Raw genomic sequence first — 57671 nt, 5'->3', positions numbered from 1 at the left:
GCCGACGTAGAACAGTCGTCGCTCTTCGGACGGACCGCCGGGCTCGTTCGCCGACATGCGGTGCGGCAACAGGTCTTCTTCGACGCCGGTGAGGAACACCGCCTCGTACTCGAGCCCCTTGGCGGTGTGCAGGGTCATCAGCGACACCGTGCCGCTCGTGTCGTCGAGGTCGTCGGCGGCCGCGACCAGCGTGACCTCGGTGAGGAAGTCGAGCAGCGTGCCGTCGGGGTTGTTCTTCTGGAACTCTTTCGTCACCGCGACGAGCTCGTCGATGTTCTCGGCGCGGGCCTCGTCTTGCGGGTCACGCGACGCCCGCAGCACCTCGACCAGGCCGCTGCCCGCGATCAGGGCCGACAGGATCTCGTGGACGGGCGCGGTCGCCGCCGTGGCCTGCACGTCGTCGAGCAGTTTCGCCAGGCCCGTGATGGCGCCGGTGACCTTCGGCCCGAGGCCGAGCTGGTCCGCGTTGCGCATCGCGTCACGCAACGGTGCCTCGTTGGTGTCGGCCCAGCGCTGCATCGCTGTCTCGGTCGCCGGACCGATGCCGCGCTTGGGCACGTTCATGATGCGCCGCAGGGCGAGTGGGTCGGCCGGGTTGGCGACGGTGATCAGGTACGCCATGGCGTCCTTGATCTCGGCACGCTCGTAGAACTTGGTGCCGCCGAGCACGCGATACGGGATCGCCGAACGGATGAAGATCTCTTCGAGCGCACGCGTCTGCGAGTTGGTCCGGTAGAAGACGGCCATGTCTTTGTAGTCGGTGCCGGACTCGTGGAGCGCCGCGATCTCGTCCGCCACGAACTGGGCCTCGTCGTGACCGGTGTAGCCGGTGAACCCGACGATCTTGCTGCCGGCACCGACCGTGGTGAAGAGGTTCTTGGCCTGACGGTCGAAGTTGTTCGAGATGACCGCGTTGGCGGCGTCGAGGATGTTCTGCGTCGAGCGGTAGTTCTGCTCGAGCAGGATGACCTTCGAGTTCGGGAAGTCGCGCTCGAACTCGACGATGTTGCGGATGTCGGCGCCCCGGAACGCGTAGATCGACTGGTCGGAGTCGCCCACCACGGTGAGCGACGCCCCGGGGATGCCGCCGCTGCCGTCACGCATCGACTGGACGAACTGGCCGCCCCTCTCGAGCTCGTCGACGAGGTCGGCCTGCACCGGCCGGGTCAGCTCGCGGATGAGCGAGTACTGCGCGTGGTTGGTGTCTTGGTACTCGTCGACCAGGATGTGCCGGAACCGCCGCTGGTACTGCGCGGCCACGTGCGGGAAGGCGCGGAACAGGTAGACGGTCTGGGCGATGAGGTCGTCGAAGTCGAAGGCGTTCGCCCGCTGCAGCTCGCGGGTGTACTGCCGGAAGACCTCGAGGAACATGACCTCTTGCGGGTCGTTCATGTTGATCTGGCGCGAGTACGACTCGACGTCGCTGAGCTCGTTCTTGAGCTTGGAGATCTTGCCCGACGCCATGCTGACGGTGAGCCCGAGCTGATCGGCGTCGAGCTCTTTCAGGATGCGCTTGAGCAGCGCCCTCGAGTCGGCCGAGTCGTAGATCGTGAAGCTCTTGGTGAAGCCGAACTGCTCGGCCTCGCGCCGCAGGATGCGCACGCACGCCGAGTGGAACGTGCTGATCCACATGCCCTCGCCGGCCTGGCCGACGAGGTGCGCCACGCGCTCGCGCATCTCGGCCGCGGCCTTGTTGGTGAAGGTGATGGCGAGGATCTGGCTGGGCCACGCCTCGCGCGTCGCCAGAAGGCCCGCGATGCGGCGGGTCAGCACACTGGTCTTGCCCGAGCCGGCACCGGCCACGATCAGCAGCGACTGCCCGCGGTACTCGACCGCCTCTTTCTGCTGGGGGTTGAGACCCGCGGTCAAGGGGTCGCCGGAACCGCCGGCAGCGTCAGAGGGCTCGAGCACGATCGTCATGGCCCGTCGAGTCTAAGCGCGACCACCGACATGGCGAGAGGACGCGGGGCGACCACGATCGAGGGCGGCGTCGCGCGGGGTCAGCGGGACGCGAAGGCGACCCGCGCCTCCTCGGCGAGCTCGGGCTGGTCGGCGAAGACCCCGTCGACGCCGAGCGCCATGAGCGAGGTGAACTCGGCCTGCCAGTCGCCGAAGGCCGCCTTGCCGCCGGGGCGGCGGTGGGCCTTGGCCAGGAAGGCGTTCTCGGCGCGGAGCGTCCAGGTGAAGACGGCGAGGCCGGCCGCGTGCGCCCGGTCGACGACCCGACCGTCGGTCGCCCCCTGCGCGTCGACGAGCGTGTGCTTGTCGAGGCTGACGCCGTGCAGCCCCGCGTCGACGAACGACTCGAGCGACTCGGCGTGCAGCTGATCGCGGTAGCCCACCGACGTCCGTCCCGTCGCGACCAGGTCGGCCGCGACGCCCGCCTTCTCGAGCAGGTAGACGAGCCGCGCACCGAGCCGCTGGTCGGCCAGTCGACCCAGCACGGTCTGCTCGAACGACTCGATGGTCAGCCGCGGGTCGTCGACCCAGCGCCGTTGCCGCAACTCGTCGGCGAGCAGCTCGCCGAGCGGCAGGCCGATCGAGTCGAAGTAGGTGGCGTGCTTCACCTCGGCGACGAGCCCGACGGGTCGATCGGCCGCGTCGAGCAGGTCGAGCAGGTCGCCCAGCCGCAGGATGCGCCCCTCGCCGTCGTGCGCCGCGCTCTCGGGCCGCAGCTCGGGCAGCCGTTCGCGGATGCGCAGCGTGCTGAGCTCGTCCCAGGTGAAGTCCTCGGTGAACCAGCCCGTGACCTTCGTCCCGTCGATCGTCTTGGTCGTGCGTCGGTGCCGGAACTCGTCGTGCTCGGCGACGTCGGTCGTGCCAGAGATCTCGTTCTCGTGCCGCAGGACGAGCACACCGTCGCTCGAGGCGACCAGGTCGGGCTCGATGGCGTCGGCCCCGAGCTCGATCGCGAGCCGGTAGGCGTCCTCGCCGTGCTCGGGTCGGTGACCGCTGGCGCCGCGATGGGCGATGACGAGAGGCGAGGTGGACACCCGGTCACGCTAACCGGCGTCCCCGTGCGCAGCCCGAGCCGCCCGACCGCTTGGCAAGCGACCGCGTGTGGAGAGACGAGGAGGCGCGGCCCCCGGGGACGAGGCGTCTCGCCCACCGCAGACGCAAAAGATGCACGGCGCGCACGTTCGCCCTGCGAGAATGCGGCTCTCATCAGGCAGATCTTCAGCCATTCGTTGCACGACAGGCGTTAGCCTCATGTGTACGGAAACGCCTTCGTGAACCTGCGCGGGCGATCCACACATCCCTAGCGATCAGAAGAGGAACCCCTTGGCATTCTCGAATCCCGGCTTCAGTCAGTCGCCGGCCTTCTCGAAGAACGGCGGGCCCGTCATCCGTCAGCAGCAGGGCGCAGCCCAGCCGGTCGAGTACAACGGCATGACCGCCGAGCAGTTGCAGCAGCTCTACTCGCAGCCCGCCGCCGGCCCCACCCAGACCGACCGCATGACGTACGAAGACACCATCACCAAGACGCTTCTCGCGTTCGGTGTCGTGCTCGTCGGTGCGGCCATCGGGTGGTTCGTCCCCGCGCTCGCGATCGTCGGCGCCATCGCCGGCTTCGTCCTCGCGCTCGTCAACATCTTCAAGAAGAAGCCCTCCCCGGGGCTCGTCCTCGCGTACTCGGCGGCGCAGGGCCTCTTCGTCGGTGGCATCTCGTCCATCTACGAGTCGCAGTTCGACGGCATCGTCACCCAGGCCCTGCTCGGCACCGCGGCCGTGTTCGTCACGACCCTGCTGCTCTTCAAGAGCGGCAAGGTGCGCGCCTCGGCCAAGGCCACCAAGATCTTCCTGATCGGCATGGTCGGCTACGCCGTCTTCTCGCTGCTCAACCTCGGCCTGATGGCCTTCGGTGCCAACAGCAACCCCTGGGGTCTGCGCGGGTCGTTCGAGATCTTCGGCATCCCGCTCGGCTTCTTCCTGGGCATCCTGGTCGTCATCATGGCTGCCTACTCACTCGTGCTCGACTTCGACCAGATCAAGACCGGCGTCGAGCGCGGCGCACCCCGCATCTACGGCTGGTCGGCCGCCTTCGGCATCGTCATGACGGTCATCTGGCTCTACGTCGAGATCCTGCGCATGATCGCCATCCTGCGAGGCAGCGACTAGGCACGACGCCGTCACCAGCAGCACCCCGAAGCGGGGCTCGTTCCGAGAGGGACGGGCCCCGCTTCCCTGTGGGTGGGGGGGGTCGATGGCCGAGTGGGCAGAAGGTGCTGTTCGTGGGCGGGGGACGAGCATGTTCTGCCCACTCGTTCGTGTGCTGACCAGGAACGACGAAGAGATCCAGGGACGACGAAACCCCCTGGAGACGACGAAACCCCCTCGGGCAGCTGTCTGCCGGAGGGGGCTTCGCCTCACTGCGCTTCGCGAGAGGTCTCCCTCACTCGACGTTCGCGGCTACTGGTGGGCACCGGGGTCGCAGGCTCCCCCGGAATGATCAGGCCTCGGCGCTCCGCGCCGGAACCAGCCCGGTCACTGCGCTTCGCGAGACGTCAGCCTCACTCCACCTCGGCGGCTACTGGTGGGCACTGACGGCGCAGAGCGCCGCCAGAGTGACGCTTCGCGTCACTCCCATTCGATCGTTCCCGGGGGCTTCGAGGTGACGTCGAGCACGACGCGGTTGACACCGTCGACCTCGTTCGTGATGCGGTTCGAGATGCGGGCCAGCACGTCGTAGGGCAGACGCGTCCAGTCTGCCGTCATCGCGTCTTCCGAGGACACCGGGCGCAACACGATCGGGTGACCGTACGTACGACCGTCGCCCTGCACACCCACCGAGCGGACATCGGCGAGCAGCACCACGGGGCACTGCCAGATCTCGTCGTCCAGGCCGGCCGCGGTCAACTCGGCCCGCGCGATCGCGTCGGCCGCACGCAACAGCTCGAGTCGCTCGTGCGTCACCTCGCCCACGATGCGGATGCCGAGACCGGGGCCGGGGAACGGCTGGCGCCCGACGATGACCTCGGGCAGACCGAGCTCGCGACCGATCGCCCGCACCTCGTCCTTGAAGAGGGTGCGCAGCGGCTCGACGAGCTCGAACTGCAGGTCTTCGGGCAGACCGCCCACGTTGTGGTGGCTCTTGATGTTCGCCGTGCCCGTACCGCCACCGCTCTCGACGACGTCGGGGTAGAGGGTGCCCTGCACCAGGAACTTCACGGCCGAGTCGCCCTCGGCCGCGGCCTCGAGCACCAGCGCCTCGGCGGCGGCCTCGAAGCTGCGGATGAACTCGCGGCCGATGATCTTGCGCTTTTGCTCGGGGTCGGTCACCCCGGCGAGGGCGTCGAGGAACTGCTGCTCGGCGTCGATCGTGACGAGTCGCACACCGGTCGAGGCGACGTAGTCCTCTTCGACCTGACGACGCTCGTCGGCGCGCAGCAGACCGTGGTCGACGAAGACGCAGATCAGCTGGTCGCCGACGGCCTCGTGCACGATGGCGGCCGCGACGGCCGAGTCGACCCCGCCCGAGAGGCCGCAGATGACGCGCGCGTCACCGACCTGCTCGCGGATGCGGGCCACCTGCTCGGCGATGACGTTGCCGCTGTTCCAGTCGGCGGGGATGCCGGCGGCACGGTGCAGGAAGTTCTCGAGCACGGCCTGGCCGTACGACGAGTGCTTGACCTCGGGGTGCCACTGGACGCCGTAGAGCTTGCGGGCGTCGCTCGAGAACGCGGCGACGGGGGTCGAGGCGCTCGACGCCAGCACGTCGAAGCCCGCGGGGGCCTTCGACACCGAGTCGCCGTGGCTCATCCACGTCGTCTGCGAGGACGGCTGGCCGGACAGCAGCGTGCTGTCGCCCTCGGCGAGCGTCACGTCGGTGGCGCCGTATTCGCGCTGACCCGTCTGCGACACCTCGCCGCCGAGCGCCTTGGCCATGGCCTGGAAGCCGTAGCAGATGCCCAGCACGGGGATGTCGAGGTCGAAGATGCCCGCGTCGATGCTCGGCGCGCCTTCTTCGTAGACGCTCGAGGGACCGCCGCTGAGCACGATGCCCACGGGGTTCTTCTCGGCGATCTCGGCCGCGGTGATCGTGTGGGGCACGATCTCGCTGTAGACGTTGGCCTCGCGCACACGCCGGGCGATCAGCTGCGCGTACTGGGCGCCGAAGTCGACCACGAGCACGGGGCTCTGGGCGGTCTCGGGCGCGCGGTCGGCCGGTGCGGGGGCCGTGGCGGCGGTCGTCGCCGACGCCTCGGCGGTCTCGGGTGCGTCGGTCACGCGGGGGCTCCCTCGGTCGTGGGGGTGGTCTCGGCGGTCAGGGCTTCGTACTGCCGCGTCGCGAGCTTGGTCATGTGGCTCTCGACGAAGAACGAGAGCAGGGGCACGACGCCGCCGAGCGCGATGAGGAAGAACCGCGAGAACGGCCACCTCATCAAGCTCCAGAGACGGAAGTCGGCGAAGAGGTAGACGACGTAGAGCCAACCGTGCGCGATGAGGATCGCGGTCGACAGGTTGAAGCCCGTGGTCGAGTCGACCGGCACGAGGAATCCGCCCTGACCGCCGAGCTGCATCTCGAGCTGCAGGGGCGTGTACTTGAACAGCATCTCGAAGATGAGCAGCAGCAGCATCACGCCGGTGACGTACGCCGAGATCTTGTAGAACCTGACGGCACCCGGGATCTTCGGGATGTCGCGTTGCCGGGGCTTCAGAGGCATGGGGACGATTCTAGCCGCGCCCACCCATGCGCCAGGACGGCACCTGTCGACGTCGAACGAGGGCGACCCATCGCCCGGCCGGGGCCGGGACGCGGAGGTCGGGACGCGCGGGGTCAGGAGGCGCGGGTCGGCTGGGTCGCGCCGCGCGCGTCCGCCTCGGCCAGCGCCTCCTCGGCTTCTTCGTGCTCGCGCTCGAACGCGTCGCGCACGAGCCGGAACCACAAGAAGACGGCGAAGCCGGCGAAGACGACCCATTCGATCGCGTAGAAGACGTTGAGCCAGTTGAACTGCACGTCGGACGCCGGAGGCGCGGAGTCGATCTCGCTCAGCGACGCGGGTGCGGCGTCGGAGACGACGTAGCCGCCGTAGACCTGGCCGTCGAACCCGGGCCACTCGTTGATCAGGGCGGCCACGGACACGACGGTCTGCGCACCGCTCTCGAAGTCGCTCTCGGTCGGCGACTCGGACGGGAAGTAACGGCCCTCGACCGTGACGGTCGAGGTCGCGGCCACGGACGCCTCGGCGGCCTCGGCACCCTCGCGGGTCGCGGACCAGCCGAGCCCCACGGGAAGCGAGGCGCCGTTGGCGTCGTCGACGAAACGGCCGATCAGCCAATAGCCGGTCTCGCCGCCGTTGACGCGGTCTCCGACGACGGCGAAGTCGTCCGGGTCGAACTCACCGGTGACGGACACGCGCTGGGCACCGAGCGAGTCGGCGAAGGGCGTCTGCGGGGTCGCGACGGACGACAGCACCTTGCTGGTCTCGGTCTCGGGGTTGACGACCTGCACGCTCTCGACGCTGCGCTCGATCTGCCAGTGGCCGAGCCAGGCGAAGATCGCCGCCACGACGAGGGCGAGGCCGAGCAGGGCGATCCATCGGGGCCGACGGGCGACGTGCCACATGGTCGCGGGCAGCGGTTCGCCGTCGACTCCGAGGAGGGCGGGGCGCTGCTCGGTCTGGGTCACGGAGGCGATCGTACCTCGCGTCGCCCACGAACCCGCTGGGACGACGGCGAGCGGTTCAGTACTCGGGGTCGCGTCGGCGGGTGGCCCGCTGATCGCTCTGTTGGCCGGCCTGCTCGGCCCAGATCCGGGCCTCGTCGGCGTCCATCGCGTCGAGGTCGTCCAGGTCGTCGTCGGCGTCGGCATCGCCGTCGGCCCCGCGTCGCGTGGTGTCGACCCGGCCCGCGGCGGCCCGCGCGGCGCCGGCCCGGACCCGCTCGGTCTCACGCTCGTCGTCGTCCTCGGTGACCTCGGCCTGGTCGAGGTCGTCACCGGCGAGGGCGGCCTCCATCAGGGCGATCTCGTCACCGCTGCGCGCCTCGCGTTCGAGACGACGGGCCTCGGCCTCGGCACGCTCGGCCTTCTTGCGCGACCGCAACAGCACCGAGCCGATGCGCTCGCTGTTCGAGGCGAGGACCGGCCCGAGCACCGCCATGATCAGCACGTACAGACCGGCGAAGGGCTGCAACCGCTCGTCCAGCCCCGCACCGGCGGACAGCGTCGCGAGGATCAGCGCGAACTCGCCCCGGTTCACCAGGATGACCGTGGTGTTGATGCCCGCCTGCGGCCCCAGCTTGTTGAGCCAGGCGACGAACTGCCCGGCACCCACGTTGAGCAGCACGGTCATGCCCACGGCGATGGCCACGGGGCCGAGCACGCTCGGGAACAGGGCCGGGTTGAGCCCGAGGCCGAAGTTCAGGAAGAAGAACGCCCCGAAGACGTCGCGCATGGGCAGGGCGAACTGCTCGACCCGGTTGCGGAACTTCGTGGCCCCGATGATCAGGCCGATGAGGAAGGCGCCGATCGCGTCCGTCACCCCGAGCACCTCGCCGAGGCCGGCGAACAGCACGGCCAGCCCGAAGAACAGCACGGTGAAGAGTTCGTCGTCGCGGGTACGCATGAGCCTCGACACGACGCGGCCGCCCCATCGCGCCACGCCGAACATCACGACGAGGAACGCGAAGGCGATGCCGAGCTTGAGGATCACCGGCCCGGGGTCGGTCTCGCCGCTGAGCACGACGGACACGATCGCCAGGTAGATGGCGATGAAGATGTCCTCGACCACCGTGACGCCGAGGATCATCGGAGTCTCGCGGTTGGCCAGGCGGTTCAGCTCGATCAGCAGCTTGGTGACGATCGCACTCGACGACGTCGCCGTCATGCCCGCGATGATCAACGCCTCGCGCGTGCCCCATCCGAGCATGAAGCCGAAGATCAGCCCGACGCCCATGTTGATCGCGATGTAGCTGCCGCCCGAGACGATGAGCCGCCCCGCGTTCGAGAAGAACTCGTCCTGGTCGAACTCGAGGCCGAGGTTGAACAGCAACAGGATCAACCCGAAGATGGCGATCAACTCGATGTTGTCGGACTCGAAGCTGAGCGGGAACCACCCCGTGTTCGTGCTGGCGAGCAGGCCGACGATCATGTAGATCGGGATCGACGGCAGGCCGATCAGCTTGCCGGCGCGGCCGAGCACGTACGCGATCAGCAGCAGGATGCCGAGGACGATCAGCTCTTCACCCAGGTGCATCGGCCTAGCCCCCGGGCGGGGCGTCGACCGGCGAGCGGTGCTTGAGCTCGCCCGTGCGGTAGAACGAGAACGCCTTGGCGACCTTCTCGGGTGAACCGGCCACGACGAGCGTGTCACCGGGGAACACCTTGAAGTCGCCCGACGGTGCCGGGTTGGCCGCGTCGCCCCGGACGACCGCCACGACGGTGAGGCCGACGACGCCCTTGGCACCGAGGTCGCCGAGCGGCTGTCCGGCGATGTGGTCGTCGTAGTCGACCGTGAACCAGTCGATGCTCAGGCCGGGGATCTGGTCGAGGGCCGACAGCGACTCGGTGATGCGCGTACCGCCGAGCAGTTCGGCGAGCGTGTGGGCCTCGTCCTCGCTGAGGCGCAACGAGACCTTCTTGACGTGGTCGCCGTCGACGTCGTCGCTGAACGTGATCAGGTCGCTGTGACCCGAACGGTGCGTGATGACACCGCACTTGCCGCCGTCGTCGGTGATGAAGGTGTGCAGCACACCCACGCCGGGGAGCTTGACTCGACGCACGTCAACCATGGTTCGTCTCCAGTGGACTCGGGGGCAGTCGTCTCAGCCTAGCGGCGGGTTCGGCCGCGGCAGCCGGGCTGCTCGTGGTGGGGACAACCCGTCACCGTCCACAGGTGTTCCCCCGTTCTCGGACGGCGGACGCGCAAGAGGCGCGGTGCCGGTCGAACCGGCACCGCGCCTCCTGCAGATGGTCGCGCGAGCGACCGCGGGGTCAGCCCTGGCGACCGCCCGGGCTGCCCGCCGAGGTGTCGTCGCCCGGCGTGCCCGCGGGCTCGGTGACCTTCTCGCCCGGCTTGGGCGCGCCTCCTTGGTCGGCACCGGCGACGACCATGTCGTCCTCGTCGAAGCCGAAGGTGATGTCGGGTGCCTCGAGGCGGACCCGGTCGGCCGACTCGTCGTCGGGCTCGAGCTGGCTCGCCCGCTCGGCCGCGACGCGCTTCAAGTAGTTCGCGACCTCGGCCTCGGCCTCGTCGTCGCTCCAGCCGAGCACGCCGGCCATCAGCTTGGCGGCGACGGGGGCGGCGGACTCGCCCCGGTCCCACGCCTCGATCGAGATGCGGGTGCGGCGGGCGAGCACGTCCTCGAGGTGCAGGGCGCTCTCGTGGCTCGCGGCGTAGACGACCTCGGCCCGGATGTAGTCGTCGGCCCCGGGCAGCGGCTCGGCGAGCGAGGGGTCGTCACGGATGAGGTCGAGGATCTCGTCCGTCGTGGTGCCGTACCGGTTGAGCAGGTGCTCGATGCGGACCTTGTGGACGCCGAACGCCTTCGCGATCTTGCCGCGCTTGTTCCACGCCGCGTGGTACCCCTCGGCGCCGATCAGCGGGATCTCCATGGTCGTGCTCGACGGGATGCGACCGTCGAGGGCTGCGACGGCCTCGTCGATGGCGTCCTCGGCCATGACCCGGTAGGTGGTCCACTTGCCGCCGGCCACCACGACGAGACCGGGCACGGTGTGCGCCACGATGTGCTCGCGCGACAGCTTCGACGTCTGGTCGGACTCACCCGCCAGCAGCGGTCGCAGGCCGGCGTAGACGCCCTCGACGTCGGCACGGGTGAGCGGCACGGCCATGACCTTGTTGACGTGCTCGAGGATGTAGTCGATGTCGGCCGCCGTCGCCGCGGGGTGGGCCTTGTCGAGGTCCCAGTCGGTGTCGGTCGTGCCGACGAGCCAGTGGCGGCCCCACGGGATGACGAACAGGACGCTCTTCTCGGTGCGGAAGATCATGCCCATGTCGGAGTGGATGCGGTCGCGCGGCACCACGAGGTGCACGCCCTTCGACGCCCGCACCTTGAACTGACCCCGCTCGCCGACCATCGCCTGCGTGTCGTCCGTCCAGACGCCGGTCGCGTTGACGACCTGCTTCGCCCGGATCTCGAAGTGCTCGCCGGTCTGGTAGTCGTGGGCCTTCACGCCGACGACCCGCTCGCCCACCTTGACGAAGCCCTCGACCCGGATGCGGCTCGCGGCGTGGGCGCCGTAGCTCGACGCGGTGCGCACCAGCGACGAGACGTAGCGGGCGTCGTCGACCTGAGCGTCGTAGTAGGTGAGGCCGCCGACGACGGCGTCCTTCGACAAGCTCGGGATGGCCCGCAACACCTGCGTCTTGCTGAGGTGGCGGTGGTGGGGAACGCCGGGCGGGCGGCCGCCGGTCCAGCTGAAGATGTCGTAGAGCGCCATGCCGGCACCGATGTAGAACCGCTCGTAGACCGGCTTGCTCAGCGGGTAGAGGAACCGCACGGGCTTCACCAGGTGCGGCGCGAGACGCTGCAGCAGCAGGCCACGCTCGATCAGGGCCTCGCGGACGAGCCGGAAGTTCAGCTGCTCGAGGTAGCGGATGCCGCCGTGCACGAGCTTCGACGAGCGGCTCGACGTGCCCGAGCCCCAGTCACGGGCCTCGACGATGCCGACGCTCAGGCCGCGGGTCACGGCGTCGAGCGCGGAACCCGCACCGACGATGCCACCCCCGATCACGAGGATGTCGAGTTCTTTCGTCTTCAACGCCTCGACGGCTGCGGCCCGTTCGTCGGGGCCGAGCTTCGTGGAGAGCGAAACGGACGCGGACTTGGCCATGCGAGCCTCCATCGTTGGATTCGGTCGGCCCGGCCTCTCGACCGGACCACCCCATCAAACGCTAGTGAGGCTGGTAGGGGGCCACAACCACCTCGACGCGCTGGAACTCTTTCAGGTCGCTGTAGCCGGTGGTCGCCATCGAACGACGCAGCGCGCCCATGATGTTCGACGTGCCGTCGACCGTCGTGGCGGGGCCGTAGAGGATCTTCTCGAGCGAACCGATGGTGCCCACGTGCATGCGGCGACCGCGGGGCAGCTCGGGGTGATGCGCCTCGGCGCCCCAGTGGTAGCCGCCGCCGGGCACGTCGTCGGCCCGGGCCAGCGCGGCACCGAGCATGACGGCGTCCGCACCGCAGGCGATGGCCTTGACCAGGTCGCCGGACGTGCCCAGACCCCCGTCGGCGATGACGTGCACGTAGCGCCCGCCCGACTCGTCGAGGTAGTCGCGGCGTGCACCCGCCACGTCGGCCACGGCGCTCGCCATCGGTGCGTGGATGCCCAAGGAGGCGCGGGTCGTGCTGGCCGCGCCGCCCCCGAACCCGACGAGGACGCCGGCGGCACCCGTGCGCATCAGGTGCAGTGCGGCGGTGTACGTCGAGGCCCCGCCGACGATGACGGGGACGTCGAGCTCGTAGATGAACTTCTTGAGGTTGAGCGGCTCGCTGTTCTTCGAGACGTGCTCGGCGCTGACCGTCGTGCCCCGGATGACGAAGAGGTCGACGCCGGCGTCGACGACCGTCTGGTACAGGTCTTGGGTGCGCTGCGGGCTGAGGGCACCGGCGACGGTGACCCCGGCGGCGCGGATCTCGGCGAGGCGGTCGCGGACGAGCTCGGGCTTGATCGGCTCGCTGTAGATCTCTTGCATGCGGGCGACCGAGTCGTCGTCGGAGAGCTCGCGGATCTCGGCCAGCACCTGCTCGGGGTCGTCGTACCGCGTCCAGACGCCCTCGAGGTCGAGGACGCCGAGGCCGCCGAGCTGGCCGATGCGGATCGCCGTGGCGGGACTGACCACCGAGTCCATGGGCGCGGCGATGACCGGCGACTCGAACTGGAACGCATCGATCGACCAGCCGACCGAGACGTCGCGCGGGTCGCGCGTGCGCCGGCTCGGAACGATGGCGATGTCGTCGAACGCGTACGCGCGGCGGGCTCGCTTGGAGACGCCGATCTCTACCTCAGTCACCGTGCCACCCTACCGGAGCCGGGGGTCGCACCCCCGGCCCGGAGGCATCACCGGCGGTAGTTGGGGGCCTCGACGACCATCTGCAGGTCGTGCGGGTGGCTCTCTTTCAGGCCGGCCGCGGTGATCCGGACGAACTTGCCCTTGGCCTTGAGCTCGGCCACGGTGCGGCCGCCGACGTAGAACATCGACTGACGCAGACCGCCGCTGAGCTGGTACACGACGTTGTTGAGCGCGCCGCGGTAGGGCACCTGGCCCTCGACGCCCTCGGGGATGAGCTTGTCGTCGCTCGGCACGTCCGCCTGGAAGTAGCGGTCCTTCGAATAGGACGTGTTCTTGCCGCGGGTCTGCATCGCACCCAGCGAGCCCATGCCGCGGTAGTTCTTGAACTGCTTGCCGCCCACGAAGACCAGGTCGCCCGGGCTCTCGTCGCAGCCGGCGAGCAACGAGCCCAGCATGACCGTGTCGGCGCCGGCGACGAGGGCCTTGGCGATGTCGCCCGAGTACTGCAGACCACCGTCGGCGATGACCGGGACGCCTGCCTCGCGCGCGGCGAGGGAGGCCTCGTAGACGGCCGTGACCTGCGGCACGCCCACGCCCGCGACGACGCGGGTGGTGCAGATGGAACCCGGCCCCACGCCGACCTTGATGGCGTCGGCACCGGCCTCGATCAGGGCCTGGGCACCGCTGCGCGTGGCGACGTTGCCACCGATCACGTCGATGTGCGCGAAGCTCGGATCGGCCTTGATGCGACGGATCATGTCGAGCTCGCCCGAGCTCTCGCCGTTGGCCGTGTCGACCACGAGGACGTCGACCCCCGCGTCACGCAGGGCGCCGGCGCGCTCCCACGCGTCGCCGAAGAAGCCGATCGCGGCGCCGACCCGCAGGCGGCCCTCGTCGTCCTTCGTGGCGTCGGGGTACTTCTCGCTCTTGTCGAAGTCCTTGACGGTGATGAGGCCGCGCAGGTGCCCGGCCTCGTCGACCAGGGGCAGCTTCTCGATCTTGTGCTGCGCGAAGATGGCGATCGCCGAGTCGGGGTCGACACCCTCGGGCGCGGTGATCAGCGGGGCCTTGGTCATGACGTCGCGGACGAGCGTCGTCGACATCTCGAACGGCGACACGAAGCGCATGTCGCGGTTGGTGATGATGCCGACCAGCGTGCCGTCGCCCTCGACGACCGGCAGGCCCGAGACGCGGAACTGCCCGCAGAGCGCGTCGACCTCGGCCACCGTGGCGTCGGGCGTCGTCGTGACGGGGTTGGTGATCATGCCCGACTCGCTGCGCTTGACCTTGTCGACGTGCGCGGCCTGGTCGGCGATCGAGAGGTTGCGGTGGATGATGCCGATGCCACCCTGGCGCGCCATGGCGATGGCCATGCGCGACTCGGTCACGGTGTCCATCGCGGCCGAGAGCAGCGGCACCGCGACCCGGATGCGCTTGGTGAGCTGCGACGAGGTGTCGGTCTCGCTCGGGATGACGTCGGTGCGGCCCGGAAGCAGCATGACGTCGTCGTAGGTGAGTCCGATGAATCCGAACGGGTCCGGCTGGTCCATGAGTCCCCTTCGAAGGAGCGAGATGAGGGTGGGTGGGTTGGCACCGGTTCGCCGTCGAGCCCGGTAGTCGATATTAACCCAGCCCGCGCCTCCTGCATTCCTGTCGGGCGCGTCCCTCGCGGACGACGAGGAGGCGCGTGGCGGCCCCCCGGGGACGCAACGGAACGGCACCGTTACCGATCCGACACACGGAAGATTCGTGATTCTCGCTCGACATGGGGGATTCTGTACCGACTCCACTCCGTCTCGCACCTGAAACATGCTCGACACACAGCGGAGTTACTGTCAGCGACGACGACGCCCCGGGAGCAGAACGAGACCGCCCGAATCTCGACGGGGCGCTTCCCACCAGGAGGTTTTGTGAGACTCTCGACGACCATCGCGTCGCGGCCACGGCTGCGGCAGTCCCTGATCGTGACGGCCTCCGCCGTACTGCTCGGACTCCTGGCGACCTTCATGGGGGCGTTCGCCCCGACGGCCGCCCACGCCGCGGCCGCTGCCTGCACCACCGACGCGACGACCGGCTGCATCCAGGGCACGATCAACGACAGCGAGCGGGAGCCCGCCTCGGGCGTCGACGTGATCGCGACGAACGCGACCGGCGACGAGCAGACCGCGACCACCGACGACACCGGTCGATGGAGCATCGCGGTGACCGAGGCCGGCAGCTACACCGTCACGGTCGACCAGGACACCCTGCCCGACGGCCAGTTCCTGGTGAACGCCGACAACGCCGAGCGCACCGTGACCGTGAACCTCGGGGCCACGGCGAGCGCCCTGTTCGCCCTCACCGCCGAGGAAGGCGCCACGAGCGGCGCCGCGACCGCGTCGAGCTTCAACTGGGACCGCTTCGCGCAGCAGTTCGCCTCGGGCATCCGGCTCGGCCTGCTGCTCGCCCTCGCGGCCATCGGCCTGTCGCTGATCTACGGCACGACGGGCCTCAGCAGCTTCTCGCACGGCGAGCAGGTGACCCTCGGCGGCCTGCTGGCCTACTCGTTCACCTCGATCGGGATGCCGCTGATCCTGGCCGCGGTGCTCAGCACGGTGATCTGCGCGGCGACGGGCTACCTGCAGGACCTCGCGATCTGGAAACCCCTGCGGAAGCGCCGGCTCAGCCTCACGCAGCTGATGATCGTGACCATCGGCCTCTCGATCGCCCTGCAGTACGCCTTCCAGTACTTCTACGGCGCCGGCACCGTGCGCATCGATCGCGACAACCCGACCACCGTCGAGTTCCTCGGCGTGACCCTGACCGTCCAGTCGTACGTCGCGATGGCGATCTCGGTGGTCGTGCTGGTCGGCACGGGACTGTTCCTGCTGAAGACCCGCACCGGCCGCGCCACCCGCGCCGTGTCGGACAACCCGGCCCTCGCCGCGGCCTCGGGCATCGACGTCGACCGCATCATCCGCCTGGTCTGGACGCTGGCGGCCGGTCTGGCCGGCCTCTCGGGCGTCATGCTCGGCCTCGTGCTCAACGGCGTCAACTGGATGACCGGCCTGCAGATCCTGCTGCTGATCTTCGCCGCCGTCACCCTGGGTGGCCTCGGCACGGCCTTCGGGGCCCTGGTCGGTTCGCTGATCATCGGCATCATCGTCGAGCTGACCAACATCTGGCTGCCCGGCGACTTCAAGTACGCGACGGCGCTGCTGATCCTGATCCTGATCCTCGTGTTCAGACCACAGGGCATCTTCGGGCGAAAAGAACGAGTGGGCTAAGGGGACACGACCATGTACTTCATCGAACTCCTGCGGGCGCTGAGCGCCGAGGCCCTCGCGCCCACGACGGCCGCCTTCGCCATCGCCGCCATCGGCCTGAACATCCACTTCGGCTTCACCGGCCTGATCAACATGGGCCAGGCGGCGTTCCTGCTGCTCGGTGCCTACGGTTTCGCCATCTCGATCAGCAACGGCCTGCCCCTGGGGCTCGCCGTCATCATCGCCCTGCTCTGCTCGTTGGTCTTCGCGCTCATCCTCGGCGTGCCGACGCTGAAACTGAGGGGTGACTACCTGGCCATCGTCACCATCTGTTCGGCGGAGATCATCCGGTACGTGGGACGGTCGAGCATCCTGACGACCACGACGGGTGGCTCGAACGGCATCCCCGGGGCTTCGTACCGCGAGGCCTTCACCGCCCTCTCGCCGCTGCCCGACGGCCAGACGACGATCCTGTGGTTCACCTACGAGAACAACGGCGTCAACGGCTGGTGGATCCGCATCGCCGGCTGGAGCATCGTCGCCCTGCTCAGCCTGCTGGTCTTCCTGCTCAGCCGCAGCCCGTGGGGCCGCGTGCTCAAGGGCATCCGCGAGGACGAGGACGCCGTGCGCAGCCTCGGCAAGAACGTCTACTCGTACAAGATGCAGGCCCTCGTGCTCGGCGCGCTGATGGGGTCGCTCGCCGGCATCATCTACGTCCTGCCGAGCTCGGTGCAGCCGGACAGCATGGGACGGTCGATGACCTTCTTCATCTGGACGGCCCTGCTGCTCGGTGGTGCGGCCACCGTGTTCGGCCCGGTGCTCGGAGCGATCCTGTTCTTCGTCACCCGCCTGCTGGTGCGGACCCTCGCCGGCGACTTCATCCCGTCGAACATCATGAACGGCCAGCAGGCCGAGCAGTTCTCGTACATCCTCGTCGGCATCGCCCTGATGCTGCTGATCATCTTCAGGCCACAGGGCATCCTCGGAAAGAAGAAGGAGTTGGCGTTCAGTGTCTGACACCTCGAGCACCACCAACGGACCGGCCCCGAGCGGCAGCACGCTGCCCCGCCGCGAGGGCTACGACTACGACCGCAGCGTTCTGCGCTCGAAGCTCACCACGGTCGAGCGGACCCCGGGGTCGGCCAAGCCCGACCCGATCCTCACGGTCGACAACGTCGTCCGACGCTTCGGCGGCATGACCGCCGTCGACGTCGGCCACGTCGAGGTGCAGCGCGGTGCCATCACGGCACTGATCGGCCCCAACGGCGCCGGCAAGACGACCTTCTTCAACCTGCTGACCGGCTTCGACAAGGCCTCGTCCGCCCCCACGGCGTTCAAGCGCGGCGGTCCGGGCGTCGCGAAGTGGGTGTTCGAGGGCAGGGCCATGGGCAACGTGGGCGCCGCCAAGGTCGCCCGATCGGGCATGGTGCGGACGTTCCAGCTGACCAAGGCGCTCTCGCGGCTCACGGTCATGCAGAACATGCTGCTGGGCGCGAAGGACCAGCCCGGCGAGAACTTCTTCGTCGCGATCGTCGCGCCGCTCTGGCGCAAGCGAGAGCGCGAGATCGAGGCCAAGGCCGAGGACCTCCTCGCCCGGTTCAAGCTGCTCGAGAAGAAGGACGACTTCGCCGGCAGCCTCTCGGGCGGCCAGCGCAAGCTGCTCGAGATGGCCCGTGCCCTCATGAGCGACCCGGCCATGATCATGCTCGACGAGCCGATGGCCGGCGTGAACCCGGCGCTGACGCAGTCGCTCCTGGGGCACATCCAGAGCCTGCGCGACGACGGCACCACGGTCCTCTTCGTCGAGCACGACATGCACATGGTCCGCCACATCTCGGACTGGGTGATCGTCATGGCCGAGGGGCGCATCGTCGCCGAGGGCCCGGCCGACACGGTCATGGACGACCAGGCCGTCATCGACGCCTACCTGGGCGCGCACCACGACACCGACCTGGGCGACGACTCGCTGCTCGACGACGCCACGCTCGAACAGCTCGAAGAAGAGGTGGCGCGCGAGGACGCGGCCCGCGCAGCCGAGGCGACCAGCGCCTCCTCGTCCACCGGCGGCGTCGCGGGACGCGACCTGCCCGGCCACCCCGACCCCTCGACCCCGCAGGCCACGAACGCGGCCGACGACCAGCTGTCCGACGGACGGCAGAGCGGAGACAAGCGATGAGCACGGCACAGGACGGCGCGGGCGCCACCACCGCCCCCAAGCACCCGGGCACCGAGAAGTTCGCGGGCGTCGAACCGGTCATGAACGCGACCGATCTCGTCGCCGGCTACCTGCCGGGCGTGAACATCCTCAACGGGTGCGACCTCGTCTGCTACCCCGGCGAACTGATCGGCATCATCGGCCCGAACGGCGCGGGCAAGTCGACGCTGCTCAAGGCGCTCTTCGGCCAGGTCAAGATCCACTCGGGATCGGTCACCCTCGGCGGCACCGACATCACGAACCTCAAGGCCAACAAGCTGGTCGAGGCGGGCGTCGGCTTCGTGCCGCAGACCAACAACGTGTTCCCCTCGCTCACCATCGAGGAGAACCTGCAGATGGGCATGTTCCTGCGGCCCAAGAAGTTCGCCGAGCGCCTCGAGGTCATCTACGACCTCTTCCCGGTGCTCGCCGACCGTCGCGGCCAGCGGGCCGGATCGCTCTCGGGCGGTGAGCGCCAGTCGGTCGCCATGGCCCGGGCCCTGATGATGGACCCCAAGGTGCTGCTGCTCGACGAGCCGTCCGCCGGCCTGTCGCCCGTGCGCCAGGACGAGACGTTCATCCGCACCCGCCGCATCAACAAGGCCGGCGTCTCGGTGATCATGGTCGAGCAGAACGCCCGCCGCTGCCTGCAGATCTGCGACCGCGGCTACGTCCTCGACCAGGGCCGCAACGCCTACTCGGGCACCGGCCGCGAGCTGGCCGACGACCCCAAGGTCATCGAGCTCTACCTCGGCACCCTGGCGAAGGACGTCGACGCGTCCTGACGCCCCCGGTGGCGCCTTGAGGCCCCGATCACGCCCCGGCGTGGTCGGGGCCTCGTGCGTGCGTCCGGCGCCGGGGGCCGGGCGCCGGGGGCCGGGCGCCGGGCGCTGGCGTCTGGCGCTGGCGTCGGGCGCTGGCGTCGGGGACGCGGGTGCTGCGCGCCGCGTTTCGTGCAGCGCACCCGGTCTCGACGCGGTGCAGTGCACGAAACGCGGTGCGGAGGGAGTGCGACGCCACGCCCGGTGGGGCCAGGGGACGAGGAGGCGCGGCCCCGGTGGGCGCGGACGTCGCGACCGTCCTGCGGCCCGCCTCCGCGCCTCCCTGGCACGCAGAAGGGCCTTGGCGCCGGGACGTGCCGTCGTGCACACCGCGTTTCGTGCACCGCACCCGGTCTCGACGCGGTGCGGTGCACGAAACGCGGTGTGACGAGGTGTGGGGCGGGGCGGACAGGTGCTGGGCCGGGGCCGGGGCCGAGACCCGACACGGCACCTCCTCGGCACGCCGAAGGGCCCGGCACGATGACTCGTGCCGGGCCCCGGGTGGTGCGAGGTGCCGTTATTCGACCTTGCCCTCGATGCCGGTCTGGTAGACGGGCTTGTTGTCGGCGTCGAACGTGTAGACGCCGATCGAGGCGGACGACGGGTCGTTGTTGTCGTTGAACGATCCGATGCCCGAGGGGCCGGTGTAGTGGATGTCGTCACCGGCGTCGAGCGCGGTCTTGCAGTCCGCGTACGTGGTGCACTCGGTGCCGCCGTTCGCCCCGGAGACCGCGGCCATGTTGGCCTGGATCGTCCCGGCGTCGGTGCCGCCACCGGCCTGCGCCGCGAGGGCGGTCAGGATGACGGCGTCGTACGACTCGGCCGCGTACGAGAAGTCGGCCAGTTCGCCGCCCTCGCTCGCCTGGTAGCCGGCCACGAGCTTCGACTTGAAGTCGGCACTGGCGTCGGCACCGGGGATCGTGCCCTTGGCCCCCTCGAGGGTGCCGGGCTCGAAGTCGGCGCTGTAGTCGGCCGTGTTGCCGTCGGACATGTAGACCTTGCTCATGTCCCAGCCCTGGCTCTTCAGCTCGGGGACGATCGACTTGGTCTCGTCGAAGGCGAGGATGACGATCGCGTCGGGCTCGGCGGCGATGGCCGCGGACACCTCGGACGAGAACGTGGTCTGACCGGGGGGGAACTCCTCGCCCTTGCCGGTGCCGCCGTAGACGACGGTGCCGCCCGAGCTCTCGATCGACTTCTGCGTCGAGTCGCGGAGACCCGTGCCGTAGGTGTCGTTGAAGACGAGGAACGCGACGTTGGCGTTGCCGTCGGCCGTGATCTGCTGGCCGAGCGCCGAACCCTGCACCGAGTCCGGCGGAGCGGTCCGGTAGTAGTACGACGAGTAGCCGCTGAGCGAGCTCGCCGTGTTGGCCGGCGAGATCTCGATGATGCAGTTGCTGGTGAGCTGGTCGACCACGTTGAGCGTGACGCTCGACGATTCGGCACCGAGCACGACGGGCACCTTCGCGTCGATCAGTTCCGTCGCGGCGTTGCTCGACACGGTCATGTCGTTGCTGTCGCCCGAGTCGGTGCTGGTCGAGATCTCGGCGGGCTGGTCGAGCACGCCGCCGGCGGCGTTGATGTCGCTGATGGCCAGGTTCGCCCCCGCGATGGCGGGCGGGCCGAGGTAGGCCAGGGTTCCGGTCAGCGGCAGCATCGTGCCGATCGCGAAGGGATCGGTGCTGGGCGTCCCGACCTCGCACTTGGCGGCGGGATCGGCCTTGGCCGACGACGACGACGAGGCGTCGTCGGAGGGAGATGCCGTCGAACAGGCAGCGAGCAGCACGGAGGCTGCGCCGGCGAGAGCCAGTGCTCGGAGGGCGGTGCTGGATCGGATCATCCGTGGAACCCTTTCGTGGACAGCGGCAGTGCAGCCCGACCGGTGGCGGTCGAACCTGCCGCGATTGGTCCGAAACTAGGGGTCGAATGTTTCTGGCGTGTGTTCTCGACGTCAAAGTGACGTTTCGTTAGCCATTCGTGACTTTGCGAGGGATGGTCGTTTCTAGGCGGTCGGTGCCACCGCGAGCGGTCGACGTGACCGCCGCCCCGCGCGCACCATGTCGACGGTGAGCACGATCGAGGCGACCCAGACGATCGCGAAGCCGACCCATCGCGCCGCCGACATGTGCTCGCCGAGCACGACGACGCCCACGACGAACTGCAGCACGGGGGCGACGTACTGCGTCAGCCCCACGGTCGTCAGGGGAAGCCGACGCGTCGCCGAGGCGAAGAGCAGCAGCGGCACGGCCGTGATGACACCCGTGCCGATCGTCGCGAGGGTGTGCCCGACGCTCACGGTGCCGAGCACGACGCCGCCCCCGAGGCCCGTCACGTGCAGCACGATCAGGGTGACGGCCGCGAAGGGGGCGATCCAGAGCGTCTCGAGCGTGAGCCCGCCGACCGCGTCGACCCGCCCACCGACCTGCTTCTTCACCAGGCCGTAGAGCCCGAACGAGAACGCGAGGACGAGCGAGATGAACGGGGGCCTGCCCGCCCCGATCGCGATCACGAGGACGGCGACGGCGCTCAGCCCGACGGCGACCCACTGGGTCGTGCGCAGACGTTCACGCAGCACCACCACGCCGAGCAGGACCGTCACGATCGGGTTGATGAAGTACCCCAGGGCCGCCTCGACCACGTGCCCGCTGAGCGTCGCCGAGATGAAGACCGTCCAGTTGACGACGATGAACGCCCCCGCCAACCCCATGGTGCCCACCAGGCGGGGCTGCCGCAGCAGGGCCAGGAACGATCGCAGCGCCCCCGTCACGACGAGCAGCACCGCGCAGAAGACGAGCGAGAACAGCACCCGCCACGCGACGATCTCGAACGGGCCGGCCGGGGCCAACAACAGGAAGTACACCGGCAGCACGCCCCAGAGCCCGTAGGCGCCCAGGGCGTAGGCCAGGCCCGCCCCGCCGGCCCCGGCGACGCCGAGCCCCGAGGTCGGGGCGGAGGGGGACGAGGAGGCGCGGGTCGAGGTCACCAGGCGACTCTAGGTGGCTGCGCCCGCCGCCGGAACGGCCACTCCTGCCACCGTGGATCGATCGACGGACGATCACGCCTGGGGACGAACGGTCACCGGTGGTCGCGCCGCGGACACGACGAAGGCCCCTGCCGGAGCAGGGGCCTTCGGGACGGCGACCGGGGTCGCGGAGCACGGCCGGAGCCGTGCCGAGGTGCTAGCGGACGATGACCGCCAGGACGTCGCGAGCCGAGAGCACGAGCAGGTCTTCTCCGCCGTACTTCACCTCGGTTCCGCCGTACTTGCTGTAGATGACCTTGTCGCCGGTGGCGACGTCGAGCGGCACGCGGTTGCCGTTGTCGTCGATGCGGCCCGGGCCGACCGCCACCACTTCACCCTCTTGGGGCTTCTCTTTGGCGGTGTCGGGGATCACGAGACCCGAAGCAGTGGTCTGCTCGGCTTCGACCTGACGAATGACGATGCGATCTTCGAGCGGCTTGATGCTGACCGACACGGGTGACCTCTTCTTTCTCGGTGCTACGAAAACATGGGGGCTGGCACTTGCCGGGGGCGAGTGCCAGAACAACTGTAGGACGAGACTGGCACTCGGTCAATCCGAGTGCCAACGCGTCGGCCCGCGTGCGTCACACTGGACGACATGGATTCCTCCGAGCTGCTCGAAGTCCTCTCGCCCGAGGGGCTGCGGCTGCTCGACTCGCTGCCGACGGGCGGCGCCACCGGCGACGACGTCGTCGGCACGGTGGCCGCGTTGCGCAAGCAGGGCCACTCCCCCGCCCTCGTGTCGGCGGTGCTCACGCAGGCCCGGCTCCGTGGCCGGGCCGCAGCCAAGTTCGGCGAGTTCGCGAGCCGCATGCTGTTCACCGAGGCGGGCCTCGAACAGGCCACGCGCCTCCCGGTCGCCGCGCGCCACGCCGGACGCTACGCCGCGGCGGGCGTCGGCAGCGTGGCCGACCTCGGCTGCGGCATCGGTGGCGACGCCCTGGCGTTCGCCGCGCTCGACCTCGACGTGCTCGCCGTCGACCGCGACGAGGTCACCGCGGCCGTCGCGTCGTACAACCTCGCGCCCTGGTCGTCGTCACGCGTCGAGCAGGGCGACGCCGAGACGACCGACCTCGGGGGCGTCGAGGGCGTCTTCCTCGACCCGGCACGACGGACGTCCGGCCACAGCGCCACGAAACGCCTCGCCGATCCGGCCGACTGGTCCCCCGGCCTCGACGTCGCTTTCGGCTTCGCCGACCGCCTGCCCACCGGCGTCAAGCTCGGCCCCGGGGTCGACCGCGAGCTGCTGCCGACCGACGCCGAGTGCCAGTGGATCTCGGTCGACCGCGACGTGGTCGAGGTGGGCGTGTGGTTCGGTCCGCTCGCGCGGCCGGGGGTGGGCCGATCGGCTCTGGTGATCAGCGCCTCCGGGGCGTCCGAGCTGACGGCTGCCGCCGACTCCGACGACGTGGACCCGGGCGACCTCGGCGAGTACCTCTACGAGCCCGACGGCGCCGTCATCCGGGCGCGCCTGATCGGCGACCTGGCCCGGTCGATCGACGCCCGCATGATCAGTCGCGACATCGCCTGGCTGACGACGGAGGCGCGGGTCGACACCCCCTTCGCGCAGGGTTTCCGCGTGCTCGAGACCTTCCCGCTCGACGAGCGGACGCTCAAACGCGAGCTGAGGGCCCGGGGCATCGGGCGCCTCGAGATCAAGAAGCGCGGGGTCGACGTCGATCCGGCGACGTTCCGCAAGCGACTCTCGTTGCAGGGCACCGGGACGGCGACCCTCGTGCTGACCCGCGTCGCGGGGCGGCACACGGCCCTGCTCTGCGAGCGCCTGGCCTGAGGCCCCGCCCTGTCGACGAAGGGGCAGAAGACGTCGTACGCCGGATCGGGAACGACACCTTCTGCCCGCTCGGGGCCCGGTCCGGTCCGGCCGCGGTCAGTACCCGCCGTAGTAGTCGGAACTCGACGAGAACCCGGCGATGAAGAGGCCGAAGGCCACCCAGCCGATCACGATGAGGACGACGCCGGCGTAGCCGACGATCAGCCCGGTGAGCCAGAACCCGCGGGCGGGGCGCTCACGCGACATGCCCAGGTGGCCGAGCACGATGCCCGCGATGGACGCCACGATCGAGAGTCCGAAGGTGAAGGGCGCGAGCACGACGCCGGCGATGGAGCCGATCATCGAGAGCAGGCTGAGCAGGCGAGGGGGCTGAGCGGCACCCGCCGAGGCGTAGGGCGGGTAGGGCGAGCCGTAGGGCTGCTGGCCGAACTGCGCACCGGGCTGACCCTGTTGGCCGTAGGACTGCTGACCGTAGGACTGCTGACCGTACTGAGCGCCGGACTGACCGTACTGCGCACCGGGCTGACCCTGTTGGCCGTAGGACTGCTGACCGTACGGCGCACCGGGCTGACCGGAGGGCTGCGGGCCCTGGGGCTGCTGACCGTAGCCCTGCGGCTGACCGTAGCCCGACGGCTGACCCTGCGGCTGACCGTGACCCGACGGCTGACCCTGCGGCTGGCCGTAGCCCGACGGCTGACCCTGCGGCTGGCCGTAGCCCGGTCGTTGACCCTGGGGCTGCTGGCCGTACCCCGTCTGCTGGCCGTAGCCCTGCTGCCCGTACCCTGCCGGCGGCTGCGCACCCGGCTGGCCGTAGGGGGGCCGGGGCGGCTGGGGCGCACCCGGCGGGACCTGCCCCGGGCGGGACTGCGGCACCGGAGCCCCCTGCGGTGCACCGTACGGCGCCGAACCCGTCGGGGGCACCCCGGCGTACGGCGACGAGGCGGGCGGCTGCGAGGCGGGCGACTGCGACGCGGCCCCCGGGAAGGCGGTCGGCGGCAGCGGCGGCGAGGCGGTGGCCGCGCCGCCACCCTCGGTCGGGCGCGTGGGGGGCGGGGTGGGTGCCGCGGGCGGCGTCGGAGCCGAGGGCGCGGTCGGCGCCGAGGACGGCGTCTCGGGGGTGGTGTCGTCGGTGGCCATCAGCTGCCTTTCGCGAGCGGTGCGTCGGTCGTGCCGCCGGAGCGGCCGGTCACGCCTGTGACGGTCGCGTCCCGGGACACGAAAGGGCCCGCACCGTCCGGTGCGGACCCCGTCATGCTAGCGAGGGTCGTGATGAGCGGCCCCTGGGAGGCGATGCCCGACGACGCGAGGACGACCTACGAGTTGTAGCTGCCGTCGTAGAGGTCGGGGTTGCTGGCGATGGCACCGAACAGGACCACGAGCAGGATGATGCCGATGATGGTCAGGGCGACGACGACGTAGCCGAGGATGAGACCCGTCAGGGCCATGCCGCGGCCCTCTTCGCCCCGCTTCTTGATCTGGCTCAACGCCATGTGGCCGGTGACGATGGCACCGAGCGCCGTGATCGAGGTCACGAAGCCGGCGATGCCCAGGATCATCGAGACGAGGGCGAGGGTGTTGCGCTGACCGGGGCGGGCGCCGTTCTGCCCCTGGTAGGCCGGCTGACCGCCGGAGGGCTGCCCCGGGTAGGCCGGCTGCTGGCCCTGGTACGGGTTCTGCGACGAGGGCTGGCCGTGGGGTGAGGGGTTCTGGTCGGTCATCGGGGACGTCCTTCTGCTGAGGGTCGGCCGGTGACGGCCGCGGTCGGTCGAGCGCCCATGCTATCGGCGACCGATGGCCTCCGACCGGGGCGGGTCGCCCGGGCCCCGCCTCGGGGTTCAGACCGCCTGGACCGTCGTCACCGGCAACGTCGAGTCGGCCCCGAAGTCGAGCGGCGACGGCGCCCGGCCCCGGGACACGAGCTCGGCGCCGAGCGCCGCGATCATGGCACCGTTGTCGGTGCAGAGCGAGAGGGGCGGCACGCGCAGCTCGACCCCGGCCGCGGCGCACCTCTCGGCCGCGAGCTCGCGCACGCGGGCGTTGGCGACGACTCCCCCGCCGAGCAGCAGGCGGGGCACGCCCCGGTCGGCGCAGGCCGCGAGAGCTTTGGTGAGCAGGACGTCGGCGACCGCCTCGCGGAAGCTGGCGGCGACGTCCGCGACCGGCACCGCGCCTCCTTCGCTGCGACGCTGTTCGACCCACCGGGCGACGGCCGTCTTGAGCCCCGAGAACGAGAAGTCGTACCGGTGCTTCGACAGGTCTTTCGGCAGGGTCAGCCCCCGCGGGAAGCGGACGGCCCTCGGGTCGCCGCCCTCGGCGACGCGGTCGATCTGGGGCCCCCCGGGGTAGGGCAGGCCGAGCAGGCGGGCGACCTTGTCGAACGCCTCGCCCGCGGCGTCGTCGATCGTCTCGCCGAGCAGTTCGACGTCGTCGACGAGGTCGCGCACGTGCAGCAACGAGGTGTGGCCCCCCGAGACGAGAAGCGCGATGGTGGGCAGCTCGAGCTCGCTGCCGTCGTCGCGCAGCACGTCGGCTCCGACGTGGCCGACGAGGTGGTTCACGGCGTAGAGGGGCTTGCCCGTCGCCAGGGCGAGGGCCTTGGCCGCACCGACGCCGACCATGAGCGCACCGGCGAGCCCGGGCCCGCTCGTCACGGCGATCGCGTCGAGCTCGGCCGTCGTGACGCCGGCCTCGGCGAGCGCCGCGGCGAGGGCGGGTTCGAGCGCCTCGAGGTGGGCGCGCGCGGCGACCTCGGGCACGACGCCGCCGTAGCGGGCGTGTTCGTCCATCGACGACGAGATGACGTTGGCGAGCAGGGTGCGGCCGCGCACGATGCCGATGCCGGTCTCGTCGCAGCTGGTCTCGATGCCCAGCACGAGCGGCTCGCGGACGGCCGGCCCGGCGGCGGCCGGCTCGGCGGCGGCCGGCTCGGCGGCGGCGGGCTCGGCAGCGGCGGACGAGGAGGCGCGGGTGACGGTCACGGGCGGACGTCCTGTTCGTCGAGGGGCGCGTCGCCGAACGGCTCGACGGGGCCCGGGGTGGTCTCGGTGGTGGCCGGCGGGACGCGCAGTCGCATCACGACCGCGTCGACCCCGTCGGGCATGTAGTACCGCGGGCGGACGGCGATCCGCTCGAAGCCGAGCGTCTCGTAGAGGTGCTGTGCCCCGGGGTTGTCGGCCCGCACCTCGAGGAACACCTCGCGCACGCCGCCCTGACGGGCCTCGGTGAGCAGCTGGGTCAGCATCGCCCGACCGAGCCCCTGCCCCTGGTGCTCCGCGAGCACGGCGATGGTCTGGACGTCGGCCTCGGGAGCCCCTCTCGGCGCCAGCATGCCCGCGTAACCGATGACGGTGGTGTCGTCCCCCTCGGCCGTCGCGACGAGGTACCGACCACCGGGGGCGGTGAGCTCGTGCGTCATGCTCGCCCGCGACCAGGCGTCGTTGACGAAGGTCGACGTCTCGATGGCCATGATGCCGTCGAGGTCGTCGAGGGTGGCCGTGCGCAACAGGACGCTCATCGCGTGACCGGCTTGGGACCGGCCGACGGGGTGACGTCGGGCTCGCGCAGGTACAACGGCTCGGCGTCGGCGAACGCGCGACCGTGCTCGAAGAGACGCTCGGCCAGCATGCCCAGGGCGGCCGCCGAGACCGTCGTCGCGTCGGGGTCGGTGCGCGGCCAGGACGAGGAGGCGCCGGTCGCCTCGTCGAGGTCGGCCGGCCTCACGAGGGCGGGGCCGGCCACGATCACGGGCAGGCCGTCGTCGTCGAGCCCCGACCACGCGCTGTACGCCACCTCGCGACGGCGGGCGTCGGTGACGACGACGAGCGGCGAGTCGACGGGCCCGCCGGCGGCGCCGACGGAGCGGCCGGCCACCGCCGAGAGCCGCTCGAACGCGACGGCGTCGTGGCTGCCGACCGACAGGCACGGGACGCCGGCGCCGAAGGCGAAGGCGCGGGCGGCGGCGATGCCGACCCGCAGGCCCGTGAAGGGGCCGGGGCCGCGACCGGCGACCACGGCGGAGAGCTCGGACGGGGTCACGCCGGCCTCGCGCAGGGCGTCGTCGATCAGGCGGCCGATCACCTCGGCGTGACGCCGGGTGTCGGCGACCGTGTGCTCGGCGAGCACGCCGCCGTCACGGTCGACGACGGCGACGGACGAGCCGGCTGAGGTGTCGATGGCCAGGATCACGGGGTCAATCGTAGGCGGTGTCGGGAAGCCGACCCGCGCCTCCTGACGGGTGACGGAGCCCGGCCGGGGCCGGGCTCCGTCGGGTCGGTCAGAAGGCGCCGATGCGACGCGCCGTCCCGGGCTGTCCGAGGAGCGCGGCGATGTCGGACGGCAGGGCCGACACGATGCCGAGCGACGAGGTCAGCAGGCTCGTCATGCCGCCGAGGTCGAGCACGGACGACGTCTCGACGTTGCGCCACGACGAGTTCTTGACCGAGAGCGCCGACACGGTGTCGAACCGGGTCACCGTCTTGTTGTCACCGGCCCCCCAGCCGACCAGGGTGGCCTGGGACGTCGTGCGGCGCTGGTTGAACGCGTTGCCGGTCACCGTGACGCCCATCGAGTCGGCCGAGCGGTTGGTCTTCGAGTCGAGGACGTAGACCTGGTAGTACCCGCCGCTGCCGAAGGCGTTGTTCGCGATGGTGATCTTGCCCGTGACCCAGCTCATGGTCGGGTCCGGGATGGGCCGACGACGGTCCTGACCGGTGGCCGCCGTGGCCTGACGACGCTCGTCCTGCAGCACCTTGATGCCGAACTGGCTGAAGCCGCCGACGGAGTTGTTGTAGACCCGCACGTCGTCGGTGCCGATGATCTGGATGCCCGTCTTGCCGCCGGTGACGGTGTTGCCCGCGACGACGGCCTTGCTCGAGAGCTCGAGCTGGATGCCCGTCCACTCGTTGTCGACGACCGTGTTGCCCACGACCTTCGAGTCGTACACGGACTCGTCGAGCCACAGGCCCGAGCTGTAGTTGCGGCTGACGTCGTTGTTGGAGACGGTCACGCCGCGCGACCGCGTGATCTTCACTCCGCCCGAGACGGGGGTCTCCTTGAATCGCTGCCAGTTGTTCTCGCGGACCACCGAATCGGACAGCGACATGTCGTAGGACGCGTTGGCGCCGATGCCCAGCATGCCGTTGTGCTCGACCGTCAGCCGGCGCAGGGTGCCGCCGTTGTTCTCGAGGTTCACGCCGATCATGGCGTTCTCGACGACGACGAGGTCCTGCGCGGTGGCGCCGGTGTTGCCGAGGCGGATCGTGCCCCGGTCGGAGTCGAGGGTCGCGTAGCGGCGCACGCCGAAGCCCTGCAGCGTCGTGTCCGGCGCCTGCACCCAGATGGCCTGCTGCTTGTTGCTGATGCGCAGCTCGTGCCCCGAGGGGTCGCTGCCGATCAGCACCCGTCCACCGGCGGGGTCCGGAGCGAAGGTGCCGGGGGCCAGCTTGTCGGGCGTGACCTGCGTCAGCTGCACGCCGTCGAGGAAGACCTGGTCGGGACGCCCGGCGAGGGGGAACGACGGCGACAGGAAGCGCGGGTTGTCGGCGATGCCGAGCAGTGCGGACGACGGGAACGACGTCCACGGGGTGCTCCACCCCGAACCCGAGCGCTGCCAGGACGAGACGGGCACGGACCCGTCGAGCCAGACGGCCTCCTTCGGGTAGGCCTGGATCGTCAGCGGCTTGTTGAACGGCACGACGACGCTCTCGTTGTAGCTGCCGGCCCGCAGGACGACGGTCCCGCCGGCCTTGGCCTTCGCGACGGCGGCACCGAGGGTGCGGAACGGGGCGGCCTGGCTGCCGGCCGCCGAGTCGTTGCCGCCCGGCGCCACGAAGAGGGCGCCGGAGGGAACGGCGTAGGACGCCGAACCGACGGGCACCGAACCGCGCGTCGGGGTCGGGTCGGGGGTGGGGGTGGGTGCCGGCGCGGGGGCCGGCGTCGGTGCGGGGGCCGGCGTCGGGGTCGGTGTGGGGACGGGCACCGGGACCGGCACGGCGTCCTGGGGCGACTGGACGACAGAGAGGTCGTCGAAGGTCGTGGTGGTCACCGTCTTGTTCGACGAGCTCGAGTACTGCCAGAGCCCGACGGCGCCGGGCTTGGCGATGCGATCGGCGGCGGTGTCCGACGACGACAGCTGCCAGCCGGGCTCGGTCGTGCCGGCGGCCCAGCCCTTGCCCTGCAGGCTCACCGACCCCGTGCCGACGGCGCGGAAGGCGACTGAGACGGCCGAGCCCTTCGTCACGCCCGACGGGAGGGCGACCCGGCCGAGATCCTTCTCGCCGGACTTGCCGACCTTCGTGATGGAGAGGGCGACCGTCCCCGAAGAGCCCTGCTCGAGACGCCCACGGTAGGCCGAACCGTCGCTCTGACGGCGCAGCTCCCACCCCTGGTAGAAACCCCCGGTGGTCTGCGGCAGGCGAATGGTCTCGCGCACCTCGACGTCCTGCACCGAGACCCCTGCGAGCGCGGCGGTCGCCGACCCTCCCGGCACGAGCCCGGTGATGGACGAGACCCCGCCACCCACGGCGAAGGTGGCCTTGGTGGGCCCCGACCAGGTCGTCCAGGTGCCTCCCTTGTCGGCGGCACCCCAGCCGCCCGCCGTCGTGCGACCCGAGGCGTCGGACGCGACGGTCGTGGCAGCCGCGGAGGCGCTGGTCGCGGGAACGAGGACGGCGGCGACGCAGGCCACCGCCATGGTCATGGCGCCGAGGACCGTCCGGGTGCGGTTCGGTGAGTCGAGCTGAGGCGCGGAGGCGTCGAGCATCGGCGCTCCTTTCGTCGGGGTGGAGTCCTGATGGATTCAGCACATGCCCCCAGGACGGGGGCTTGCGCGATCGGGGCTACGGCGAGTCGAGTCGGGACCTCGGCGAAGACAAGAACGAATCCTCATACATCTATGCGCGGTTGGCAAGGGCCCGTCAGCCCCCTTGGGGGTGCCCTCCGTGCGGGTGGCATCCCTCCGGGTGCCACCCGTCAGGGGTGTCCGGCCACCCACCGCCGTCGCCTAGAGTTCACGCATGACGCCCCTCGAAGCCGGCCCGAGGGCCTCGGCGACCCTGCGTCGAGGGGTCGCGCGCGCCTCCTCGTGGCGCCCGCCGACCCTCGGCGCTCCGAGCGGACGGGACGCCCCGCTCGAGGCGCGGGCGTGGGTACGCGGACTCGCGGCCGCCTGCCTCGTCCTGCTGGGCATGCGCTTCACCCTGCCGCAGAGCCTCCAGGTCGGCTTCGTGGTCGCGCTCGTCATGTTGCCGGTCTGGTGGGCCCACCTGCGTCGTCAGCACGGGGGCACGCTCTTCGTCGGGCTGGGCCTGCTGGCCACGGCCGCCGGACTGTGGCTGGGCGTCGCCAACGCCGCCGACCACGAGACCGACCCGACCGCGGTCATCCCCGGGACGGTGTTCCTCGTGGGCACCGTCTTCAGCGTCGGCCTGTTCGTCTGGGGTCGCGACGTCCTCACGTCTCCTCGCGCCGCCCTCTGGTTCGGCATCGGGCTGGCGCTCGGATTCACCCCCGACACCACACTGTTCGCCACGAACCCCTGGAAGTTCGGCTTCGCGCTGCCCGTGACCGTGATCCTGCTCGCCCTCGCCGCCCGGTTCGGCCGCCGATGGGAACTCGGCGCCCTCACGGTGCTCATCGTGGTCGCAGCACTGAACGACTCGCGCTCGGCCTTCGGGCTGCTGCTGCTGGCCGCACTGCTGGTCTTCGCGCAGATCGCGATCGTCCGCCCGCACCGGAGACCGTCGGCGGTCGCCGTCGTCCTCGGACTGGGCGGGCTCGGGGTGGCGGTCTACCAGCTGGGACAGGCCCTCATCCTCGACGGCTACCTCGGTGTGACGACGCAGGCCCGCAGCCTCGAACAATTGCGGCAGTCGGGGTCGTTGATCCTCGGCGGACGACCCGAACTCGCGGCCACCGTCGGCCTCATGGAGCACCACCCGTGGGGCTTCGGCACCGGTTCCGTGCCGACCCCCGAAGACGTGCAGGTCGCGAAAGAGGGCATGAACGCCATCGGCTACCAGCCGAACAACGGCTACGTCGAACGCTTCATGTTCGGCGGCCACGTCGAACTGCACTCGGTGTTCGGAGACCTCTGGGCCCAGTCCGGCATCGTCGGCCTGCTGCTCGTCGCCACCGCGATCGTCGTGCTCGCGGTCGGCGTGGTCCGTCGCCTCGCCGACGGGACGGCCAGCGGACTGCTGCTCTACGCCGCGTCGCAGAGCGTCTGGAACGTCTTCTTCGCGCCGTTCTACACGTCGTTCCCGACGCTCGTGCTCGCCCTCGCCCTCGCGTTCCTCCCCCGCCCCGAACCAGGAGTGCCCCATGTCGCCAGAAGGTGAACCGACCACCGGGTCGACCCCCGCCACCCCCCGCCGACGCCGTCTGATCGTCACCGTGGCGGTCGGCGTCGTCGTCGTGGTCGCCGTGGTGGTCGCCCTCGTGCTCACCGGCCGCGGTGACGGCGGACCCTCCACGGACGACACGGCCTCGACCTCGCAGCCGACCGGTGATGCGCCGGGTTCCCCGGCGGACCCTTCGTCCATGGACGCGCCGACGTCGACCACGCCGCCGGCCGCGGGCCCCGACACACCCGAGTCACCACCCGTCGGCCTCGACGAGTCGCCCACCGTCGTCGACGGGGTGACGGTCCGGGTGAAAAGCCTCGACGGAGTCGACGGCGAGGCCGTCTTGCCCGGCGAGGTGTCGGGCCCCGCGGTCCGAGCGGAGCTCGAGGTGTACAACGGCTCGGCCGCCCCCGTCGATCTGTCGACCGTCGTCGTCAACCTGGCCTACGGCACCGGCCGGACGCCGGCCAACACGTTCTCGACCGGGACTTCTTCGTTCCCGGCGTCGGTCGCGGCCGGCACCACCGCCACGGGCGTCTACGTGTTCTCCGTGCCCGCCGACGCGCAGGACGACCTCCGGCTGACCTTCGACTACGCCGTCGACGTGCCGGTCGTCGTCTTCGAGGGATCGACCTCGTAGTACTCCTGTACCCACAACGGGGGCCACTGTCCCCCCTTGGGGGGACCTTATAGTCGTCAAGCCATCGGTACCCGAATGCCGATGACGCCTACCCGACCCGAATGAGGCTCCCCCATGGGAAGAACCGTCTCGTCGCGCCTTCGCCTACCCGCGATCGTCGCTGCGTCCGCCGTGCTCCTGTCCGTCCTGATCGGAGTCCAGCCCGCCCAGGCCGACTCCGCACCCGCCGACCCGACGGCGCCGTCGACCCCGGCGACCGTCACGGCCGACGCGTTGCCCACGCCGCAGATCGACGGCTCGGTCTTCTCTCAGGTCATCGTGGGCAACACGGTCTACGCGGCCGGCAAGTTCACCAAGGCGCGCCCGGCCGGCTCGGCGCCCGGCGTCAACGAGGTCCCCCGCAGCTACCTGCTGGCGTACGACATCACCACGGGAGCCCTCTCGACGACCTTCGCCCCGGTCATCGACGGCCAGGTCAAGGCCCTCGCCGCCTCCCCCGACGGCAAGCGCCTCTACATCGGTGGCGCCTTCACCAAGGTCAACGGCGTCAACAAGTACCGCCTCGCCGCTCTCGACCCGACCACGGGCGCCCTCGTGACCAGCTGGAACCCCGGTACCAACGCGACGGTCAACGCCATCGCCGCCGTCGGCCCGAACGTCTACGTCGCCGGCGTCTTCTCGAGCATCGGCAAGGACACGCGCACCAAGGCCGCCGCCGTGACGGCGGCCAACGGCACCAACCTGCCGTGGGCACCCCAGATCGCCGGCGGTGACGTGCTGGCCCTCGTCGCGAGCCCGGACGGGTCGAAGATCGTGCTCGGCGGGTCGTTCAACTCGGTCAACGGTTCGTCGCAGCCCGGCTACGGTCTCGCCATGGTCGACCCGACCTCCGCGGCGAACCTGCCGTTCCAGGCCAACGACGTCATCCGCAACGGCGGCGGCCAGGCCGCGATCTACAGCTTGAGCGCCACGGCGAACGGCGTCTACGGCTCGGGCTACACCTTCGGTGGCGGCGGCCGTCTCGAGGGTGCCTTCAAGTCGACCTGGGCCGGCGACCTCGTCTGGGTCGAGGACTGCCACGGCGACACCTACTCGGTCGCCGCGAACAGCACGGCCGTCTACATCGCAGGACACCCGCACTACTGCGGCAACATCGGCGGCCAGCCGCAGACCAACCCGTGGACCTTCCAGCGGGCGATGGCCTTCAGCGACTCGGCGACCCAGACGGTCACCAACGACCCCATGGGCTACTACAACTTCGCGGGCAACCCGGCCCCGAGCATCCTCAACTGGTTCCCCGACTTCGGCACCGGCAGCTACACCGGCCAGAACCAGGGGCCGTGGAGCGTCGCCGCCAACGACAAGTACGTGGTCTACGGCGGGGAGTTCCCGACGGTCAACGGCAAGGCCCAGTACGGCCTGACCCGCTTCGCCGTGTCGAGCATCGCTCCGAACAAGGAGGGCCCGGTGTACTCGGGTGCCCTGTTCAAGCCCACCCTCGTCTCGCTCGAGTCCGGCAGCGTCCGGGTCGCGTGGCAGTCCAACTGGGACCGCGACAACGCCAACCTGGCCTACCAGGTCTACCGCGACGGCAACCTCACGACGCCGGTCTACTCGACGACCACGCCCTCGACCTTCTGGAAGCGACCCTCCATCGGCTTCGTCGACAAGGGGCTCACGCCGGGCAGCACGCACGAGTACCGGGTGCGCGCCACCGACCCGCTCGGCAACACCGTCCTCGGTGACACCGTGTCGGTGACCGTCTCGACCACCGCCCCCTCGCCCTACCAGCAGCGAGTGGCCGGCGACGGGGCCACGTCCTTCTGGCGCCTGGGCGAGAAGAGCGGCTCGACCGTCTACGACTCGATCGCCTTCGACGACCAGCAGGCCCAGGCCGGCGTGACGCGCGGGGCCACCGGCCAGGCGTCGACCGACTCGGACGGCTCGAGCACCTTCTCGGGCACCGACACCGGGCTCTCGTCGACCACCTCGGCGATCACCGGACCGCAGACCTTCTCCGTCGAGGCATGGTTCCGCACCACGTCGACGACCGGAGGCAAGATCGTCGGCTTCGGGAACTCGAACACGGGCGCCTCGAACTCGTACGACCGCCACCTCTACATGGACCCCCGGGGCCGTGTCTCGTTCGGCGTGTACCCGAACGCCAGCCGCATCATCACGAGCCCGACCGCCCTGAACGACGGCCAGTGGCACCAGGTGGTCGGCACGTTGAGCTCGGCCGGTCAGTCGTTCTACGTCGACGGCAAGAAGATCGCGACGGATGCCGGGACGACCAGCGCCCAGGACTACACGGGCTACTGGCGCATCGGTGGCGACAACAACTGGGACGGTGCTCCGTACTTCCAGGGCGACATCGACGACGTGTCCGTGTACCCGAAGGCCCTGAGCCCCCAGCAGGTCGACGGCCAGTGGGTCGCCTCGGGACGCACGAGCAAGCTTCCGACCTCGCCCGCCGACGCCTACGGCACCCGCGTGTTCCAGGACGACCCCGAGGCGTACTTCCGTCTCGACGGTGACTCGACCGCCGTCGCGACGGATTCCTCCCCCATCGGCACGAACGGCGTCTCCACCGGCGGCCTGACGACCGGCGGCCCCTCGGCCGTCGGCGGCACCGGACGGTCGGCGACCTTCAACGGGCAGGACGCCGGCGTGGCCACCACCACCTCGTACGACTCGCCCAACAACTACACGCTCGAGACCTGGTTCAACACGACGACGACCTCGGGCGGCAAGCTGATCGGCTTCGGCAGCCAGCAGACCGGCTACAGCGGCAACTACGACCGCCACGTCTACATGGAGCAGGACGGGCGACTGCAGTTCGGCAACTGGACCGGTCAGATGAACCTCGCGAGCAGCACCGCGAGCTACAACGACGGCCGGTGGCACCACGTGGTCGCCACGCAGGGCTCCGACGGGATGAAGCTCTACGTGGACGGCGCCCAGGTCGGGTCGAACCCGACCACCGCCTCGGACGGCTACCGCGGGTACTGGCGCCTCGGCGGCGACAGCTCGTGGAACTCGGGCTCGGGTTACTGGGCCGGCAGCCTCGACGAGGCCGCGGTCTACGCGCGCCCCCTCGACGCCACGACGATCGCCCAGCACTACGCACTCGGCACGAACAAGCCGAACGCGGCTCCCGTGGCCGCCTTCTCGTCGGCGACCACCGGCCTCGGAGTCGCCTTCGACGGCGGCGCCTCGGCCGACAGCGACGGCTCGGTCGCCTCGTACGCCTGGGACTTCGGCGACGGCAGCGCCGTGGCGTCGGAGGTCGCACCCACGCACACCTACGCCGCGGGCGGCACGTACACGGTCACGTTGACCGTGACCGACGACCGGGGTGCCGTCGGCACCTCGACCGCGACCGTCACGGTGACGCCGCCCCGCGTCAACGCGACGCCCACCGCCTCCTTCACCTCGACCGTGGACCACCTCGCCGTCGCGGTCGACGGGACGGCCTCGTCCGACGCCGACGGCGCCATCGCGTCGTACCGCTGGGACTTCGGCGACGGCACGATCGCAGCCACCGGATCGACCACCGGCCACACCTACGCCGTGGCCGGCACCTACACCGTGACCCTCACGGTCACCGACGGCGAAGGCGCCACCGGCACCTCGACCGGGACGGTCACCGTCGCCCCGGCCCCGCCGGCGAACGTCGCCCCCACGGCGTCGTTCACGAGCGCCGCGACGGGTCTGGCGGTGTCGACCGACGCGTCGGCCTCCACCGATCCCGACGGCACCGTGACCGGCTACGCCTGGTCGTTCGGTGACGGCGGCTCGGCCACCGGGAAGACCGCCTCGCACTCGTACGCGGCGGCCGGCACGTACACCGTGACCCTCACGGTCACCGACGACAAGGGCGCCACCGGCACCTCGACGGGCACCGTCACGGTCGCTCCCATCCCGAACGCGACCCCGACGGCGGCGTTCACGACGGCGACCGACAAGCTCTCGGTCTCCACCGACGGACGCGCCTCGAGCGACTCCGACGGCACCGTCGCCGCCTACGCCTGGGACTTCGGCGACGGCGGCACGGCGACCGGCAGCACGGCGAAGCACGACTACGCCACCGGCGGCACCTACACGGTGACCCTCGTCGTGACCGACGACAAGGGCGCCACGGGGACCCGCACCTCCACGGTGACGGTCACCGCGCCTCCCGTCGTCACCGCGATCGCGCAGGACGGCTTCGGCCGCTCGGCGACGAACGGTTGGGGATCGGCCGACGTCGGCGGCGCCTGGACGCGCACCGGCCAGGCCTCGCAGTACTCGGTCGTCAACGGCGTCGGCACCCAGTACCTGGGTGCCGCGGGCTGGAGCACCTCGATGGCCCTCACCGGCGTCAACACGACCGACAGCGACCTGCGCACCAGCGTCAGCCTCGACAAGGCGGCGACCGGAGGCGGCACGTACGTCTACGTCACGGGCCGCAAGGTGGCGACGAACTCCGAGTACCGCGCGACCCTGCGCTACCGCTCGGACGGACGCGTCGTCGTCGCGCTCAACGCCTACAAGGGCACGTCGACGAACGTCACCCTGGTGAACGAGACGCTGGTGCCGGGCACGGTCACGCCGGGCGCCAAGGTCAACGTACGCCTCGAGGTCAGCGGCTCCGGCACGACGACGATCCGGGCGAAGGCCTGGCTCGACGGCACGACCGAGCCCACCGCGTGGACCGTCTCGACGACCGACACGTTCGCCGGCCTGCAGGCCCCCGGCTCGGTGGCCCTCGCCGCCTACGCCTCGGGCTCCGCGACCAACGCCCCGCAGACGGTCTCGTTCGACGACCTGAGCATCTTCAAGCCGTGACCGACGCCGCCCCGGAGCACGCGAGCAGGCTCGTCGTCCAGCAGTCGTTCCCGCGACCGCGACCGACGACGAACCCCTACCTCGTGATGCTCCGGGACGCCGTCGGCGCGGTGCCCGGGGTCGAGGTGCGCACCTTCTACTGGAAGGGCGCCCTCCTGGGCCGCTACGACGTCTTCCACGTGCACTGGCCCGAGATCCTCGTCTCGGGGCAGAGCCCGCTCAAGGCGCTCGTGCGTCAGGCGTTGACCGTCGCCCTGGTGACGAAGCTGCGACTGACGCGCACCCCGATCGTCCGCACCGAGCACAACCTCGAGCTGCCGAGCGGCATCTCCCGCCGCGAGCGCGTCCTGTTGCGCTGGATCGAGCGACGCACCGCGCTCTGGGTGCGGCTGAACGACGAGACGCCCGAGCACGCCGACGCCCTCGGCGCGCTCATCCCCCACGGCCACTACGTCGACTGGTTCGCCCGCTGGCCGTGGCCGTCGCGCGAGGCAGGCCGGGTGTCGTACTTCGGCTTCATCCGCCGCTACAAAGGGGTCGACGGCCTCCTCCGGGCCTTCCGCGACGTCCGCGGGGACGACCGTCGACTGCACGCCGCCGGCAAGCCTTCGACCCCCGAGCTCGCCCACGGCCTCGAGCGGCTCGCGGCCGACGACCCCCGGGTCAGCCTCGACCTGCGGTTCCTCGACGACGAAGCCCTCATCGACGTGGTGCGCCGGGCCGAGCTCGTCGTGCTGCCCTACCGCGAGATGCACAACTCGGGCGGCGTGCTGACGGCGCTGTCGCTCGGCCGGCCGGTGCTCGTGCCCGCCAACGAGGTCAACGCCCGTCTGGCCGACGAGGTCGGCGCCGACTGGGTCCGGCAGTACGCCGACGACCTGGGCGCCGAGGACGTCGAGCACGCGCTCGACGCGGCTTCACGACTCGACGACGACGCCCGCCCCGACCTGTCGGCTCGCGACTGGGCCCGTGCCGGCGAGGCGCACGTCGCGGCGTACCGTCGGGCGATCGCCGCCACCCGTGGTCGACGCCTCGTCGGTCGACGCCGGGCCCGTCCGTGAGGTCAGCCGTCGACGCGGCCGTACTCCCGGTACCCCGCGCCCCACGCGCCCGCCACCATGCCGGCACCTCGGGCCATCGTGCGGATGCCACGAGCGCGTTGCCCCAACGACCGGCGCCCGAGGGGGCGGGTCACCGTGCCGACCGCGTACCGACCCAGCCCGCCGGCGACGCGCACGCCGCCCTTCGCCGACAGCCGGAGGCGCGTGGACAGTCGCGAGGCCCCTCGCGCGGACAGCATCACCGAGGTGAGGCTCCAGCCGTTGCCGCTGCTGTAGGCGCGCTGCACGACCCAGCGCCGCGTGACGCGGTGCGCGGGGACGACGTCCGTGACGACCGCCTCGGCGCACCACAGGATCGTGCCGCCGCCCGCGACCAGACTGCGGGTGAACAGCGTGTCCTCGCCTCCGAGCTGGCCGAGCGCCACGTCGAAGGTCAGCCCCTGGCGGCGCACCTCGGCGAGGTCGAGCAACAGGTTGTTGGTCGCGGCGACGTCGACGTGCGTGCCGGTCGCGAGTCGGCGGCGCACGAAGAACCGACCCTCGACGATGAACGGCTCGGGCTCGACCTCGTACTCGCTGCGCACCGGGCCGACGACGGCCGCGGCACCGGTCTCGGCCTGGAGCGCGACCAGCCCACGCAGCCACTGGTCGGAGGGCCGCTCGTCGTCGTCGATGAACACCAGCAGGTCGCCGTCGCCGCTCTCGGCGAGCGCCCTGTTGCGGGCCGACGCGATGCCCGGCGTGGCCTCGACGACGTAGTCCACCGTCACGGGTCCTGCGCCGTCACGGGGGTCGGCCGCCGCGAGCGCCGCCGCCTCGACGCGCTCGCGCCCCGACCCGCTCGCGTCGTTGTCGACGACGAGCACGCGCGCCTCGACGCCGAGCCCGTGGACGCTGCGGGCCTGCTCGACGAGCAGCGGCAGCACCGCGTCGAGATCGCGCGGTCGGCGGAAGGTCAGCACGGCGATGGTCAGGAGGCGCGGGGCGGTCGGGTCGGTCGTCACGGGCCCCAGCATGTCAGGTCGGTGACGGGCACCGGGTCGCTCACCGCGCCTCCTGCGGGTGGACGGGGGACGAACCGTGGGTGAGTCGCTCGCCGGCCTCTCGGTGGTCGTCGTCAACTACGGTTCGACCGACCTGCTGCGCCGGAACCTCGCACCCGTGTCACGGGCGACCGACGGCCTCGTCGTGGTCGTCGTCGACAACTGGTCGGGAGCGGCCGAGCGCGCCCGCGTGAGCGAGCTCGCTGCGGCCGAGGGCTGGCACCTCGTCGCGCCCGCCGGCAACGAGGGCTTCGGCACCGGGGTGAACCTCGGCGTCGCCCGGGCGCGCGAGGCCGGGGCGCGCCACCACGTGCTGCTCAACCCGGACGCCGTCGCGGACGCGGGGGCCCTCGCCGCCCTGCACCGCGCCTCCTCGTCCGACCCGATGACGATGAGCGCGCCGACCGTGCTGCGCCCCGACGGCAGCGTCTGGTCGGCCGGCAGCGACCTGTACCTCGACGACGGACGCATCCGGTCGAGACGGCGACGGTTGCCCGGCGCCCGCGTCGAGGAGTGGCTGAGCGGTGCCTGCCTCGTGCTGAGCGACGAGCTGTGGCAACGCTGCGGCGGCTTCGACGACGACTACTTCCTCTACTGGGAGGACGTCGACCTGTCCCGCCGCGTCGTGAGCGCAGGAGGCGCGCTGCGGCTGCTCGACGACGTCACCGTCGTCCACGCCGAGGGCGGCACGCAGACCGCCGGCGGGGCCGACCGGTCGGGGCAGGCCAAGTCGGCCGGGTACTACCGGTACAACATCCGCAACCGTCTGCTGTTCGCCGCGAAGCACCTCGGCGACGACGACCTCCGCCGGTGGCGCCGACTGACCCCCCGCATCGCGTGGGAGGTGCTGCTGCAGGGCGGGCGGCGCCAGTTCGTCCGGTCACCGGGCACGCTGCTCGTCGGACTGCGGGCCGTCCTCGAAGGGCGACGGACCGTGGCGACCGAGCTGCGGCGACGACGAGCCCGATAGAGGGTTTGATAAATTTATCGACGGCCGACCCAGGCTCTGATAAATTTATCACCGTGCGATCTCCCCTCACCAACCCGTTCCAGGCGGGCTCCGACGTCGTCCCCGACGTCTGGGCCGGCCGAACCGAGCAGTTGAGCGACTGGCACCAGGTCCTGCGACCCCGCCGACGTGCGGGTCTTTACGAGACCGGACGGACGATCCTCGGCGAACCGGGCACCGGCAAGTCGAGTCTCGTCCGACGCATCGCCCGCGACGCCGCCGAGGCCGGCGACTGGGTCACGCCTCAGCTGCGCATGCCCACCGGGGCCGATCCCCTCAAGATCATCGCCTCCGCCGTCCTGCGACTGGCCGACCGCGCCGGGCTCCGCACCTCGACCCGGAGGGGCGTCCTCGACCTGCTCGCCAGGGTCGAGCAGGTGGCCGTGACCGGATTCTCGGTGACGACCCGCGGCGCCGACGGCCCCGAGCCGTTCACGGCCCTCTTCGAGCTCCTCGTCGAACTCGGCCAGGCGGCGATCGAGCAGGACGCCGTCGTGATGATCCACGTCGACGAGGTGCAGAACATCGGCGACGAGGCCGCCCTCTCGCAACTCCTCATCGCGCTCGGCGACGCCCTGTCGCACGAGGTCGAGGTCAGCGTGCCCGGTGGAGGCACGGTGTCCCGCTACCTGCCCGTCGCCGTCTACCTCACGGGCCTGCCCGACTTCGAGGACATGGCGGGTGCCCGGAAAGGGGCGACCTTCGCCCGACGGTTCCGCACCATCACGCTCGGTCCCCTCGACGAGGGCGACATCCTCGAGGCACTCCAGCCCTTCGTGATCGCGGGGTGGGAGACCGCTGGCGACCACGGTGCCGTCGAGACCGTCCGCATGGACCCTGCAGCGGCGAGGGCGATCGCGGCCCTCAGCTGCGGAGAGCCCTTCCTGTTCCAGCTCGCCGGCCAGCGGGCGTGGAACGTCGCGACGGCCCCCGTCGTCTCCGAGGAGGACGTCGTGGCGGGCTGGCGCGGCGCCGAGAGCGAGGCGTCGGCCCACGTCGAGCGCATCCTGAACCGCCTCCCCCCACGAGAGAACGAGTTCCTCCGGGCGATGGCGACGCTGCCCACCGCAGAACGCACCCTCAACGCGATCGCCGAGGCGATGGGCCTGGCCTCAGGTGCGCAGCTCGGGCCCACCTCGCAACGGCTCGACACGGTGCGTGGCGTGGTCAGCCGGGGCAAGCCGTACGCGTTCCGCAACCGTGCCGTCGAGGCCTACCTGACGACGGACTGGCCCCGGACCGCCTGAGCCCGGACGACAGCGCACTGGTCAGGCGGGACTCCCCCACTCCGCGGCGAGGCCCGGGTAGACGCGCAGGGCCGCGGCGGGCACGACTTCCCACGTGTCGAAGTCCTCTTCGGCGTGGCGCAGCTCCGCCATCGCGGGGTACTCGCCCGCCAGACCCCGGGGCCACTCCTCGAGCGGATCGTCGTGGTCGCGCTGCGCCTGACCGGACTCGCGCAGCGCCACCCGTCGCTCGTCGGACAACGGCCGGAGGACGCCCGCCTCCACGAGCCACTCGACGACTCGAGCGACGGCATCCCGGGCCAGGGTCGGCGGCCCCCCGACACCACGCCAGGTCAGTTCGTCCGCCAGGGCCGACTCGGCCGCTCCGGCCGATGCCACCCAGGGAACGGTGAAGTCGGGCGCGAACGGACCGCGGTCGTTGATCTCCGCCGCCGTGTAAGGGGCGTCGACGATCTCGACCAGCACGCGGGCCTCGGCCGCGGCGAACCATCCGGCGGCGGTGTCGGCGAGAGCACCGCCGCCTGCGTCCGAGACCTCCGGGTAGGCGATCGTGGCCCGACCCTCCGCCACCGTGTGACGTCGCCCGGGAAGGTCGCGGTCCCTCAGGTCCAACGAACGACGCTCGAGCGCCAGCGCCTCGGCGAGCGACTCGACCCGCCGTCTGATGTCGTCCCTGATGGAGAAGACGTCGACGAGACCGGCACCGATCGGATCGGGCACGTCCCAGTCCAGCACGGGGGTCGACCGGGGCACGGGGAACGCGTCCGGGCATCCGATCCGAACCACCAGGTCGGCCGCCCGGACCGGGGCCGCCATGATGCGTCTCGCCGACTGTCCGGGCTCCACCCAGGCCTTGTCCATGCCCATCACGATGGACACGTCGCGCTGCATCGCCGGCGGCACCGGCTCGTCCGGCGGATCGATGCCCCGGGCGTCGACGAAGTACTCGTCGTCGACGAGGACGCGCAGGTACGCGGCGGCCATGACGCTGCGCCCGATGCCCCTGGGGCTGACGACGAGCACGGTGCGGACCCGCGCCGGGTCGATCCGGGCCGCCGCCCGGCGGGAGCGACGGCGCAGTGCGGCCCCCGAGACGGGTTCGCCCGCGTCGGCGGCCGCCCCGGACGGCCGTCGCGTACGGCGGACGAAGAGCCACTCGCGGGCGAACAGCACGGCGAAGAACACGATGAGCACGAGGGCCGCCAGGGCACCGACGTAACCGAGTCCGACCTTGAACCAGACGGCACCGGCGATCGGCCACCCGGCGGCCAGCCGGGCTCGCTGCTCGGGGTCGGGGTCGACCCACGCGTTGGTGCTCATGACCACGACGTACACCGCGCTCAAGACGAACACCGGGAACACCCACAGGGCTCGTCGTTGCGACGCGGTCACCGTGGTCGTCCGTCCGACGTCGGCACGATCGGTCCCCCTCCGCCGAGGATCTCGTGCCCTCGGTGCAGGTCGATCCTGCCGCCCGCGACGCGCCGGGCGCCATCCCGCGTCGGAGGGCCACGCGCCTCCCGGGGCGCGGTGACGTCACCGCACAGCGAACGGCCCGGCCTGAGCGGGCGTGTTCGACGAGGGCGGGCGTCTTCGACCGACCGTGTTCGACGAACTCGCCCGGATCGGGCCCGGGCTGGTGCCTCCAGCCGGTGCCGGACTCAGCCCCTGCCGGGCTCAGCCCCGACGAACTCCGCCAGCGACGCCGCCAGGTGCCGCGTCGTCAGCCGTTCCTCGACCAGGGCCCGCCCCGCCGCGCCGAACGCCCGAGCCTCGGCCTCGTCGCCGAGCAGCCGCAGCACGTGTCCCGCGAGCGCCGACGAGTCCCCCACCGGCGCGAGCAACCCGGTGCGCTCGTGCTCCACGTAGTCCTCGATGCCCGGGGTGTTCGTCATCACGACGGGCCGCCCCGTCGCCATCGCCTCGAGGCTGACCGTCATGCCCGACGCGTGCAGGTTGTCGCGCGTCGCGACGGCCACGACCGAGGCCCGTGCGTACAGCTCGGCGAGTTCGCGGTGCGAGACGTGCGGCACCACGGTGACGCCCTGGGGCGGTGCCGCGTCGCTCGTCGTCTGCACGACCAGCTCGACGTCCGGTCGCTCGGCGTGGACCCGCTCGAGCGTCGCGAACAGGGTCGCCGGGTCGCGGTCGCGGTCGCCTCCGATGCTCAGCACCATCGGTCGCGTGGGCCACGGACGCGCCGCGAAGAAGTCCTCGTCGACCCCGAAGGTGAAGAACCCGACCGGCGGGCCGTCCTCGCCGACGAACCGTCGCAGCGGCTCGACCTGCCCGCGGCTGATCACCCAGAGGCCGCTCATCCGTCGCAGCACGTCACGCATGCGTCCGACGTCCTGCCCGCGCTCGACCCGGTCCGTCACCCAGATCACGCCCGTGTACATGCGCTCGTGCGGCCGTGCCAGCAACATCCGACGCGCGACGTTCTCGTCCCAGGCCACGCCGACGTCACTCGACGGGACCCCGGACGAGGAGGCGCGGCGCGGCGCCACCCGGTCGCGCAGCACCTGCAGGCGGCCGGGTTCCGCGACCGACGCGATGCGCGCCTCCGGGTCCGCGTCGCGCAGCGCCTCGAGGCCGTACGGCCAGAGGCCGGGCCGGAGGCCTGCCGCGTGATCGGCGGCCCAGCCGGTCACGTCGCGTTCGGTCGCGAAGAGGACCTCCATCACCGCGCCTCCTTCTCGTCGTCGCCGGTGCGGCCGCCGTGCACGCGCTCCTCGGCGGCCCGCTCGGCCACCGCTCGCTCGGCGATCGCCTGGTCGGTCGCGGTCTCGTCACCACGCTGCTCGTCGACGTCGAGGCCCGCGGCCGCCGTGGCGCCCTCGCCGTCCGCCGACTCGTCGACGACGCCGTCGCCACCCGCTCCGCCCGCCGCCGCCTCGGCCCGACGCCGCCCCAGGTCGCGCGAGACGTACCAGAGGTTCGGCACGAGCTGACAGAGCGCCACCGAGATCGCCGACCCGAGCACGGGTCCCGCGGCCCCGACCTGCCCGATGAACCACCACGACAGCCCCAGGTTGAGGGGGACCATCAGCACGATCGGCAGCACCTGGAAGACCAGTCCGGTCTTGTCGGTCATGTACATGCCGACCGGGTACTTGGCCGCCTGCAGGCCGACGAAGACCACGAAGCCGACGAGCATCCAGCCGTCGAGCGTGATGGCCCCGCCCGACACGAACCGCGCCAGGAACGGGCTGATCACGGCGAGCCCCGTGCCCAGCACGAGTCCGCCGAGCAGGAACCACAGCGTCGGCACGGTCGGCGACTCGACGCGCCCGGCCGAGCGGGCCGCCGCGTAGACCGGCCAGAGGGCGATGCCCGCCGCGGCGACGGTCTGCAGGACGATGCCGAACAGCTGCGAGGCGAGGTTGTACTGCGCGAGCTCGTCCGGGCCGGCCAGGTGGCTGAGCAGCAGGCGGCCCGTCTGCATCGCGACCGGCAGGGCGATCATCTGCACGAGCATCGGCCAGGCGAGGCCCAGGGCGGGCACGCCGCGGTAGCTGCGGACGCGCGGCACGAGCTTGACGGCCTGTCCGATCTGCGGCGACAGGGCGCGCGCCGCCACGATCAGGCAGATCACCGACACGAGGCTGTTGGCCACGTACGAGACGACCGCGAGGTAGCTGCCGATCGGCGCGCTGAACATGACGGCCGAGCCGATCGCGAGCAGCATGAACGGCGCCACGACGGCCTGGCTGGCGACCTGCGTGCTGGTCTTCTTCAGCCCCACCAGGATGCGCTGCCCGACCGTCAGCGGGATCACCAGGCCGAACACCGCCAGGCAGAGACCGGCCGCGAGCGAGCCGCCGTCGGGCAACAGCCCCTCACCCAGCAGGACGGGCCACCAGCCGGCGAGCGTGATGATCAGTGCGACGGCGACCATGATGCCGCCCGACACCAGCAGCACACGGAAGGCCGTGACGATCGAGCGCTTGACGAAGTCGTCCGTGCGGACCGACGACGACCCGGCAACGGCGTTGATGACGATCGCCGCGATGCCGAGGTCGGCGAACGGCAACAGGGTCGGGAAGGTCGAGAGCAGCCCGTACTGGGCGTAGGCGTCGGTGCCGAAGTTCTGGATGATCATGCGGCTCGTGATGATGCCGAGCACGCCCGACAGGCCCATCACGACCACCTTGATCGCCGCGGTCGAGCCCACGGCGGCCATCGCGCCGCCCCGGCGGGGACGCTCGGCCGAGCCCGTCGCCGACCGGCTCACGAGGCGCGCCCGAACAGTCGGTCGTCCGCGGCGAGCCGTCCGTCGCGGTCGGGCAGGTCGGCCAGCACGTCGTCGGCGGCACGGCTCGCGTCGAGCGCCGCGACGATCGCGTCGGCCAGCACCTGAGGCGAACGCGGGTCGGACGCGACCACGTGGCCGTGGGCGTCGAGCCAGTCGGCGAGGCCGGTCTCGGTCGTGGTGACGACGGTGCAACCGTGCGACAGCCCCTCGACGATCGGCAACCCCACCTGCTCGCGCCAGGTCGGGCTCGGCTGCGACCAGAGGACGAGCACGCGCGCCTCGTCGAGCACCGAGTGGATGCGCGGGCGCGACGGGTCGACCTCGACGGCGACCGAGGGCTCCGCGACCGACAGGGCCCGCGCCTCCTGCTCGAGGGCGCCCTTGCCGAGCAGCGTCAGCGTCGCCTGCGGGCGGGCGGCGACGACGAGCGGCCAGGCCGCCGCCAGCACGCGCAGCCCTTTCCGTTCGACGAACGACCCGACGAACGCGACCGCGGGCGGACGGACCCCGCCACCGCGGGCATCCTGGTGACGGGTCGGCAGCGCGGGCACCGAGGCCACGGAGGCCCGGGGCGACGGGGAACCGAGGAGGCGCGCGTACGTCTCGCGCGCCGCCTCCGTCCCGAAGACCACCCGGTCGAGCCGCCGCCAGACCGCGCGGGCCAGCACGCGTTCACCGCGTCGGCGCAGTCGCGTCCGCAGCCGCGGAGCGGTCGCCGACGTGAACGGGTCGGCGTTGCCGATCAGATAGCTCACCACCGCGGTCGGGCGACCGGTGATCCGGCGCCGCAGCGCCAGGGCCGTCAGCACGAGCGCGGTCGCCGGCAGGCTCGACGTCATGAGCGGCTCGTTGACCTCGAGGGTCTCGACGTCCGACCGCGCGATCAGCCAGGCCGCCCGCACCGGGCCGGCCGGCACGAGGTCGAGGCCCTCGGCGAGGGAGGCGTCGAAGTCGTACCGCGTCACCCGGTAGACGATGCTGGCCGGCGCGAGTTCGTGTGCCCGCTCGAGGTGCGCCGTGCGCAGCGACTCGTACAACCGGACGGCCGGGAGGCGCGGCGCGGCTCCCCGGGACGACCGAGCGACGGTCACGGGGCGTCGACGCCCCGACCGCCGGCCGGGCGGGAGGAGATCGAGGCCTTCGGCGCCGACGGGCCGCCTGCACGCTGTGCGCTCTCGGAGACGCCGTCGAGGACGACGCCGAGCACGGGCACCTGGACGCCGGTCAGGGCCCGGGCGGCCTGGACCAACTGGCCGCGGGACGAGTGGCCCACCGTGGCGACGAGCACGACGCCGTCGGTCAGGCGTCCGAGCTCGAGGGCGTCGGACGAACTGAGCACACCGGGGGTGTCGACGAGGACCACGTCGTAGCGCTCGCGCGCGGACTCGACGAACAGGGCCATCGACTTCGAGCTGAGCAGCGGGCTGGGGTTCGGGGGCACCTCACCGGTGGGGATGACGTCGACCCGGTCGCGCCAGGGCGTGACGGCGTCGGCGAACTCGAGGCGCCCCACGACGACGTCGGTCAGGCCCGTCTCGTCCGACACGGCGGCGAGGTCGGCGAGTCCGCCGCCCCGGAGGTCGGCGTCGATCACGAGGACGGACTGGCCGCGTTCGGCGTAGGCGAGTGCCAGGTCGAGGATGACGGCCGCGCGGCTCTCGCGGTCGTCGGAGCTGACCGACGAGACGGCGATCGTGCGGGCGACCGCGTCCACGTCGGAGAACTGGAGCTGCGCGCGGATGCGTCGGAAGTCGTCGGCCGCGGCCCCCTGGGGCTCGTCGGCGAACACCAGGCTGCCGCGTCGACGGCGTGCGACGCTGCCGAGCACGGGGGCGACGCGCAGCTCGTCGACGTCCGCCGTCGAGCGGAGGCGCGTGTCGACCACGGAGCGGACCAGGGCGAGGACGATGCCCAGGGCCCCGCCGATGGCGAGGCCGGTGAGCGCGATGAGACGGCGGTTGGGGCCCGCGGGCGAGTTCGGCGGCGTGGCCTCGGCGATGGGTGCCACACTCAGCGTCGACAGGCCGGCCGCGCTCTCGGGCGACAACGATCGGGCCTCGTCGCTCAGCGACCGGGTCACGGCGTTGGCGATGTCGGCCGCACGCTGACGGTCGGAGTCGACCACGGTGACGTCGATGATGACGGTGTTCAACGGGTTCTCGGCCGTGACCTGCCGGGCCAGCTGGACCGGGGTGAGGTCGAGCCCCAGGTCGGCGACGACCGGTTCGAGGACGACCGTCGACGTGGCCAGGCGGGTGTAGCTCTGCACCAGGTTCTGCGTGTACGACGACCCCTGGAGCAGCTCGTTCGGGTCGGAGCCCTCGGCGGCCGAGACGAAGACGCTGCTGGTCGAACGGAAGCTGTCGGGTCGCGTCTGGGCGTAGCCGTAACCGGCCGCACCACCGAGGAGCGCGAGGACGAGGATGACGGGCCAGCTCTTCACGAGCGCGCGCCAGTAGTGCTGAGGATCCAACTGACACTCCCGGGTTAAGTGGTTGAACCTGGCGAGCATACCCGCAGCGAACGGGGGCCCATGACCCCCCGACGGGGGCACCCCGGCGGTCGCACACGACGGATCACCCGCTCTCACCCGCCGACCGCCCGGTGGGGAGATCGGTGACGAGCCGTCCGCGGCGCGCGGCCGGGTCAGCGGGCGGGCAGCTCGACGCCCACCCAGCGCGGCCCGTGCGGGCTGATCGTCACCCGTCGGGGCTCGTCGGGCTCGTCGGGCTCGGCGGAGTGGTCGACGGGATCGCTCGGCGGGGTGACCCCCCGGGCACCCGTCGATGCGGCACCCGTCGGTCGCTCGATCACGACGTCGAGCCACGAGTCGGACACCCCGTCGAGCAGTCCCGCGCCCCACTCGACGACCACGATCGAGCCCTCGAAGTCGAGGTCCAGGTCGTCGAGCTCGGCCTCGCCCGACAGCCGGTACGCGTCGACGTGCACCAAGGGCGTGCCCGACGCGGTCGGGTGCGTGCGCGCCAGCACGAACGTCGGGCTCGCCACCTGCCCGCGGACCTCGAGCCCCTCGCCCAGGCCGCGCGTGAAGGTCGTCTTGCCGGCACCGAGCGGTCCGGTGAGGACCAGCAGGTCACCCGCTCGCAGCAGGCCGGACACCCGACGCCCCAGCGCCTCCATGGCGTCCGCGTCGGCGACGGCGAGCTCGACGGGACCGCCCGGGGTGGTCACGGGCGGCCGCCCACGTAGACGCGCGGCACCCGGGCGCCGACGCGGCAGGCGACCTCTTCGGGGATCGTGTCGGTGGCGTCGGCCCACTCGCCGATGGTCATCTCGCCCCGGTCACCCGGCCCGAACAGCACGACCTCGTCACCGACCGCGACCGGGTCGTCGCCCATGTCGACCAGGAACTGGTCCATGGCGACCCGGCCCACGATCGGCCGGGGGGCACCGTTCACGACGACGTGCACGGCGCCCTGCGCCCGGCGGCTGACGCCGTCGGCGTAGCCCAGGGGCACGAGGGCGAGCGTCGTGTCCGACGGAGCACGGAACGTGTAGTCGTACGAGACCCCGGTGCCCGCGGCGACGCGCTTGACCTTGACGACGGACGCGCTCAGCGTGAGCACCGGCCGCAGCCCGCGGTCGGCGGCGGTCACGCCCTCGGTCACGGGGATGCCCAGGCCGTTCGACCCCATGCGCACCATGTCGAACCGCCGCTCGGGGTGCTCGAGGGCGGCCGAGCTCGACGACATGTGCCGCTTCTCGACGGTGGCACCGAACGCCTCGGCGTCGGCCACGGCCTTCTCGAACACCCGGGCCGCGGCCTGGTCGTCGGCCTCGCTCGTCTCGCTGACGTGCGAGAAGATGCCACGCAGGCGGACCACGCCCTCGTCGCGCAACTCGACGGCGCGGGCGACGAAGGCCGGCCAGTCCGAGGGCAGGCAGCCCTCGCGGTGCAGCCCGGTGTCGATGGTCAGGTGGAGGAGGGCGACGCCACCGCGTGCCCGCGCGACCGCGGCCACGGACTCGAGCTGGTCGAGGGTCGACACCCCCAGGTCGACCTGCAGGTCGACGGCCGCCTCGAGGTCGTCCGACGGGCTGAGCTGCCAGGCGAAGAACGAGGCGTCGCCGCCGATGCCCAGACGTCGCATCCTCAGGGCCGGCTCGAGCTCGACCGTGCCGAACCAGCGGATGCCCGCCGCCACGGCCTCGGGCACGAGCACGTCGGCCCCGTGCGAGTAGGCGTCGGCCTTGACGATGGCCAGGATCTCGACCGGGTCGAGACGGGCGATCAACGACTCGAGGTTCGCCCGGTACGCGGCCAGATCGACCGTGGCCCGGCGCAGGGACGTCGCGGCGCTCATGCGGTGTACCTCCGGGTGAGGCCGGCGGCCAGGCACGCGACGACCTCGTAGGTGATGCCGCCCATGGCGTCGGCCCAGTCGGCGGCGGACTGCCGGCCCAGCGCCGGGTCGCCGAACAGCACGACCTCGTCACCGATCTCGACGGGGTCGTCGCCCACGTCGATCACGAGGGCGTTCATGGCGATGCGCCCGCGGACCCGGTACGTGCGCTGGCCGATCGTCACGGAGGCGCGCTCGCTCGCGGCCCGGTCGATTCCGTCCGCGTACCCGGCCGGCACGATCGCGATCGACGTGTCGCGCTCGGGGCGGAAGAGGTAGCCGTACGACACGCCCTCGCCCGCCGGGATGCGCTTGACGGTGGTCACCGGCGCCGTGACGGTCATGGCCGGACGCAGGCCGAGCTCGGCGGACGTGCGATCGGGGTAGGGGCTGAGCCCGTAGCTCGCGAGGCCGAAGCGCACCATCGTGGCCCTCGAGCCGACGTAGTCGAGCGCCGCCGCCGAGGCGGCGACGTGCAGCAGGGGCGGCCGCACGCCCCGCTCGTCGAGCATCGCGGCGGCCCGGGCGAAGCGGGCCGTCTGCAGGCCGTCCTCCTCGGACGAGGCGTTCGACACGTGGGTCATGAGGCCCTCGACCGGCACGACGGCGGCGTGGCCGGCCGCACGGTCGAACAGCTCGGGCCATTCGGACTCGACGGCCCCGTTGCGACTCAGACCCGTGTCGATCGCCAGGTGGACCGCCCGGACGCCGGCCGCCACGGCCGCCTCGAGCTGGTCGACGCTCGACACCGCCGGGGTGATGCCGAGCGCGGCGGCCTCGACGAAGTCCTCGCCGGGAGCGTGCAGCCAGGCGAGCACGGGCGCCTCCACACCGGCTCGTCGCAGGGCCAATGCCTCGGTCAGGTCGGCCACGCCGAGCCAGTCGACGCCGGCCTCGACGAAGGCCCGGGCGCACTCGACGGCACCGTGGCCGTAGGCGTTGGCCTTGACCACGGCCATGACTGCCGCCGGTGCGACAGCCGCCCGCAGCACCTCGACGTTGTGTCGCAGCGCGGCCGTGTCGACGGTGACGGTGACGTCGTGGGTCATCGGTCTGCCCCTTCGTGGTGTGCGTCGTCGTGGTCGGCGGGGACGTGGCCCGCGCCTTCGGCGACCACGTAGGCGACCGCCACCCCGCCGTCGTGGCTGAGCGACAGATGGAGGCGCGAGACGCCTCGCGAGTCCGCCAGCGACCGTGCTCCCCCGCTGAGCACGAGCGAGGGGGCTCCTTGGTCGTCGGAGACGACCACGACGTCGTGCCAGCGCACCCCGGTGGAGCCGCCCAGGGACTTGATCAGCGCCTCCTTGGCGGCGAAGCGGGCCGCCAGCGAGTGACGCCCGCGGGGACTGCCGTCACGGAGGACGAGCTCGTCCGCCCGGAACAGGCGCGTCGCGAGTGCCGGGGTGCGCTCGATGGAGCGGTCGAAGCGTTCGAGGTCGACGACGTCGACGCCGATCCCGACGATCACGTCCTCACCCGCCTGACGCCCTGCCCCGGCTGCACGACCCGCTACTCGACGGTGACCGACTTGGCCAGGTTGCGAGGCTGGTCGACGTCGAGGCCCTTGGCCGCGGCGAGCTCCATGCCGAAGATGTGCAGCGGCACGACCGACAACAGGGGCTCGAAGAGCGGGGCCGCCAGCGGGATGTGCAGCACCTCGTCGGCGAAGGGCAGCACGGCGGCATCGCCCTCTTCGGCGATCGCGATAACCCGGGCGCCGCGTGCACGGATCTCTTGGATGTTCGAGACGACCTTGGGGTGCAGCGATCGCGGGTCACGCGGGCTCGGGACGATGACGAAGACGATCTGACCGGGCTCGATCAGCGCGATCGGGCCGTGCTTGAGCTCGCCGGCGGCGAAGCCCTCGGCGTGGATGTAGGCCAGCTCTTTCAGCTTGAGCGCACCCTCGAGGGCGATCGGGTAGCCCACGTGGCGACCGAGGAACAGGACCGATCGGGTGTCGGCCATCCAGCCGGCGAGGGTCTTGATCCGCTCGGACGACTCGAGCACCTGCTCGATCTTGCCGGGGATCTCGTGCAGGTCGGCGACCTGCTCGGCGATGGCCTCGGTGCTCAGCGTGCCCCGCAGCGTCGCGAGGTGCAGGCCCAGCAGGAAGAGCGCGGTGCCCTGGGCGACGAACGCCTTGGTCGACGCGACCGCGACCTCGGGGCCGGCGTGCGTGTAGAGCACGGCGTCGGACTCGCGCGGGATCGTCGACCCCTGGGTGTTGCAGATCGAGAGCACCTGGGCGCCCTGCTCGCGGGCGTACTTGACGGCCATCAGGGTGTCCATCGTCTCGCCCGACTGGCTGATCGACACCACGAGGGTCTTCTCGTCGAGCACCGGGTCGCGGTACCGGAACTCGTGGGCCAGCTCGACCTCGACGGGCACGCGGGCCCACTGCTCGATGGCGTACTTGCCGAGGATGCCGGCGTAGGCGGCGGTGCCGCAGGCGATGACGATGACGCGGTCGACGGTCAGCAGGCGCTCGCGCACGCCGTCGAGCTCGGACAGGGTCACGGCCCCGTCGGCGGTGATGCGGCCGAGCAGCGTCTTCGCGACGGCCTCGGGCTCCTCGCTGATCTCTTTCGCCATGAAGCTGGACCAGCCGCCCTTCTCGGCGGCCGAGGCGTCCCAGTCGACCTCGAACTCGGTCGTCTCGACCGGCGCGCCGGTGAAGTCGACGACCTCGACCGAGTCGGGACGGATCGTCACCAGTTGGTCCTGGCCGATCGACATGGCCCGACGGGTGTGCGCGACGAAGGCGGCGACGTCGCTGCCGAGGAAGTTCTCGCCGTCGCCCAGGCCGATGACCAGGGGCGAGTTGCGGCGTGCACCGACGACGACGCCCGGCTGGTCGGCGTGCACGACGAGCAGCGTGAAGGCGCCGTCGAGGGTGTTGACGACCATGCGAAGGGCCTCGGTGAGGTCGCCGGAGGCGCGGTAGGCCCGGGCGACCAGGTGCGCGGCGACCTCGGAGTCGGTCTCGCTGAGGAACTCGACGCCCTCGGCGAGCAGCTCGGCCTTGAGCTCGGAGAAGTTCTCGATGATGCCGTTGTGGATGAGTGCGAGCTTGCCGTCGTCGGCGAGGTGGGGGTGCGCGTTCGCGTCGGTGGGGCCGCCGTGGGTCGCCCAGCGGGTGTGACCGATGCCGGTCGTGCCGTCGGTCAGCGGCGTCGCCTCGAGGTCGTCGACGAGCATCTGCAGCTTGCCGGCCTTCTTGCGGCTGCCGAGGTCGCCCGCGGCGTCGATCACGGCGACCCCCGCCGAGTCGTACCCGCGGTACTCGAGACGTTTGAGGCCGCCCAGCAGCACCTCGATGCTCTTGTCGCCCGTTCCGACGTATCCCACGATTCCACACATGCGGTCGATTCTAGAGGTTCCCGTCCGAGAGCCCGGCGGGCCGTGCCGACTCGCGCCGACCCCGGACCGGTAGCCTCGTGCGCATGGCCGAAGCCAACCCGACGACCGCGCCCTCCGCCGTGCACGCGAGCCCCTTCGTCGAGATCGGGCGCGACGCGTGGGCCGACCTGGCCCCGACGACGCGACTGCCGCTGACCGAGACCGAGATCGTGCAGCTGCGCGGCCTCGGCGACCGCCTCGACATGCGCGAGGTGCAGGACGTGTACGTCCCGCTCAGCCGTCTCCTCAACCTCTACGCCGCCGGTGCCCGCAACCTGCACCGGGCGACGAGCGACTTCCTCGGCGAACGGGCCCAGCGCACGCCGTTCGTGATCGGCGTCGCCGGGTCGGTGGCCGTCGGCAAGTCCACCGTCGCCCGCCTCCTGCGTGAGTTGCTCAGCCGGTGGGACGACACGCCCCGCGTCGAGCTGGTGACCACCGACGGGTTCCTCTACCCGAACGCCGAGCTCGAGCGCCGCGGCATCATGAGCCGCAAGGGGTTTCCCGAGTCGTACGACCGCCGCCACCTGCTGCGCTTCGTCTCACAGGTCAAGAGCGGCGCCGAAGAGGTGCGGGCCCCGTTCTACTCGCACACCAGCTACGACATCATGCCGAGCGCCGAGGTCGTCGTGCGCCGGCCCGACATCCTGATCGTCGAGGGGCTGAACGTGCTGCAGCCCGCCGTCGCCGGTCGGCTCGCCCTGAGCGACCTGTTCGACTTCACGCTCTACGTCGACGCCCGCACCGGCGACATCGAGAACTGGTTCGTCGACCGGTTCCTCGCCCTGCAGAAGAGCGCCTTCACGCAGGAGCGCTCGTTCTTCCACCGCTTCGCCGACATGAGCGAGCCCGAGGCCCGCTCGTTCGCCTCGGGCATCTGGAAGTCGGTCAACGAACCGAACCTGATCGAGAACGTGCTGCCGACCCGGTCACGGGCGACGCTCGTCCTGCGGAAGGCCGCCGACCACAAGGTCAGCTCGGTCCTGTTGCGCAAGATCTGACCCACCGCGACGGCGGCGCGTCCCGGTCAGGGGCGGTGTCCGGTCAGGAGGCGCGGGTCACGTCACCGGGACGTCGCACCCCGTCCGCCGCGCCGCTCAGAGGGCGAGTCGCTCGCGGACGACGTCGGCCAGCGCGTGGGCCACGCGGTCGGCGGTCGCCTGGTCGGCGGCCTCGACCATCACGCGCACGACGGGCTCGGTGCCCGAGGGACGGAGCAGCACGCGGCCGGTGTCGCCGAGTTCGTCCTCGAACCGGCGGACGGCCTCGGCCACGCCCTCGTCGGACGCGGCTCGCGAACGGTCGACGTCGCGCACGTTGATCATGATCTGCGGGAAGACCGTCATGACGGAGGCGAGCTCGGCCAGGCTCTTGCCGGTCGCGGCCATGCGGGCCACGAGCGAGAGGCCGGTGAGGATGCCGTCGCCGGTGGTGGCGTAGTCGGCGAAGACGATGTGACCGGACTGCTCGCCGCCGAGGGTGAAGCCGTGCTCGTTCATGTCCTCGAGCACGTAGCGGTCGCCGACCTTGGTCTGGCGGACCGTGATGCCGTGCTCGGCCATGGCGCGGATGAGGCCGAGGTTGCTCATCACCGTCGCGACGAGGGTGTCGTCGACGAGGGCGCCACGTTCTTTCTGTGCCAGGGCGATGATGGCCATGATCTGGTCGCCGTCGACCACGGCGCCGGTGGCGTCGACGGCCAGGCAGCGGTCGGCGTCGCCGTCGTGGGCGATGCCGACGTCGGCACCGTGCTCGAGGACGGCCTTCGCGAGGTTGTCGAGGTGGGTCGACCCCACGCCGTCGTTGATGTTGACGCCGTCGGGATCGGCCCCGATCAGGGTGACCCTCGCGCCGGCGTCGGTGAACACCTCGGGCGAGACGGCCGAGGCGGCCCCGTGGGCGCAGTCGAGGACGACGTGGATGCCGTCGAGCCGGTTCGGCAGGGCGCCGAGCAGGTGCAGCACGTAGCGGTCCTCGGCGTCGGCGAACCGACGGATGCGGCCGACGTCGCCACCGATCGGCATCAACTGCGGATCGGCCATGGCGGCCTCGATGCGGTCTTCGACCTCGTCGGGCAGCTTCGTGCCGCCGAAGGCGAAGAACTTGATGCCGTTGTCGGGCGCGGCGTTGTGCGAGGCACTGATCATCACGCCGAAGTCGGCGCCGATGTCGTCGACGAGGAAGGCCGCGGCGGGGGTCGGGATGACTCCGGCGTCGAGCACGTCGACACCCGAGCTGGCGAGCCCGGCACAGACGGCCGCGGTGAGGAACTCACCGGAGATGCGGGGGTCGCGCGCGACGACGGCGACGGGTCGTCGCCCCTCAGCGCGACGGGCATCGGCGTGATGCCCCTTCGTGAGCACCACCGCGCTCGCCTGGGAGAGCCCCAGGGCGAGCGCGGCGGTCAGTTCACGGTTGGCGAGGCCTCTGACACCGTCGGTACCGAACAAACGCGACATCGCGAGACCTGCCTTGTGTGGTGCTGGTTAGCGCTTCGAGAACTGCGAGGCCTTGCGGGCCTTCTTGAGACCGGCCTTCTTGCGCTCGATGACGCGGGCGTCACGGGTGAGGAAGCCGGCCTTCTTCAGCGTGGCGCGGTTGTTCTCGCGGTCGATCTCGTTCAGCGCACGGGCGATGGCGAGACGGAGGGCACCGGCCTGGCCCGAGGGGCCGCCACCGGTGACCTTGACGGCCACGTCGTACGAGCCGAGCAGGTCGAGGACCTTGAACGGGTCGTTGATCAGCTGCTGGTGCAGCTTGTTGGGGAAGTAGTCCTCGAGGGTGCGACCGTTCACGACGATCGTGCCGGAGCCGGGCGTGAGGCGCGCACGAGCGATGGCCTCTTTGCGACGACCGACGGCGGAACCGCCGACGCTCAGCACGGGGCGGGGCGTCGCGGCGGCCTCGGGGGCCGAGCTCTCGGTGGTGAAGCTCTCGGGAGCCTGGTCGATGGAATCTGCGATCTGAGCCACTGTGTGGGGGTCCTTAAGTCTGAAGGCGGACGCTACTGGGCGACCTGGTCGAGGGTGTAAACCGTGGGCTGCTGAGCAGCGTGGGGGTGCTCGGCACCCGCGTACACCTTCAGCTTCTTGATCTGGGCACGGCCCAGCGAGTTCTTCGGCAGCATGCCACGGATGGCCTTCTCGACCGCACGGGTGGGGTGCTTCTCGACCATCTCGGAGTACGTGGTGGCCGTGATGCCGCCCGGGTAGCCCGAGTGACGGTAGTAGAGCTTCTCGGCCAGCTTGGAGCCGGTGAGGGCCACCTTGTCGGCGTTGATGACGATGACGAAGTCGCCCATGTCCATGTGGGGGGCGAAGGTCGGCTTGTGCTTGCCGCGCAGCAGGGCTGCCACGTGGCTCGCGAGGCGGCCGAGCACGACGTCGTTGGCGTCGATGATCAGCCAGTTCGGCTGAACGTCAGCCGG

The 57671-nt window shown here is 71.2% G+C and carries 46 protein-coding genes (2 of these 46 only partly in view); 13 read left to right on the top strand and 33 right to left on the bottom strand.

All coding sequences use genetic code 11. The annotated features are described in order from the left end of the window. Positions 1-1920, bottom strand: the 5' portion of a protein-coding gene (locus IFT88_RS03040) for an ATP-dependent helicase (protein ID WP_056228617.1). Its footprint begins 501 nt before the window's first position; the window shows 1920 of its 2421 coding nt (coding positions 1-1920); its start codon is at positions 1918-1920; its stop codon lies beyond the left edge, outside the window. Positions 1921-2000: 80 nt separating this feature from the next. Further along, positions 2001-2993, bottom strand: a complete 993-nt coding sequence (locus IFT88_RS03035) for a glycerophosphodiester phosphodiesterase family protein (RefSeq protein WP_192118793.1) — start codon at positions 2991-2993, stop codon at positions 2001-2003. A gap of 289 nt (positions 2994-3282) precedes the next feature. Between IFT88_RS03035 and IFT88_RS03030 the strand changes: the two genes are divergently transcribed. Continuing rightward, a complete protein-coding gene (locus tag IFT88_RS03030) occupies positions 3283-4119 on the top strand; it encodes a Bax inhibitor-1/YccA family protein (protein WP_043595740.1) in 837 nt (278 codons plus the stop codon). Between the two features lie 459 nt (positions 4120-4578). On the opposite strand, the gene guaA is transcribed toward IFT88_RS03030, so the two are convergent. The 8 genes from guaA to guaB all read right to left on the bottom strand — a co-directional run bounded on the left by guaA (position 4579) and on the right by guaB (position 14527). Continuing rightward, positions 4579-6132: a glutamine-hydrolyzing GMP synthase gene (gene guaA / locus IFT88_RS03025; protein WP_056229559.1), complete on the bottom strand. Its 1554-nt coding sequence runs from the start codon at positions 6130-6132 to the stop codon at positions 4579-4581. Between the two features lie 92 nt (positions 6133-6224). Next, positions 6225-6665 carry a DUF3817 domain-containing protein gene (locus tag IFT88_RS03020; RefSeq protein WP_043595742.1) on the bottom strand — a complete coding sequence of 147 codons (441 nt, stop codon included), beginning with the start codon at positions 6663-6665 and terminating at the stop codon, positions 6225-6227. A gap of 113 nt (positions 6666-6778) precedes the next feature. After that, on the bottom strand, positions 6779-7630 hold the full coding sequence (locus IFT88_RS03015) for an SURF1 family cytochrome oxidase biogenesis protein (RefSeq protein WP_199858865.1): 852 nt from the start codon (positions 7628-7630) through the stop codon (positions 6779-6781). 55 nt (positions 7631-7685) lie between these two features. Beyond that, positions 7686-9197: a cation:proton antiporter gene (locus IFT88_RS03010; protein WP_043595743.1), complete on the bottom strand. Its 1512-nt coding sequence runs from the start codon at positions 9195-9197 to the stop codon at positions 7686-7688. Positions 9198-9201: 4 nt separating this feature from the next. Continuing rightward, positions 9202-9732, bottom strand: coding sequence for a cation:proton antiporter regulatory subunit (locus IFT88_RS03005; protein ID WP_043595745.1), 531 nt, complete (start codon positions 9730-9732; stop codon positions 9202-9204). Positions 9733-9934: 202 nt separating this feature from the next. After that, entirely contained in the window at positions 9935-11794 is a 1860-nt protein-coding gene (locus IFT88_RS03000) for a glycerol-3-phosphate dehydrogenase/oxidase (protein WP_082060050.1), read from the bottom strand. Between the two features lie 61 nt (positions 11795-11855). Beyond that, entirely contained in the window at positions 11856-12977 is a 1122-nt protein-coding gene (locus tag IFT88_RS02995; RefSeq protein ID WP_043595746.1) for a GuaB3 family IMP dehydrogenase-related protein, read from the bottom strand. Between the two features lie 47 nt (positions 12978-13024). After that, complete coding sequence (gene guaB / locus IFT88_RS02990) at positions 13025-14527, bottom strand: IMP dehydrogenase (protein WP_043595747.1); 1503 nt, start codon at positions 14525-14527, stop codon at positions 13025-13027. A 360-nt stretch (positions 14528-14887) separates the two neighbouring features. Here guaB and IFT88_RS02985 point away from each other — a divergent pair, with 360 nt between their 5' ends. The 4 genes from IFT88_RS02985 to IFT88_RS02970 all read left to right on the top strand — a co-directional run bounded on the left by IFT88_RS02985 (position 14888) and on the right by IFT88_RS02970 (position 19201). Then, positions 14888-16243 carry a branched-chain amino acid ABC transporter permease gene (locus IFT88_RS02985; protein ID WP_056228596.1) on the top strand — a complete coding sequence of 452 codons (1356 nt, stop codon included), beginning with the start codon at positions 14888-14890 and terminating at the stop codon, positions 16241-16243. Positions 16244-16255: 12 nt separating this feature from the next. Next, positions 16256-17239 (top strand): branched-chain amino acid ABC transporter permease, encoded by a 984-nt coding sequence (locus IFT88_RS02980; protein WP_043595990.1) that lies wholly within the window; start codon positions 16256-16258, stop codon positions 17237-17239. Between the two features lie 82 nt (positions 17240-17321). Beyond that, complete coding sequence (locus IFT88_RS02975; RefSeq protein WP_249408807.1) at positions 17322-18398, top strand: ABC transporter ATP-binding protein; 1077 nt, start codon at positions 17322-17324, stop codon at positions 18396-18398. Positions 18399-18478: 80 nt separating this feature from the next. After that, entirely contained in the window at positions 18479-19201 is a 723-nt protein-coding gene (locus tag IFT88_RS02970; protein ID WP_043595993.1) for an ABC transporter ATP-binding protein, read from the top strand. A gap of 553 nt (positions 19202-19754) precedes the next feature. On the opposite strand, the gene IFT88_RS02965 is transcribed toward IFT88_RS02970, so the two are convergent. The 3 genes from IFT88_RS02965 to groES form a co-directional block, all read right to left on the bottom strand. Beyond that, positions 19755-21077: an ABC transporter substrate-binding protein gene (locus tag IFT88_RS02965; RefSeq protein WP_043595989.1), complete on the bottom strand. Its 1323-nt coding sequence runs from the start codon at positions 21075-21077 to the stop codon at positions 19755-19757. A gap of 162 nt (positions 21078-21239) precedes the next feature. Continuing rightward, positions 21240-22220 (bottom strand): EamA family transporter RarD, encoded by a 981-nt coding sequence (gene rarD, locus IFT88_RS02960; RefSeq protein WP_192118789.1) that lies wholly within the window; start codon positions 22218-22220, stop codon positions 21240-21242. 196 nt (positions 22221-22416) lie between these two features. Continuing rightward, the gene (gene groES / locus IFT88_RS02955) at positions 22417-22713 is read right to left on the bottom strand and encodes a co-chaperone GroES (protein ID WP_043595988.1); all 297 of its coding nucleotides are present in this window, start codon (positions 22711-22713) and stop codon (positions 22417-22419) included. A gap of 144 nt (positions 22714-22857) precedes the next feature. On the opposite strand from groES, the gene IFT88_RS02950 reads away from it, so the two are divergent. After that, positions 22858-24051 carry a class I SAM-dependent methyltransferase gene (locus tag IFT88_RS02950; RefSeq protein WP_137847589.1) on the top strand — a complete coding sequence of 398 codons (1194 nt, stop codon included), beginning with the start codon at positions 22858-22860 and terminating at the stop codon, positions 24049-24051. Positions 24052-24147: 96 nt separating this feature from the next. Here the strand turns inward: IFT88_RS02950 and IFT88_RS16970 are convergent, their stop codons facing one another. From IFT88_RS16970 to IFT88_RS02920, 6 genes are all read right to left on the bottom strand, one after another. Further along, positions 24148-25188: a DUF4190 domain-containing protein gene (locus IFT88_RS16970; RefSeq protein WP_249408736.1), complete on the bottom strand. Its 1041-nt coding sequence runs from the start codon at positions 25186-25188 to the stop codon at positions 24148-24150. A gap of 176 nt (positions 25189-25364) precedes the next feature. Next, complete coding sequence (locus tag IFT88_RS02940) at positions 25365-25769, bottom strand: DUF4190 domain-containing protein (RefSeq protein WP_192118787.1); 405 nt, start codon at positions 25767-25769, stop codon at positions 25365-25367. Between the two features lie 117 nt (positions 25770-25886). Next, positions 25887-26924, bottom strand: a complete 1038-nt coding sequence (gene tsaD, locus IFT88_RS02935; protein WP_056229556.1) for a tRNA (adenosine(37)-N6)-threonylcarbamoyltransferase complex transferase subunit TsaD — start codon at positions 26922-26924, stop codon at positions 25887-25889. 101 nt (positions 26925-27025) lie between these two features. Continuing rightward, the gene (rimI, locus tag IFT88_RS02930; protein WP_043593283.1) at positions 27026-27565 is read right to left on the bottom strand and encodes a ribosomal protein S18-alanine N-acetyltransferase; all 540 of its coding nucleotides are present in this window, start codon (positions 27563-27565) and stop codon (positions 27026-27028) included. Beyond that, on the bottom strand, positions 27562-28236 hold the full coding sequence (tsaB, locus tag IFT88_RS02925) for a tRNA (adenosine(37)-N6)-threonylcarbamoyltransferase complex dimerization subunit type 1 TsaB (protein ID WP_192118785.1): 675 nt from the start codon (positions 28234-28236) through the stop codon (positions 27562-27564). Before tsaB ends, rimI begins: the two co-directional genes overlap by 4 nt. An 88-nt stretch (positions 28237-28324) precedes the next feature. Beyond that, positions 28325-30811, bottom strand: a complete 2487-nt coding sequence (locus IFT88_RS02920; protein ID WP_192118783.1) for a right-handed parallel beta-helix repeat-containing protein — start codon at positions 30809-30811, stop codon at positions 28325-28327. A gap of 253 nt (positions 30812-31064) precedes the next feature. On the opposite strand from IFT88_RS02920, the gene IFT88_RS02915 reads away from it, so the two are divergent. The 4 genes from IFT88_RS02915 (at position 31065) to IFT88_RS02900 (ending at position 38924) form a co-directional block, all read left to right on the top strand. Next, positions 31065-32387: a hypothetical protein gene (locus IFT88_RS02915; RefSeq protein ID WP_043593289.1), complete on the top strand. Its 1323-nt coding sequence runs from the start codon at positions 31065-31067 to the stop codon at positions 32385-32387. Beyond that, on the top strand, positions 32371-33033 hold the full coding sequence (locus IFT88_RS02910) for a hypothetical protein (RefSeq protein ID WP_192118781.1): 663 nt from the start codon (positions 32371-32373) through the stop codon (positions 33031-33033). The genes IFT88_RS02915 and IFT88_RS02910 overlap by 17 nt, the downstream gene beginning before the upstream one ends. 114 nt (positions 33034-33147) lie before the next feature. Next, the gene (locus tag IFT88_RS02905; RefSeq protein ID WP_192118779.1) at positions 33148-37863 is read left to right on the top strand and encodes a PKD domain-containing protein; all 4716 of its coding nucleotides are present in this window, start codon (positions 33148-33150) and stop codon (positions 37861-37863) included. Next, positions 37860-38924, top strand: coding sequence for a glycosyltransferase (locus IFT88_RS02900; RefSeq protein WP_342212059.1), 1065 nt, complete (start codon positions 37860-37862; stop codon positions 38922-38924). The genes IFT88_RS02905 and IFT88_RS02900 overlap by 4 nt, the downstream gene beginning before the upstream one ends. Before the next feature lie 2 nt (positions 38925-38926). Here IFT88_RS02900 and IFT88_RS02895 read toward each other — a convergent pair whose 3' ends face one another. Beyond that, positions 38927-39928: a glycosyltransferase family 2 protein gene (locus IFT88_RS02895; RefSeq protein WP_342212058.1), complete on the bottom strand. Its 1002-nt coding sequence runs from the start codon at positions 39926-39928 to the stop codon at positions 38927-38929. A 76-nt stretch (positions 39929-40004) separates the two neighbouring features. On the opposite strand from IFT88_RS02895, the gene IFT88_RS02890 reads away from it, so the two are divergent. Together IFT88_RS02890 and IFT88_RS02885 are read left to right on the top strand one after the other, a co-directional pair. Next, positions 40005-40937, top strand: a complete 933-nt coding sequence (locus IFT88_RS02890) for a glycosyltransferase (RefSeq protein WP_192118775.1) — start codon at positions 40005-40007, stop codon at positions 40935-40937. A 53-nt stretch (positions 40938-40990) separates the two neighbouring features. Continuing rightward, complete coding sequence (locus tag IFT88_RS02885; protein WP_192118773.1) at positions 40991-42223, top strand: AAA family ATPase; 1233 nt, start codon at positions 40991-40993, stop codon at positions 42221-42223. A gap of 21 nt (positions 42224-42244) precedes the next feature. On the opposite strand, the gene IFT88_RS02880 is transcribed toward IFT88_RS02885, so the two are convergent. The 10 genes from IFT88_RS02880 to glmS all read right to left on the bottom strand — a co-directional run bounded on the left by IFT88_RS02880 (position 42245) and on the right by glmS (position 54205). Continuing rightward, positions 42245-43543: an arsenate-mycothiol transferase ArsC gene (locus tag IFT88_RS02880; protein ID WP_192118771.1), complete on the bottom strand. Its 1299-nt coding sequence runs from the start codon at positions 43541-43543 to the stop codon at positions 42245-42247. 341 nt (positions 43544-43884) lie between these two features. Next, positions 43885-44904, bottom strand: a complete 1020-nt coding sequence (locus tag IFT88_RS02875; RefSeq protein WP_192118769.1) for a glycosyltransferase family 4 protein — start codon at positions 44902-44904, stop codon at positions 43885-43887. Next, the gene (locus tag IFT88_RS02870; RefSeq protein ID WP_199858863.1) at positions 44904-46457 is read right to left on the bottom strand and encodes a polysaccharide biosynthesis protein; all 1554 of its coding nucleotides are present in this window, start codon (positions 46455-46457) and stop codon (positions 44904-44906) included. Before IFT88_RS02870 ends, IFT88_RS02875 begins: the two co-directional genes overlap by 1 nt. Further along, the gene (locus IFT88_RS02865) at positions 46454-47569 is read right to left on the bottom strand and encodes a glycosyltransferase (RefSeq protein ID WP_192118767.1); all 1116 of its coding nucleotides are present in this window, start codon (positions 47567-47569) and stop codon (positions 46454-46456) included. Before IFT88_RS02865 ends, IFT88_RS02870 begins: the two co-directional genes overlap by 4 nt. Then, positions 47566-48951, bottom strand: coding sequence for a polysaccharide biosynthesis tyrosine autokinase (locus tag IFT88_RS02860; RefSeq protein WP_171007229.1), 1386 nt, complete (start codon positions 48949-48951; stop codon positions 47566-47568). The genes IFT88_RS02865 and IFT88_RS02860 overlap by 4 nt, the downstream gene beginning before the upstream one ends. Positions 48952-49124: 173 nt before the next feature. Further along, complete coding sequence (gene tsaE / locus IFT88_RS02855; protein ID WP_192119410.1) at positions 49125-49619, bottom strand: tRNA (adenosine(37)-N6)-threonylcarbamoyltransferase complex ATPase subunit type 1 TsaE; 495 nt, start codon at positions 49617-49619, stop codon at positions 49125-49127. Between the two features lie 47 nt (positions 49620-49666). Further along, the gene (gene alr / locus IFT88_RS02850; RefSeq protein WP_192118765.1) at positions 49667-50803 is read right to left on the bottom strand and encodes an alanine racemase; all 1137 of its coding nucleotides are present in this window, start codon (positions 50801-50803) and stop codon (positions 49667-49669) included. Beyond that, positions 50800-51891: an alanine racemase gene (alr, locus tag IFT88_RS02845; protein ID WP_192118763.1), complete on the bottom strand. Its 1092-nt coding sequence runs from the start codon at positions 51889-51891 to the stop codon at positions 50800-50802. Before alr (IFT88_RS02845) ends, alr (IFT88_RS02850) begins: the two co-directional genes overlap by 4 nt. Further along, positions 51888-52310 (bottom strand): holo-ACP synthase, encoded by a 423-nt coding sequence (locus IFT88_RS02840; protein WP_043593306.1) that lies wholly within the window; start codon positions 52308-52310, stop codon positions 51888-51890. The genes alr (IFT88_RS02845) and IFT88_RS02840 overlap by 4 nt, the downstream gene beginning before the upstream one ends. 41 nt (positions 52311-52351) lie before the next feature. Then, positions 52352-54205 carry a glutamine--fructose-6-phosphate transaminase (isomerizing) gene (glmS, locus tag IFT88_RS02835; protein WP_192118761.1) on the bottom strand — a complete coding sequence of 618 codons (1854 nt, stop codon included), beginning with the start codon at positions 54203-54205 and terminating at the stop codon, positions 52352-52354. A gap of 83 nt (positions 54206-54288) precedes the next feature. Here glmS and coaA point away from each other — a divergent pair, with 83 nt between their 5' ends. Next, on the top strand, positions 54289-55245 hold the full coding sequence (gene coaA / locus IFT88_RS02830; protein WP_192118759.1) for a type I pantothenate kinase: 957 nt from the start codon (positions 54289-54291) through the stop codon (positions 55243-55245). Between the two features lie 96 nt (positions 55246-55341). Here coaA and glmM read toward each other — a convergent pair whose 3' ends face one another. The 3 genes in view from glmM to rplM are tightly spaced (at most 32 nt apart) and all read right to left on the bottom strand, a layout consistent with a single transcriptional unit that may run on beyond the window. Further along, positions 55342-56703, bottom strand: a complete 1362-nt coding sequence (gene glmM, locus IFT88_RS02825) for a phosphoglucosamine mutase (RefSeq protein WP_043593312.1) — start codon at positions 56701-56703, stop codon at positions 55342-55344. Between the two features lie 27 nt (positions 56704-56730). Then, a complete protein-coding gene (gene rpsI / locus IFT88_RS02820) occupies positions 56731-57216 on the bottom strand; it encodes a 30S ribosomal protein S9 (protein WP_082059799.1) in 486 nt (161 codons plus the stop codon). Positions 57217-57248: 32 nt separating this feature from the next. Then, positions 57249-57671 carry the 3' portion of a 50S ribosomal protein L13 gene (gene rplM, locus IFT88_RS02815; protein WP_043593314.1) on the bottom strand. 24 nt of this gene lie beyond the right edge of the window, so only the last 423 of its 447 coding nucleotides appear in the window; its start codon lies beyond the right edge, outside the window; its stop codon occupies positions 57249-57251.

The organism is Frigoribacterium sp. CFBP 8751 (assembly GCF_014841545.1).
Lineage (GTDB): Bacteria > Actinomycetota > Actinomycetes > Actinomycetales > Microbacteriaceae > Frigoribacterium.
The sequence above is the reverse complement of the archived record's forward strand: the minus strand, read 5'-3'. Positions and strand labels throughout refer to the sequence as shown.

What these genes read in the sequence shown, in the direction of transcription:
- IFT88_RS03020 (WP_043595742.1), bottom strand. Translation starts at nt 6,665, where the DNA reads ATGCCTCTGAAGCCCCGGCAACGCGACATCCCGAAGATCCCGGGTGCC.
- IFT88_RS03010 (WP_043595743.1), bottom strand. Translation starts at nt 9,197, where the DNA reads ATGCACCTGGGTGAAGAGCTGATCGTCCTCGGCATCCTGCTGCTGATC.
- IFT88_RS03005 (WP_043595745.1), bottom strand. Translation starts at nt 9,732, where the DNA reads ATGGTTGACGTGCGTCGAGTCAAGCTCCCCGGCGTGGGTGTGCTGCAC.
- IFT88_RS03000 (WP_082060050.1), bottom strand. Translation starts at nt 11,794, where the DNA reads ATGGCCAAGTCCGCGTCCGTTTCGCTCTCCACGAAGCTCGGCCCCGAC.
- guaB (WP_043595747.1), bottom strand. Translation starts at nt 14,527, where the DNA reads ATGGACCAGCCGGACCCGTTCGGATTCATCGGACTCACCTACGACGAC.
- IFT88_RS02980 (WP_043595990.1), top strand. Translation starts at nt 16,256, where the DNA reads ATGTACTTCATCGAACTCCTGCGGGCGCTGAGCGCCGAGGCCCTCGCG.
- IFT88_RS02970 (WP_043595993.1), top strand. Translation starts at nt 18,479, where the DNA reads ATGAACGCGACCGATCTCGTCGCCGGCTACCTGCCGGGCGTGAACATC.
- IFT88_RS02965 (WP_043595989.1), bottom strand. Translation starts at nt 21,077, where the DNA reads ATGATCCGATCCAGCACCGCCCTCCGAGCACTGGCTCTCGCCGGCGCA.
- IFT88_RS02950 (WP_137847589.1), top strand. Translation starts at nt 22,858, where the DNA reads ATGGATTCCTCCGAGCTGCTCGAAGTCCTCTCGCCCGAGGGGCTGCGG.
- IFT88_RS16970 (WP_249408736.1), bottom strand. Translation starts at nt 25,188, where the DNA reads ATGGCCACCGACGACACCACCCCCGAGACGCCGTCCTCGGCGCCGACC.
- IFT88_RS02940 (WP_192118787.1), bottom strand. Translation starts at nt 25,769, where the DNA reads ATGACCGACCAGAACCCCTCACCCCACGGCCAGCCCTCGTCGCAGAAC.
- rimI (WP_043593283.1), bottom strand. Translation starts at nt 27,565, where the DNA reads ATGAGCGTCCTGTTGCGCACGGCCACCCTCGACGACCTCGACGGCATC.
- IFT88_RS02920 (WP_192118783.1), bottom strand. Translation starts at nt 30,811, where the DNA reads ATGCTCGACGCCTCCGCGCCTCAGCTCGACTCACCGAACCGCACCCGG.
- IFT88_RS02915 (WP_043593289.1), top strand. Translation starts at nt 31,065, where the DNA reads ATGACGCCCCTCGAAGCCGGCCCGAGGGCCTCGGCGACCCTGCGTCGA.
- IFT88_RS02910 (WP_192118781.1), top strand. Translation starts at nt 32,371, where the DNA reads ATGTCGCCAGAAGGTGAACCGACCACCGGGTCGACCCCCGCCACCCCC.
- IFT88_RS02905 (WP_192118779.1), top strand. Translation starts at nt 33,148, where the DNA reads ATGGGAAGAACCGTCTCGTCGCGCCTTCGCCTACCCGCGATCGTCGCT.
- IFT88_RS02880 (WP_192118771.1), bottom strand. Translation starts at nt 43,543, where the DNA reads ATGAGCACCAACGCGTGGGTCGACCCCGACCCCGAGCAGCGAGCCCGG.
- IFT88_RS02875 (WP_192118769.1), bottom strand. Translation starts at nt 44,904, where the DNA reads ATGGAGGTCCTCTTCGCGACCGAACGCGACGTGACCGGCTGGGCCGCC.
- tsaE (WP_192119410.1), bottom strand. Translation starts at nt 49,619, where the DNA reads ATGGAGGCGCTGGGGCGTCGGGTGTCCGGCCTGCTGCGAGCGGGTGAC.
- alr (WP_192118765.1), bottom strand. Translation starts at nt 50,803, where the DNA reads ATGAGCGCCGCGACGTCCCTGCGCCGGGCCACGGTCGATCTGGCCGCG.
- alr (WP_192118763.1), bottom strand. Translation starts at nt 51,891, where the DNA reads ATGACCCACGACGTCACCGTCACCGTCGACACGGCCGCGCTGCGACAC.
- glmS (WP_192118761.1), bottom strand. Translation starts at nt 54,205, where the DNA reads ATGTGTGGAATCGTGGGATACGTCGGAACGGGCGACAAGAGCATCGAG.
- coaA (WP_192118759.1), top strand. Translation starts at nt 54,289, where the DNA reads ATGGCCGAAGCCAACCCGACGACCGCGCCCTCCGCCGTGCACGCGAGC.
- glmM (WP_043593312.1), bottom strand. Translation starts at nt 56,703, where the DNA reads ATGTCGCGTTTGTTCGGTACCGACGGTGTCAGAGGCCTCGCCAACCGT.